We start from the raw sequence: 57671 nt of genomic DNA on the forward strand, positions 1-57671 counted from the left end.
TTACGATAAATTATACTCGCTTAACGATGTGTCCAGTATTAGTGGTAGGGATCACATACTCCGATCAATGCCCTCACTGAGGTAAGCGATGTTGTTATATTGAGCATACTGCTTTTTCTCATACCAATTATAGGCCAGTAGAATTAAAACTATTGGTATAGCAATTAAGCTAATTTTTTTAATTTTTTCCATACGCCCCCTAAGGAGTAAATTTTTTACAGTTCAAGCATATACCGGTAAAGACTATTACTTGATTTAATCAACAAAGCATCATTTTCTTTATCAATAAATACACTCTGACCAAGCTCTTCTCGCACTGTTGTATCTTTTCCAATCAGACGAACGAAAGGCGTCCATTTTTTATTCTGGCGCTTATAGATGTATACCATTCCCCTTCGAAAATCGGGTGTATCGACAGCCCCCTTGGCACAGTTACCAACAACAAGCCAGTGACGACTAACAGCAAGCGAATCACCAAAGGAGGAGTTGGGTCTATCGGCGATTTCAACGTCTGGCGCCAATGTATCTGTCTGTCGCCACTTTCCCTGCTCTAAGACAAACCGGTAAACCTCTCCAAGGTGAGCGGAGCCTCCTCTTGGATTGCCAATAAACATTTCGTTATCCATGATAACCATGGACTCCCCGAGAACTTCAAAATTCTCTCTTTTTTCACGCCTGGCAAAATAATTATCCACAATTAGCGTTTGCGTCGGCTGCCAAAACTGACCATCAAAATGAAAAACATAGGCTTTCTCACGCCAACTGACTACCGCCCAGTCGCCGGACACGGCAACATTGTTACAGCCAGCTTCAAATTTTCGCCCCCATTGCCACTGTGAATCAATTAAAAAATAACTATATATACCTCCTAAACTGTTACAAACTAAAGCGCGATCACCTTGCGCCGCGACCCCCAAACCAAAACTTGCATCTGTTGTGGCATCGCTCGCCAACAGTGCAGCCGCCTCTACCCAAGCTCCCGCAACGTACTGATAGATGCTAACCTCACCAGAAGATGAGACTCTTTCGGCGCGCTCTAGTGCCGCCCTTAAATCTTTCATCTCTCGATAATTGAAATCAGGGAAATCTTCCCGAAGCTTATCTAATCTCTTAACGCCTGGCATATCAACAGGAAAACCCTCAACTGATAAATAGCCTTTTTTAAATAAAGCTTCTCTAATAACCTCAACGTTTTGTGTGCGTCGCAGCCCCCCCGAAAAGTATTTTTTTCGCAAGGGCCCTATGCCCGAGCGACGAGGAAACCCCTTTATAGCAACATTACCGCTTGGACTTATAGAGTATTCATCGGACAACAACGATTCTGTCGTTTTTTCATTTTCATCATCAACAACCTCAGGGAGGGCGTCAATCTCAACTATCGGGATATCGGCCCAAGGATCATGTGGCCCAGCTCGATCGATCGCGACTTTTTTTGCTATCTCTGGGCTCATCTCACCCCAGATAAAATCGCCATCTTCTTGAAAACCATAAGGCCCTCTCCGCCACTTATAGGAGTGCTCACCAATTTCAACCAGCCTGTGATGAGCCGTATAAGTGATCTCAATACCTGTGCGGGTATTGCTGTAGATTAAACGTGATTCTTTATCAAATCCGTTCTGGGTGTAGACTCCGTTAAGTTTATCCCATTTATAATTTTTAAGCTCAAAGGATGACTTACCGTAACCCTGCAAAATAGATCTTGACTTTTTATTTTCGCCAACACTATGATACAACCACGAAAAATCTATTGCCGTATTTTCTGTTATCCCATAATACTCTTCAAAGTGAGCAATAAATTTTTTGGCTCGTTTCAAGTTTTCTGGATCACCTTGCTCTGCACGATATCGAAACAACACTAGCGCCCGTTCCATTAGTTTGCCTGGCTCGACTGGGTTTACTTTTCCCGCCACGATTTGCGCCATAACTCTATCTTGCTCGTTAATCACCGACGGTGTTACTGGGTCGGCATAAAACAGTAAATATGGATAAACACCAGGAAAATCGCTCAACACTTTATCCAACAGGTTATTCGCCAGGCTGTTTAACTCAGTGCTATTTTTGCCCTTTACGAAAAGTGCTAATGCTTCTCTATTTTTGTTATATTTTTTATTTCTCTTCAGCATACTATGGCTGCGTTCTAACTGTTCACTCTCGGCTCTAATCAAGTCGACATAACTATAAATCTGCGCTTGCGCTAGCTCTTCGTAAACAGCCTCTCCTTGTATATCTTGCAGTTTAGATACCTGTTGTTTTTTCTTATTAACCGCGTAATTACTGCTATCCAGCACAAAGCGAAAACGTCTTGTAAAGCTCGCCTCATCTACACGATCTACTGCGTCAGCGGCTAGAAACATCAAGCGATCATGCTCGTTAACCTCATCCTCTTCAAAAAGATCCATTGGGCCTTCGCCATCAGCTCCAGGTATTTGATCTACCGCCCAAGACAACATCTGCTCCCCCAAAGCACAGAGCCCTACCTCGGGTCGACACAAGCTATAACCGAGCATAACCCGAGGCTTTAAATAATCCTCATCTAAAAAAACACTCGACGCAAATCCATCGACAGCGATCCTCATTCGAGACCGGCGCCGCTCGGGCGACTGGCTTGCAGTTTCGGGATAGAACCCCACTGAGGGCAAGTCAGTGGCATAGAGAACATCCATGCCACTGGCCGCAACGGCTAAGTTCATATTCAGCATTGCCTCACGATTGTGCCCGACTTTGTAGTAAGCTTGATACCACGACCGCTTCTGAGCAATGCTATAACGACCATTTCGCGGCGGGGAAAAGCGAATTTTATATCCCGGCTGGTGATATTTTAAACGAAGATATTCAAGTACCTGAACTGTCGTATCAAGGTCTAAAGCTCCGATAGGCTTTGAGTAAGGTCTATTGAAGATATGATCCAATTTGTAATAAGTCGCTTTAAACGCTTTATCTGATTCGTCTAAAAAACAATTATCTACGAGAGATTTTCGTATTTTCTCTCTTTCATTTTCATCAACACGCGAACCAAGATAACTCTCAAGACTTTCTTTACGCTTGATGGCCTGAGCTGAATAAGAAATCTCGGAATCGGTTCCACCTAGTACATCGATATATAGTTTTTTTGCTCGTGCGTCTCCTGGCTCGTCATCAAGCATAAGTGAAAGCGAAAGTTTGGCAGCGTAATTCATCGGGTTATATTCAAGCGCTTGTTCAAGCAACCTTACGGTCGCATCAACTTGATTTCTCACCTGTCGTTTAGCGAGTTCAGTATAAAATCTATCAGCAATGTTATGTGTTCCATTACGAACGGATTCTCTCTCCACTACGCCCTGTAGATCGGCTGCCTGGAATAACAGATCGCGGGATTTACTCTGATTTTCGGCGGTTACCTCCACGACTACTGGCGAGATAGATGCGACAATAGTTTCGTTGATTAGACTATAAACATTGGCCCAATCATGACCCTTTAAAACAAACAATTCTCGACCGTTCTCAATTGAATCGATATAAAGATAAACCGTTATTAAGAGTCCTAGACCTTTGGCTTCGGCTCGGTACACGCCGTGAACAGTCCAATCGGCTTGCTCTCGCAAGGAGGACCGATCTTCTTCTGTATGCTGCAACTTCCGCAAACCTTCTTCAAGTACTAACGGCATAACATGTGTTCTTGCCAGAACCCGATAACTCTCATCGTTAACTAAACGCTCTATTAGGCTCTCACTTAAATCACGCCCTTTGGCTAGATTCGTATCTTCTACTGTTATATCAAAAAAGTGGCCAATGGCGATTTTTCGCTGTGCCGGCTCAGACTCTTTTGTGCCTCTCTGATATCTAACCGTAGACGCTTGTGTTTGCACAAAAGTCGAGGCTTTCCGCACAGCCTGCTTCAAAGTGGCGATCGTAAACGGGAAGCGCGCAGCGCTCATCACCTCGCCTGTGCTATTGTCTAGAAGCTTTAAGGTATAAGATTTACCTTCGTCACCAGACAATAGCGAGCCGACTAAAGAGTAATCTGAAAGCGGTAATTTCATCAACGCTTGCTGGTTTTCCAGTGACTGGCTGCCTGCAAACTGTGTCGTTTTTTCACGAAACAATGCTGCAATGAAGGAACGATCAAGCAACTCGACCTGAGAACTTAAGCCCAATTCGATCAACAGCAAAGACGTGATCAGCTCTGAGAGTTCAGTTCCATCGCTATTTTTCTGGCTGTATAGCGTAGCGTCCAATGGGTATAGCGCAATGCGAGGCACGAACGTCACCTCAGAAGAGGAGCTCCTAGGGGCGACTAACACCGGCGGCGCCGGCTCGGAAATGGGAGTGGGGGTGGGAGTAGGCTCAGCCACTACCGTAGGCGTGGATTGCTGCGCCGCTGCCGGGCTCCCGCTTGGCTCAGTCAGGCTGAGGGTCGACAACCAGCCGGCCAGCTGCAGCCCGATAACAACCGCCAGTAACAAAATCAATACATTAGTGATCTTGAAGGCTGACTTTTTATTATTTTGTTTCACTCTCAGCAACCCTGTTTTAGATATTATGTCTTACAACCCTACCAGCTTAGGTAGCAGGCGCTCCGCGATTTTAGCCGACGCACTTTGCAGTGCACTTTTCGCGGCTATCATTTCGCTGACGTCGATCTCTACTTCTACTTGTCTATCCACTGCAATCACGCGGTTAGTAGCTTGGTCTATCGCTTTGATCTCCAGCCGCGCCTTCACACCAACAATTTCGCCCTTGCGAGTCGCTATCTCGGTAAAACCTTCGCCACGAATTAAAATATCAGCACTTTTTGCCTTTGCAGAGCTAGCATCAATCACCTCAAAACCAGAGTCCATACTGTAAAAAATCATCTCAGTTTCGGCAGCGGGATCTACGGCCGCTCGATTAATATGTTGCTCGCGAATTGAAATCGCCAAAGTGGGCCTCTCTCGGTCTCCGAGTTTTTTCTTAAGTTCGGCCAAACGATCGTTCCGGCTCACGGGCTTCGCCAACAACGTGTCCGCGTTACTGGTAATAACCTTGGCGACTTGACTGGAGAGATCCCCGGTCAAACTAAGAACGCTATCGCTCACACCTCCTTCAACCGATGCACCCAAAACCCGACTGGTTTCAGTGCCAATTATTTTGGCGACAATTATTAGATTATCTTCAATTTCAAAAACAGTACCGGCAACAATGATTTTTGCGCCTGTCAACTGTCCCACCTGAATCGCCTGTTGCGGGTTCACCATACCGGACAAACTAAGCACCGCCTCGTCTTCAAGCTTGCTAAGCTCCTCGCGATCCACCAATGCTATATTTGGGTTCATAACCAGCTTTGCAAATAAAATGGATCCAATTTTCTCTCCCATTCCCGATACCGCACGGCCTTTCTCGGAAAAGTCAAAAATGGCAACTGGGTGGGGTGCCCCCGCGGTATCGGCAAAGCTCAATGACGCAGAAGCGCACAGGCAAAGTGCCAACAAGAGGTTAAACACAACCTTCATAATTTTCTCCTAGAGAGTCAAAGCTATAAGCTGGCATTCGCCAGCAAACGCGCCAATACGATTTGCGGAATTGGAGATTCATCGATACGTTCGATTAACGGGACGGTGCATACAATCATGCGCCCACCCGATCCGGCATAGTCCAACTGCAACCAGCTCCAGCCTGTTGGTGATGCGTGTATCACCTCAACCTCTGCCCCATAGTCGCTATAGGCAAGATTAAGTCTATAAGTTAGCGTAGAGGTCGATTCGGGCCAAGTCAGGCCGTGTAGCAACGACAAAGGAAAAGAGTCGGACAATGACACCGCCGTAGGCAAACGCGTAAAATCGAGCGGATCATATAGCGGAAACGTCCCTGATGCAGGCTGAAGGATAACAACCGTCCGTCCGGTACTGGCAAGCTCGAGCAAAACCGGTGTAAGACCTCTGATTTTATCTAAAGCGAGGCCAGTTCCTATAACGACAAGCCCCGGAGAAGCCGCATTAAGAAGTTGCGATTTAGAGATTTGGTTGTGGGGAAGTTTCAGCGATTTAAAGGCTTTTGCGGTGTCCTGACTCGGGTCAAACAGTTGAATCTCGCTCGATTCAAGCACTTGTCTATCGGCCCACAGCACATCTTGCCCGTATATACTTAAGGCGACTTTTGTCTGAGCAATAGGGCCGGCGCTACCTTTTCCGAAGACAACCACTGATAGCTGCCCACCCACGACGGCGCTAGGTGTGAGGTTCGGGGCAACCAAAGTTAGCTGCACTATACCCAAACCATCACTATCCAGCTCAGCGTGATCCTGCCCTTTTGACAAGATCCGCCCTTTAGCGGCCAACTCCCAATGAATTGATACCTGCGCATTTGCCCGCCCAAGTAACGAAAATTCGTACTCTGTTGGCTTGCCGCCAAACAGTGCCGACCATGCATTGGCATTGCTTATAGTCAATGCGAGGGCATGAGAGGGTATCCACACAACAAATAGCAATAGGATCTTCCAATGAACCATTTTCACCTTCCAGTGGCTGAGGAACTATATTAGTATAGTCATACTTATTCGCAGCAGCGACTCAAGAATGAGCGGCGGGGCTACCTAAGTTATTATTTCCAAACTACCGATAAGCATTGACTATAATGCACTGCTTTTTGAACCACAAGTAATAGAGTACATAGACTGCCGTGTGGTAACTCTCCCAAATTCACGCGACATACACTGTGCGTTACAACCATACCTCTTCAAGGCGGGCAAAACTCCACCATGAAGGAAGCTCACCCTCTTTTATTTCTCTCCACAAGATATCGCAACAGACTTATTGTTAATTTCAGCATCAATGGCTTGCATGATCGACAACTCGGGGGCCGTGCTATCTAACACAAGCTCCCATACCATCACGCCGCCGAGATTGTTATCGAGCGCAAAGCGAGTTTTTTTAGCGATTGTGGGCAGGCCATTATAGTAATCGGTTTTACCTTTATAAATGACACTGTCGACACAGGCGTGGCTTGGATCATCGGCCACTACCTCACGATAACTGCGCCAGCTGGGGCGCGCATAAATGGGCAACCCAAGCACGGCCTTTTGCGGGTCTACACCTCGTTCAGCCAGCCAGTAATCGGTGGAGCGCTCGACCAAGTTATAGGGCGAGTGATCATCCGGGCGATCATCGTAGGCCATAAGGTTAATCCAATCGAAGGCGGCCAATGCGCGATCGCTATAAGCGCTGGCATCCCCATCGTCAGTAACTTTGGTTCTGGTGCCGATGACGGCAGCGGTTAGCTTTTTGTCAACCTCGTGCAATGCATTGCTAAGCTCGACAATAAATCGTTCGTAATCAGCCTCTCCTTTAAGGCGAGGATACTCCCAATCCATGTCGACGCCATCAAAGTTAAATCGTTCAACCATCGCAACAATATTGCGAATAAAGGTTAACCTCGCCACATCATCCGCAGCGATTCTTTCATACACCAAGTCGTGGCCACGATCATCGCCGCGCCAACCGCCGAACGATATAAACACCTTTTTTTGCTGAGCGTGAGCCAGGCGTACCGTTTGCTGTAGCAGCGGCTCGTTGATCGCTTGAATGTTGCCGCTGGCATCATCGGTTGGGTTGGCAAACGCAATATTAATATGGGTGTTAAACGGTAGCTGAGCTTTTACCGCATTTAGGTAGTTATCGGCGCTTAAGCTAACGTAGCCGATGACCTTAAAATCATTTTCGGCAGGCGTGGGCGTTTGCGCACACGCGACCACAAACACGGTTATTAACAACCACGCGCTGCGCATAAATTTTTGTAACAGCATTACTTGATCCTCTTACGCACCGTGATCATGGTGCCTGACTAAACCTTTTGGGCTGAGAGTTCACTTTATAGCACAACCGCCACGGCACCCAGCCCCAAACTAGACTTTTGCACAAGGTTTAACTAAACCTAACGAATAAACAAACAAAACTAAGCCTCGACACAAATCAGAAAGGACTCCCATTGCGCCTCCCCCGTTTCAGCCTATGCCTTTTATGCCGCCAAAACGCCGACCAGATTCTCTGCGCCGGATGCGCCGCGCATTTAAAGACACTAATCATTGGCGAGCACCAATGCCGCCAATGCGCGTTACCGCTGGATACCGATATTGAATACTGCGGCGAGTGCCTTGCAACGCCCCCGGCGTTTGATCGTATTGTTGCGCCCTGCCGTTACGGGCACCCGCTGGATTATTTAATCGGCCGCGCCAAACACCACCACTGTTTAGGCAGCGCACGAGTACTGAGCGCGTTAATGGCAGGCTATGTTCAGCAGTACTATCGCGTACTACCACAGCGAGAATGGCCCACTAAAGTTGTCGCGGTGCCGCTGCACTGGCGGCGGCACATCAGCCGTGGTTTTAATCAAACCCATCCACTCGCCCGCGCCGGCGCTCGCGCCATTGGCTTACCTCTAAGCCGAAAACTACTGAAACGCACCCGCGCCACCGAACCGCAACAAGGCTTAACCCGCCGCCAACGGTTACAAAACTTACACGGAGCATTTGTCGCCCGCGACTTAAAAGGCCAACGCGTTGCCTTGGTCGATGACGTTGTCACGACCACCACAACCGCCCGCGAGATCAGCAAAGTACTGCGCCGCGCCGGCGCCGCCGAAGTGCATATTTGGGCGTTGGCAAGAACGCCAGCGAATGGTTGATGTTAGGCGCCGCCGAGGCGGGCTGGGTTTATATGCCCGTATCGCCACGCCCGGCGACCGAGGGCAAACAAATTGAAGATTTAACCAAGGTAAGTCGGATAACTAACAAACACCAAGGAAGCGCTTACTTAGCGCCAGTGCGGCAATTAACGGAAACTGCGCGTACCCGAAAGCCAACCCCCACCAACCACAAAACGTGTGAACCCCCAGCAAACCCCGTACAATACCCCGCCACAACCACCCACTACCCTAGGGGGCCCGTATGAGCGAATCAGCCGAGCACACCTCACACCCGTACGAAGCCTTAACCCCCGACTTGGTTATGGACGCGGTAGAGAGCTTAGATTACACCTGCGATGCCCGCGTGTTTGCCTTAAACAGCTACGAAAACCGCGTGTATCAAGTGGGGATCGACGAGAGCGCGCCCATTATTGCCAAGTTTTATCGGCCGGCGCGCTGGACGGATGCACAGATTCTTGAAGAACACAGCTTCTCGGCCAATTTGCACGATTTGGGCGTGTCCGTGGTGCCGCCGATTGTGGACGATAATGGCGAGAGTTTATTTGAGTTTCAGGGGTTTCGGTTCTCGCTGTATAAGCGCCAGGGTGGGCACGCGCCTACACTGGATAACTTTGATCATCTGCTAAGTTTGGGCCGCGCGCTGGGGCGTATTCATGCGCTGGGCCAGGTGACACCGTTTGAGCACCGTCCCACACTTAATACCGCAACCTTTGCCGAGGCGAGCTTTAACTTTTTGCTGGATAACGAGTTTATCCCACGCTCTTTACTGGAGGCGTACACCACGCTGGGGCGAGATTTAATTGCCCGCTGCCACGAAATTTTTGCCCAAGTGGAGTACACGAGTATTCGCTTGCACGGCGATTGCCACCCAGGCAATATTTTGTGGCGCGACGATGTGCCTCATTTTGTGGATTTTGACGATGCCCGCAACGGCCCGGCGGTACAGGATTTGTGGATGTTGCTATCGGGCGATCGCGCCCAGCAGACGGCGCAGATATCCGAAGTGCTAGAGGGCTACCGCGAGTTTTGCGACTTTAACAGCGCCGAGCTGCTGCTGATTGAGGCGCTGCGAACCCTGCGCATCATGCATTACAGCGGCTGGCTGGCTAAGCGCTGGCAGGACCCGGCCTTTCCGCACAGCTTTCCGTGGTTTAATACCGAGCGGTATTGGGCCGAGCATATTTTAGAGCTGCGTGAACAGCTGGCCGCCATCAACGAGCCGGCACTAGAGATTTATTAGGTTAATATCGCCATAATAGGTACATTGACCGCGTCACCCAGGAGCTACCATGTCAATCGATACGGCCACCTCAAGCGCCGACCCTGTATGGGACGAAATTCGCCAACGCGCCTTTGAGCAAGCGAGCCGCGAGCCGATGCTCGCCAGCTTTTTGTACGCCACTATTTTAAATCACGACTCGCTCGAAGATGCGCTGAGCTTTCATCTGGCCAATAAACTCGACAGCCCCGCGCTGCCGGCCATCTCGGTGCGCGAGGTGATTGATCAGGCACTGGCGGACGACTCAAGCATCGGTGCTGCGGTACGCGCCGATATTCAGGCCATTAACGAGCGCGACTCGGCCTGCTGCTCGCTCACCACGCCGTTTTTATTTTTTAAAGGTTTTCATGCACTGCAGGCATACCGCGTCGCCCACTGGTTGTGGCAACGCGAGCGCTACGCCATGGCACTGTTTTTACAAAATCGCATCTCGGTGGTCTTTGCGGTGGATATTCACCCCGCTGCCGTTATCGGCCGCGGTATTATGCTCGATCATGGCACGGGGATTGTGATTGGCGAAACCGCCGTGGTGGAAGATGACGTATCGATTATGCAATCGGTCACCCTGGGCGGCACCGGCAAAGAGTCCGGCGACCGGCACCCCAAGGTGCGCAGCGGTGTATTGATTAGCGCCGGCGCGAAGATTTTGGGTAATATTGAGATTGGCCGCTGCGCCAAAGTCGGCGCCGGCAGCGTGGTATTAAAGCCCGTACCGCCGCGCACTACCGTTGCCGGCGTGCCCGCCAAAGTCGTCGGCAGCGCCGATTGCGACCACCCCTCACGTGCCATGAATCACTCGCTGGACGGGTAAACCATCCGGCGACGCTTTGCAATTGTTCACCCTTTGACCCGACAATCTGATGTATATTTGGCATTGCTTTCACCTATAAACAAGGCGACACCGGTGAACACCACCACTAACAATAAGGAATGCCACATATGCCTACTCTTTTACAGCACAGCAAACTCCCCTTAGCGCTCGCAGTTGCGTCTCTACTAACGGGGGCCACCGCTTACGCTAATCCCAACGTCGATAGCGAACAGTGGGTCGATTTATTTAACGGTAAAAACCTCGATGGCTGGACCATCAAAATTCAGGGCTCGCCGCTGGGCGAAAACACCTTAGACACGTTTCAGGTGGAAGACGGCTTACTGAAAGTACGCTACGACAACTATAAATCGTTTCCTGCCGAGCACGCGGGCTTTGGCCATATTTTTTACGCTGAGCGCGAGTTCTCGCATTACATTTTAGAGGTTGAGTACCGCTTTGTGGGCGAGCAAGTGACCGATGGCCCCGCTTGGGCGTACCGCAACAATGGCATGATGTATCACGCACAAAGCCCGCAGTCGATGGCACTGGATCAGGATTTTCCGCTCAGTGTGGAGTACCAACTGCTAGGCGGTAACGGCACCGATGAGCGCTCGACCGCCAACCTTTGTACCCCGGCGACACAGGTGGTGATGGATGGCAAGCTGCGCAAAGACCATTGCATCAACTCCTCTAGTAAAACCTACCACGGCGATCAGTGGGTTACCGTACGACTAGAAGTTCACGGCAGCGAGCTGGCGATTCACAGCGTAAACGGTGAACAAGTCATGCAGTACACAGATTTACAGCTAGACGATGGCACTGCTCGCGACAGCGGTTATATCGCCCTGCAAGCCGAGTCGAATCCGGCCGATTTTCGGCGTGTGCGACTGCTAAACTTAGAAGGCTGCATGGATAAAAAAGCCAGCAATTACCGTTCGTACTTTATTAAAAATGACAGCGACGCCTGCGAATACTCCAACTAATCACATCGCTAACGGCCTATCTAGGCGCAACAAATAGCCCCGAAAAAAACTAAAAAGCCGCCCACTGGGGGCGGCTTTTTAGTGCAACAATCGCTAACGTTAATGCCCTTCTGGCGCCTCCGCACCGTCAAGGTTACTCAAAAACGCCACCAGATCCCGCAACTGGGCTTTATCCAACAGTAAACCCATAGGCGGCATACCGGAGGGCGAATTGGTTTGCTTGGCAATATCGGCGCGCGCAACTTTCACTGACTTGCCATCGTTGGTTTCAATGGTTAGCTCAGAGTCCGACTCAGCGGCAAACAAACCTTCAACGTTAGTGCCGTCGGTTAAGGTCACACTGATGCGGCCAAACCCTGGGGCGATACGGCCACCCGGATCAACCATTGCCTGCAACAATTGCTCGTCGCTTAACTGCTGGCCGATGTGCGTTAGCTCTGGCCCCACGCGATTACCGCGCGTACCCACCACGTGACAGCGCACACACTGGGCGGTACTGCTATAGCGAAAAATATTGCGGCCTTCTTCGGCATCACCACCGGCAAGGGACTCGGCGTAAACCTGCATCGGATCGTCGCGATCTTTACCGGCCTCATATTCTTTTACTAATTGCTTCAGCGAATCTTTACCCGAATTTTCGGCGGCATTGATTAGCTCTAATTTTACGGCGGGCGCAATATCACCGGCGATCAATTTTTGCATTTGATCCGCCAGCACCGTTTCAGCCTCGGGCGCTTTGATTTGCGCCAGTGATTTTAGCGCGGCCTGCTGCTCCGTCACCGAGCCTTGCGCCAACAAAATAGTGTGCATATCCACTTGGGTGGACACCGGAATGTCCAGTGTGGGCACCATACCCAGAGCCGTCATTCGCACTTTTACGGCATCGTCTTCCAGCGCTTGGTAAATGGCTTTTTGTATATCGGCGTAGTCGAGCTTTTGCAAATTAACAAGCGCGGTATTGCGAACATCTGCCGAATCATCGTCACTGAGAATGTCGTTTAAGCGGGTCGCCGCATCGGCGTACACCAAGGCGCCCAGCGCATTCACGCTGGCTTCACGCACATTGGCGTCGGCGTCTTTGAGCAACATAGGGTAAACATCGGCGAGCGCCGCTTTGGCGTCATCGCCATTGCCGGTACGCTCGCCACGATAACGACCACTTACCCGGTCAAAGACCGATGGTTCCGCCCAGTTTGCCAGTGCAGCAACCGCTTCGGCCCGCATCGCCGCCGGCGCTTTGGTATCGGCGGCGTAATCGGCCAAGCGCTTAGCCGCTGGCGCATCGGCGACAAACGCGTTGGCGTTAATCACCCGGCGCAGCAATGGCTCGTTGCTAAACTTAGTCGTGCCCAAAAGTTTTGCCAATGCCGGCAAGGCGTCGTCGACAAATAAATCATCGTTAATGGCACGCGCCGCGTTGGTCACCACAAATTGGCTGTCATCATTTAAAAAGTCGGCCAGCGCCGGGCTTTTAAGTTGGCGCAATGCCACTACCGCCGCAACGCGCACGGCCTCGGATGGGTCATCCGCGAGGGCTGCCAATGCCTCGACATCGCCAATGCGAGCCAAAGCAATAGCGCCGCCTTGGCGTAAATACACGTCTTTATCATTGTTTGCTTTAAGCATGGCGACGATCGGTGCCGTGGCATCACTATTGCCTAGCCGCCCCAACGCTTGCGCGGCAAAAAAGCGGACGCGGGCATTGTCGTGCTGCAAATTGGCAAGCAACGCCTGCAGGGCGGGTTGATAAGCCGCATCGCCGATAACTTTGGCCGCTTGCGCGCGAATTTCCGGGTCGGCATCGTCCAGCAACGCAAGCAGCGGCTCGGCGGCATCAACGCTCTCGCGTGCGATCTGCCCCAAGCCCCAAATAGCATGAATGCGGGCAAGCTGCTCATCACTGTCGAGCGCGGCCGTCAGTGTCGCCCGCTGGTTGCGATCCACCAGCTCAAATTGCGCATTAGAGCGCACCCGCATATCGGCGTGGCCCAGCAGCTTAGTAAGGGTTGCTAGCTCAAGCTGGCTAAAGTCAGAAGTAAGCCATTTAGCGGTATCGGTGCGAGCCTCAGAGCCCTTGGTTTCAGGGGTATCCAGTTTCCAAATCCGGCCCTTACCGTTGCGGCCCCAGCCTTCGATCCAGTCACTGGTGTAAAGCGCACCCTCTGGGCCAACATCCAGACCAGTGCTTTGTACGCCGCGCATCACAGATTCGTCAGTCGCCAACTCAAAACCGGCGCCATCGGGCTCGAGGGTAAAAGCGTTAATACCCGAGCGCGGCGCCGAGCCGGTGTATTGCACAATAAAAAAGTGATCGACCCAACGCTCGCTCAGCGCGGTGCCGGGGTTGTAAAGCATGCCGGTGGGGCCCGCGTGGTAAGCGGCAATAGGCGGCAATATGTGAGCGGCTTGCCCCGCAAAGCGCGGCTTGTAAAACTCTTCGTCCATCCAGACTTTATAGGTGTTGTTTTTCGGATCGGTGTATTTACCAAACTGCCAGTTGATGCGCCAGCCAGAATCCGAACCGTCAACCAGATAAACCACCCGCTCAGACTCGCCGGGGTGGTCGCCGTCGTTATCAACGCTAATCAGGTTACCGTACTTATCAAAGGTAAATTCATGGGTGTTGCGTACCCCGTGAGCAAACACCTCAAAGTTGCTGCCATCCGGATCGCTGCGCACCACTACCCCCTGGTTGGGGTACGGGTACTCATTACCATCGACGTCGGTAATGTGTGAGCCAATATCGCCAATACCGTAATAAATGCGGCCATCGGGGCCCTTGGTAATACCGGACATGCCGTGCCCACTAAAGCCGACGTGAACGCCAAAACCATCCGAGATGGCAAGCTTCTCATCGACGACGCCATCGTTATCGGTGTCTTTTACCCGCCAGGCATTAGGTGCTACCGCTAAAAATAAATCGTCGGTGTGGTTATCGTAGTAAATACCACCGAGCACATCGGTGATCTCGGTATTAAAATCTTCTAAAAACGTTTGCGCACGATCGGCGCGGCCATCGCCGGTGGTGTCGCTCACCTGCAGCACTTGCTCTTTAACCACCGCCAAGTCCTGCCAATCGTGAACGCCGTCTTCGTTGCGGTCGGGCACGTCTTTTTCGGTCAGGTTTTTATCGGCGGCAAAGGTTTTGTGCAAAAACTCGCGGCGATCTTCATTGGTCTCCATAGCGATGGAGTCCGTCAACCAATGCGGGTAAGGGCGAATATCAAACTCAGAATTATTACTGCGCCGGGTGATGGCCACCCAGGCCCGGCCTTTGTTATCCATGCTCAAGGCAACCGGGTCGGCCATTAGGTCTTCCGACGCCCACAAGTGCATATCCACGCCGTCGGCTAAATCAAGGCTCACCTGCGCGCTAATACGCTTGGCCCGGGCGGCCATCTCGGCATCGGTCATGGCAATGGCTTTAACCGGCTGGCCAGTACGCTCTTGCACTGAGGCATCTTTTGCCGGTAGGTCTACATCCACAGCGCCAGGCGCAACGGCAGACTCGTCTTGGGAGCAGCCAGCCAAAGCAATAGCGGCGGCGAGCGCGGTTAAACGAAACAGGGTGGCGTAACGGGTTACTTTCTGAGTTTTAGGCATAGGGCTCACAGTTATCATTATGGTCTTGAGGAATACAAGGATTTTGGAGTATAAGCCAGCAAAACCGGCATTCAAGTTAAGTATTGTTTGCGTCAGATAACGCCAGCCTGCACCAGAATAGACACGGTGCACGCCAGCGCGCGCTTAAAGTACGCACACAGCTCGAGTATAGCCCCAAATTTAGTGCTGTTAACCAGTTGGCGAATATTTTGCTTAATAGCTTTGCCCAGCTCTCGAATGATTGCTCTCACCGGCCTGAAGGTTCAAACCTATGCAGTACAGTAAACCTATGATTGACCTTGTCATGGAAGTGCGCCGCCGTCTGCCATCAAGCCTAAAACCCAGTGTTAAGCTGGCAAACCCCGATTTACTCTCTGAGCTTTTGCAGCACTACCCTCACTGCCGTGACACGATTACCCGCGCGTTAATTAAAGAGCTGATGCAACTTGCCGGCGGCCCCTGGCCGGCGCAGCTTGAGCAACCGAATACGACGCCATCTCCCCACGTACAAACCAAGGTATATCGCGGTCAGGTGAGCTTAGAAGAGACACCCCCACAGGCGGCAAAAGCACCCGAGCCGGACACCAAACGGCCGGTGCGGGTTTATCGTGGCCAGGTGATTTATAGCTGATAAGCGCGCCAATACCCCCGCAGTAGCTGCTATGCTTAAAAGACTCTGACAGCTCTTTTGTAGGTCACAACTGTGCCTCAAACATTCGTGCGCCGTTTTATCTTAGTTATTTTTTTCGCGCTACTGAGCGGCGCCGCACCACGTTTGATGGCCGCCGACACCTCGGTGAAGGTGACTGTTACCAAGGATGTTATCGACGATTACCAGCGCTTTGTCGCAGGCCGAGAGGTTAGCGCCATCGATTACTACGGTGGGCCGGGTGCCCGCCGCGACGTGATTGAGTTGGTATTGTTACAGCAAGCTCTTAAGCTTGGAGGGTTTAACCCGCCTTTGAGCATAGTGCGTGAACAAACCTATCGCCGCACCCTGCACCAAGTGGCCAACGGCGAACTTATCGGCACAGGGGCTTTGGCCTGGAGAGCCGACGCGGCAGACTTACAAAACAAGCTGTATATCAGCGCCGCCGCCATAGAAGATGGTGAGTTTATTGTCGGGCTCTACACCTCACAGCAAAATCACAGAGCGCTTAACGCCAGCCAGCAGACACTAAGACGCCTTGTCGCCGTTACTAGCCCCGATTGGAAGGTCGATCAGATCACTCTGGATGCGCTGGGGTTTCACAATATTTATTTAACCAACACTTGGGTTTCTATTGTGCGTATGTTGCACGCGCAACGCGGGGATATCACTCTGGCACCGTTTCAAACCGGCGCGCGAATGGCGCTCTACAACGAAGAGGCCACACTGCTGCCAATACCCAATATTAAGGTGGCATTAAAAGGATCGCGCCATTGGCTTGTGAGTCGACAGCACCCGCTAGGAGAAACCTACTACCAAGCGCTTGAGCGCGGATTGGCGCAATTGCGCCAACGGGGCGTTATTCGGCGCGCTTACCGCGAGTGCGGATTTTTTAATCCGGCGGTGACCGATTGGCCGCTATTACAACCGCCGCAAGAGTAAGCTGGTACAGACGCTAAAATTAACGGCGCCGCTTAACTCAGCTGCCCGCGCACACGCTCCAGCAAAGCTTTGGTTGCGCGAATACCTTCGGCCGCGGGCAACTCATTGCCCTCATATTCAATGCCAACATAGCCGGTGTAGCCGGCGGCCTTAATAAGCTCAAAAATACGCAGATAATCAATATTTGGCTCGTTACCTTCGTCATCAAAGCGAAAGGTTTTTGCACTGACCGCTCCGGCGTAGGGCATTAGCTCGGCAACACCTTGATAAAGGTTGTATTGCTTAATGCAGGGCGAATCCCACAAGTCGCCCGACTCGCGCTGATAACAAAAATTACCAAAGTCGGGCATAGAGCCGCAAAAAGGGCTATCGGCGTCTTTTAACACAGCCGCCAGCTTAGCGCCGTGAGAGGAGTAGCCACCGTGGTTCTCCACTAATATTTTAACCCCCATGGGCCCTGAAAACGCCGCCAACTCAGTCAAGCTTGCCACCGACGCCCGGTGCCAGTCCTCGGCGCCGCCACTGCCGTGCAAATTAACGCGAATACTGTGACAGCCCAGCTCGGCCGCCATTTCGACCCACTTATGATGATTATTAACCGATTGTTTACGGCGCTTTTCATCCACGGTGGACAAATCGCCTTCGCCATCCACCATTATCAATAAGCTTTTAACGTTGTGGTCGGCCGCCCGCTGTTTTAAATCGCGGATAAAAGCCCCGTCGCGGGCTTTATCCATAAAAAACTGATTAACGTATTCCACCGCCCCAATATCAAAGCTGGTGCGGGCAACAGCGGGAAAGTCCAGAGTACTAAGGGATTTATCAAACAACGCTTTATTCAGTGACCACTGCGCCAAGGAAATATCGAAATGATAAGGAGCCGCTGCCGTTAACTCATCGGCACGCACCCCCAAAGCAGAGCTGCCGGCCAAAGCACCAGCCCATTGCAAACAATGACGACGAGATAAACGAGCCATAACCACCTCACAGCGACTGTCGCGTATATAGAGCGCCACAGCAAAAATGTATACGTAGAGGGGATTCTAGCGCGTGCGCGCATCAGTGCCAATTGCGGCGCGAAGAAAACTGCGGGCGCAGAAACTCCATTTGATCGCCGCGAATGCGATCGGTGTTGATAAGCGCAAGATACTCGGCATTGTTGGGGCAAAAAGGTAGAGCGAGTAATTCCATGTCGGTATCCGCCAACAGATGGCTGCCTTTGCGCTGATTACAACGCTTACACGCCGTGACCACGTTTTTCCAAATATCGCGACCACCGCGACTGACCGGGTGAATATGATCGCGCGATAGCGCAGTGCTGGGAAACTCTTTACCACAGTAAAGGCAGAGGTAATCGTCGCGGGCAAACAGCGCCCGGTTGGTTAGCGGAGGGGTATGGCGGTAGCGCGCAACTCGGCTGCCACCACAGGCAATAATAGCGGGTAACTGTATCTCTGAGCGCAACCCGCTACCGCGAGCGTAACCACCAAGCACTCGGCGAACCGAGCCTCCGAGACTCCAGACCACTAAGTCGCGGGCGTATAAGCAAACCGCATCCTGCCAGTGCAGCCACTCAATGGGCTGGCCGGCAATATTAAGCCTCAGAATCCGCGCGTCCATCGACCCCTCCTGTAAGGCAAAACCCTCTCGTGTGGCTAGCAGAGTGTTCAAAATGCGTATTCAGCGGCTCGCAGTTCCGAGCACAAATACCTGCGCCGCCAATCATCCCAGTCAGTGTACGGCTCATCGCCGCGCCTTGGCGGGCATGCGATGAAAAACGCGGGTTAACAGCCTTGGATCAGCTTTTTAACCACCAACTAAGGGCGTCTATCTCCGCCGCAGTCGCCTCTTACAATGTGCTTTGTGTATATGACGACAATATGTCAAATGTACCGCTTTTTACGCGATTTACCTAACATTTAGTCAGCGGGCCGAATTCTAGTCAGCGGGCCGAATTCGCGCCGCCCCAGAGGTTAATTCTCTAAGCTCTTCGGTTATCGTGCTTACGGCCGACTCTGGCACGTTCGCCGTAAGCGTCACCTCGGTGGTGTAATCGGCGGCAACAACAGTAATCTGGTGCTGCTCTAAACAGTGGCGCACCCGCTCTTCCAGGGCAAAACCCACAGCGATAGAGATACCGATAGAGGGCGTCACCACACTCCAGCGGGCAACATCCAATGCACCAGAGACCGCCGCGCCATAGGCGCGAACCAAGCCACCGGCACCCAACTTGGTGCCGCCAAAGGTACGCACCACCACCGCCATACAGTTGCCGGCCTCGCGGTGCTCCAGTACGTTCAGCATGGGCTTGCCCGCCGTGCCGCCAGGCTCGCCATCATCACTAAAGGCCATACTTTTTGGCTGGGCCGCCGCGCCCAGAATATACGCCCAGCAATAATGGCTGGCCCCCGGCCGCTCGCGCCGCAGCGTCTCTAGCTGCGCCAGAGCCACTTCACGCTCTTGTGCTGGGCTTAACACCGCGGTAAAGGTGCTGCGCTTTTCTTCAAACATAAACTCACACGGTGCTGCCAACACCTGATACGGTCGACTCATGCCACTCCAGATAGAACCCAGCGGCTCTCTTTTGCCTATTTCAAACCCATATTATACGGCACCCATCGGATTTGAACCGCCGTCTTTCAGGGTAGCGCGACACGAGCAAAGCCGCTCATCCGCGCCCAATCGGCAACACACCAATGGGGTGCCGATTAGTTTTTCTGCGGCTCGCTTGTTATCATCGGGTTCTAATTGGGTGGTGAAGGCTAACGGCGCCTCTTAAAATGTGCGCGTTAGCCCCAATAGTAACGTAAAGATGCGCTATTATTATCACGTTCACGCTGGTGCAGGCTGTCACCCATGATTATCGGCTGCCATTCTTACTGTAATCTGATACCCATTGGTTATCCGTATTACTCAGCACTGTCACAAGCACTAGCCTGTGAACCATCAAAACAGCTTTGCCACGAATAAGTTTTTACCGTGGCACAGCGTTTTTATACAAGCGCTTTACAGCGACAACCAGATACTCGTTAGACGCAACCTGTATTTGGCAACAGACAAGCACGACAACCCTTATTGACCACAGCGCCAGGAGCAATCTATGAGAATTTTTGAAGAGATGGAATCTGAAGTACGCGGTTATGTACGCTCGTTTCCCACCGTATTTGACGTGGCGCAGGGCTCCGAGCTGTTTGACGAGAGCGGCACCCGCTACATCGATTTCTTTGCCGGCGCGGGGGTTCTAAATTACGGCCACAACCACCCGATGATTACCGAAGCGCTGATCGAGTACTTAAAGCACAACGGCATCGTGCACGGTTTGGATAAAGCCACCATCGCTAAGCGCGCTTTTTTGCAAAAGTTTCGCGACACCATTTTGGCCCCGCGCAACTTGCAGTACAAAGTTCAATTTACCGGCCCCACCGGCACCAACGCTGTAGAGACCGCGTTAAAATTAGCGCGCATGGTAAAACAGCGCTCTAATATCATTGCATTTACCAACGGCTACCACGGCCTTACCATGGGGGCGCTCGCGGCCACTGGTAATTATTTTTATAAAGATGAATCTTACGGCTCACGCGCCAATACCGCGTTTATGCCGTTCGATGGCTTTTTGGGTCAAGATGTAGACACCATCGATTACTTGCGTAAGTTTCTCTCCGACGGCAGCAGCGGCATCGACTTGCCCGCCGCCATTATCGTCGAAACCGTGCAGGGCGAAGGCGGGGTAAATGTCGCCAGCATTGAGTGGCTCAAAGGGCTGCAAGATGTGTGTCGCGAATTTGATATTTTGCTGATCATTGATGACATTCAAGTGGGCAATGGCCGCACCGGCACATTCTTTAGCTTTGAGCGCGCCGGCATTCACCCCGACATGGTGACTTTGTCTAAATCCATCGGGGGCGGTTTGCCTATGGCGCTGCTACTAATGCGCCCTGAGCTGGACCAGTGGCAACCGGGCGAACACACCGGCACCTTCCGTGGCAACAACCTCGCGTTTGTGGCCGCAACCGAGGCGCTAAGCTTTTGGGATAACGACGACTTGGCCAATGCGGTCGAGTACAAAAGCGACATACTCAAAACTGAGCTAGAAAAAATCGCCGCTGACTTCCCCGAGTTTGAACCTAAGGTGCGCGGACTAGGCATGATTTACGCGCTGGAGTTACCCAGTGGCGTCGCTAACGAAGTCTCTGCCGAGGCGTTTGAGCGCGGCCTAGTCATCGAAACCGCAGGCGCCGACGATCAGGTGTTAAAGTTCCTGCCATCGCTACTGATTGATGAAAATTTACTGCATGAAGGTATCGGCATTATTCGCGACTCGCTCAAAGTTTTATCGGAGCGCCGCAATAAAATGATGACCGGTCAGTAATTGCGCGGGACATTAGTCCCGCAGCAATCTTTTTGCAAAAGCGGCGCACTTGCGCCGCCCACCAAAAACAGAAGGATGCCATGTCAGATATTATTATCAGCAAGTTTGGTGGCAGTTCAGTTGCCGACGCCAAGCAAATAGCCAAGATCAAAAACATTGTTGAAAGCGACAAAAAACGGCGCGTTATTGTGGTGTCTGGCCCCGGACGAAGCCACAAAAACGAAGAGAAAGTGACCGATCATTTGATCAACATTGCCACCAAAGGCATTCACTTTTACAACCAGCGCCAAGATATATCGGCCGACGATAGCCGCCAAGCGGTGATCGATAAATTTACCGCCATCATGCGCGACTTAAAAGTCGACAGCAAAGAGATTCTTGCCTCACTCAGTAAAGACCTTGACACCGACTTGGGCGGCGACAAACGTGTGGCTTTTCTCGCCTCTCGTGGCGAGCACTACAACGCCCGCATTATCGCCGCTTATTTTGACAAAAGTGGTTTAAAAGCGTGCGCGCAACTGCCCGAGAATATCGGCTTTGTGGTAAGCGATAACTACCTTGCCGCGAAAACGCTCGATCAAGCCTACGAGAATGTCCAAGTATTAACCGAGTACGACGGCATCTCGGTGATACCTGGGTTTTACGGTGTAACCGAAGACGGCAACATTGCGGTGTTCTCGCGCGGCGGTTCGGATTTAACCGGCGGCGAAATTGCCTACGCTTTAGATGCCGACACCTACGAGAACTGGACTGACGTCAACGGCGTGTACGAGGCCGACCCGCGCATTATCACCGAGGCTCGCGCCATTCCACGGCTAACGTTTAAAGAAATCCGCCTACTGTCCAGCAAAGGCTTTAACGTTTTTCACCTCGATGCGATGCTCAAATGTCGCGACCGTAAAATCCCGATTAACATTCGCAATACTAACTCGCCAGACGATCCGGGCACGCTTATATTAAACGAGCGCGTACCAGAAGAAGGCGTGGTGGGAATTGCCCGACTCGACAACATGTCGTACATTCATATCGAAAAAGATATGCTGGGCGAAGAGGTGGGCTTTACCGCATCGCTGCTGCAAATTTTTCACGACTTCGGCATCAACACCTACCACTACCCCACCGATAAGGACGATATTGCGGTGTTGGTCAGCAAAGACGATTTACTGGGCAGCATCAACGATTTGCGCCGGGTGATCGAAAAACGCCTGAAACCCGACAACATGCGCGTGGTCTACAATTTGTCGGTTATTACGCCGGTCGGCTTGGGCCTTAACCGCAACTCTTACCCTATTATTGAAGCGCTAAGCGCACTGGGCGAGGCGTTTATTCCAATCGACCTGATCGACCAAAGCCCGTCGCAAATTTGCTTTCATGTAGGGGTATCACAAACGGTGGCCGATCAGGCGACGCGGATTCTTTACGATACGCTGATCGGTAACGCTTAACCGGCTTAAGCTTTGCGCATTATTGTGCCGCACCGTCGCTACGTTTAACGGTTTTCATACCGACGTAGCGGCGGCATGAGCACGTCCCCGCAACAGTGACAACACCGTCGCCAGCAGCAAAAATCCCATAGCAAGGTTTATCGCTTGATGAAACGTCAGCAGTAATGGCTCGGCAATCGCGCGACTCATGGCGCTATCGCCCAAGTGCCAATGCACAAACAAATTCACCAAACTCATTCCCACCAAATTACCCATCACCCGCGCTAAATTCAAAGTGGCGGCTGCCACCCCCACCTCGTGGGCCTGCGCCGAGTGCATGACCACATGGTTATTGGGACTGGAGAAAAAACCAAAACCAAAGCCCACCAACAGCAACGCCAACATAATATCCAAACGCTCGGTGGTACTGTCTAAAGTACTCAGCAGCGCAAAGCCCGCCAAAGTACAAGCGCAACCAGCGCTGGCCAACCAACGGGCCGGAAAAAAATCCGACAAGCGCCCGGCGATGGGTGCCACAAAGGCCATGGTGAGCGCTTGCACCAACAGAATCTGTCCGGCATCGCCGGCGCTGTAGCCGCGCACATACTGCAAATATAGGCTGAGCATAAACCCCAGCGGATAACTGCTGGCGTACATCAGCGACGCAGTCGCCAGAGACATAGAAAACAGCTTAGACTCGCGAAACATCTGCACCCGAATTAGCGGCGCTTTGGCGCGCGCCTGCATGCGCACAAATACAGCAAGCAACACTAACGCAATCACCACCAGCGCCGCATTCTCAATGTCCGGCAGCCCGGCCAAACCCACCGCCAAGCACACCGCCACCGCGGCAAACAACACCGCACCGCGCCAATCAAACCGATCTTTGGTGTGGCTGTGCCACTCTCCCGGCACGCGCATCAAGATCCCCAGTACCACCGTCGCAATAGGCAAAGGCAGCAAAAATACGTAGCGCCAACCCAGTGCCTCGGTCACCCAGCCGCCAAGCGCGGGAGCCAAGGTTAAACCCAGGTAAATACACGCGGCATTCAACCCCAGTGGCAGACCGCGCTTATCGGCGGGAAACACCGAGATCAGCAACGCCATGCTAGTGGCAAACATCATCGCCGAGCCGATGCCCTGAATAAACCGCAACAGCAATACCACCTCTATGGACTGCGCAAAAAATGCCACCGCACTGGTGCCGGCATTAACGCACACACCCAAAAAGAATAATCGTTTGCGGCCCCACAAGTCGGCGCACTTGCCGGCGGGCAACATAAACATAATATTGCTGATAAGCACCACAGTGGGAATCCAACTCACCAACACGGCGTTGGCGGCTAAATCTTCAGCCAATGCCGGTATAGCCACATTCACCGAGGCCATACCCAAAGGCGCCACAAAAGCGCCCAGGCAAACGGTTACCAGCACCAACCAAGGCGAGGCAATTTTATCCAGAGTGGGAGAGTTCGTATTCAAACAACAGCCTATACACGGAGCGTTACTTGCGGCCAAGCAACAAAGGGGAATTCACAAGCACCATTAAAACACAGCGCCCAGGCGATTCATCACGGCTTTACCCGTCTTTTCGTACGCCCGGCCATACATGTGACAAGCCAAAGTGTTGTTTAGGTGAGTAAAATCCAAAGCGCCCACTATTGGAAGGCATGTAGCAAAAGGCCGCAGGTAATGATGGCGCACTAGAGTGACCCGAGGTGTGCGCGGATAACGGCTAAGCCAAAATGAAGAAAACCCGCAACAAGGGGGCCTGCTGCGGGTTTTACAGGATGGAGACCAGCCTTGGGCTCAATGTCGGCGAGATCCGTCTATTCCTTGCCTCACAATCCCTGTGTGGGTATTCCCTGTTACGTCACAATCCGTGCGACATTCCGTATTGTTCCCTTTGAACAGCCATAATCCTTATGCTCCTGTCCAGTTAGCTATTATGCGCCCCTTTAATCGACCGATATAGTCGCCTTTGTCACAGTTTCCTGTAAGAGATATCGTACAAAAACCGTCTAAAAGACCTCTTCCGGCTCTAAATCAAACAGATATTGTGGCGCCACATCCAGCTTACGGCTAATGTCGTCGCCCTGCTCTTTTAGCAATTGCATATCTTCAGGGTTAAGGTCTTCACCCAAGCCCTGCCGGATGACAATCTCCACCCGGCGATTACGCGCCCGGTTGGCACTGCTATCATTAACCACCAGTGGCCGGGTGTCGGCAAAGCCCGACACCTCAAAGCGACGCGGGTTAAGGTAATTGCCACGCAGCAACTGCGAGGCAACAGAGGCCGCGCGCATGGCGGATAAGTCCCAGTTAGAGCGGAACCGCTCAGAGCGAATAGGCACATTGTCGGTATGCCCCTGCACCTCAATGCGTCCGGGCTTAAGCATCAAGACCGCGCGAATCTCATCAATCACATCATAGTAATCCGGCGCCAAAGTCGCCGTGCCCGATTCGAACGAGCCTTTCTCGCGAATACGGATAATAATCTGCCGGCCGCGAGTTTCAATTTCAAGCTCGCCGTTGGCAATACGCTCTTTCAGCTTATCGGCCAACTCTGCCGCATCGGCGCGGGTTTGCGCTACCAGCTCTTGCATAATTTGCTCGAGCCGCTCGCGGGCGCTGTCGTCCATATCGGGTTCGCCGCGCTCGATGTCGTACTCTTGCGAGTCGCGCACCTCTAGGCTCATCTGGGTGATGTCCTCAGTGTGCTGCTTGATCTCATTAATGGGTGTGGGGTCGGGCCGCCCCGGGCTAAATTCTTGGGCAATAATACTGGTGCCTTTTGGCACCTCATTGACGGATATTTCAGACTGAACCCCAAACGCCTGCGCCAGCGAGCCCGCCAAGCGTTTAAACTTCATAGCATCCATTTCCGAGAACGACAAAAGCAGCACAAAAAAGCACATCAGCAATGCCATCAAATCGGCAAAGGTTGCCATCCATGCCGGCAAGCCGGGCTTGCAGTCGCAGCCGCTATCTTCGTCTTCGGTATTCATAGGGGTTAACTATCCGCCGCATCGACGACGTCGCGTTTGCGCTCGGGCAAGTAGGTGCGCAACATGCTGTCGATTACCCTGGGGTTTTGCCCCGCCTGAATCGCCAGCAAACCATCGATGATCATGCTTTTAATCATGTGCTCTTCTGCGGCGCGCAAGCGGAGCTTATCGGCAATGGGCAAGCACACGGCATTGGCCAACATGGCACCGTACAAGGTGGTCAGTAGCGCTACGGCCATCGCCGGGCCAATCGCTTTAGGGTCATCCATATTGGCCAGCATCGCCACCAGCCCGATCAGCGTACCGATCATCCCCATGGCAGGGGCCACATCACCTAGCGCGGCAAATATGGCCGAGCCGTTATTGTGGCGCCGCTCGGCCAGCGAGCGATCTTTAGAGAGCATGACCCGCACGACATCCGGGTCGTGACCGTCGACCAGCAGCTGAATACCTTTTTGCAAAAAGTTATTGCTGACGTCTTTTCCCTCCAGCGACAACAATCCGCCCTTGCGCGCAGCATCGGCCAAATCGACGACTTCATCAATCAAATCGAGAGGGTCATCATTCTTATTAACGAAACTCTTGCCGGCCACTTTAAAGGCGCTGAGAAAGTGACCCAGCCCAAACTTGGCCATAACCGCAAAGATACTGCCCCCCAGCACAATAACCAAAGACGGGCCATTGACGAACATGCCGATCTCACCCGACATAAACATCGAGACAATAATCAGGCCCACCGCCCCAATCAGCCCAATCAGCGTTGCTAAATCCACACCCCTCTCCTCAGTTTTGCCCGGCCCACGCAGCCCTAGTCAGCGGTTACCGTCGCCGAGCCCACCGCCAATAAACCTATTGTAATCACAATAATAACCCGATCACCGAAAAAGCGCGCTAGAGACTGCCACCTAGCCGCCCGCAAACGGTATAATGCCGGCCAACAATGAGCAGCAGCGGCGATTACTCTTTTAGCTATCGGCCGGCAGCGCTGTAACATAACCCCAAAATTCAACACCTTGCAGAAACAGGTTGCCCTATGCCCGCCAAGAAAAAAAGCCTCGACCTAGAAACGTCACTTTCTGAGCTTGAGTCAATTGTCGCGCAAATGGAAACCGGCGAGCTAACACTTGAGCAGTCACTAGCCGCGTTTGAGCAAGGCATTAAGCTCACCCGCGACTGTCAAACACGCTTGCAGCAGGCCGAGCAACAAGTGCAGATGTTGATTGAGCAAAATGGCGAGCCGACCCTAACCGACTTTGATGCGCAAGAGCACGGCAAGGCTTAATGACTGATTTTACCGAATACGCCAGCGCTTTTCGGGCGCGCATCGATACCGCGCTGAATCAGGTCATACCCGATACCCCCGCCAGCCAGCTGGCCGAGGCCATGCGCTACAGCTTAGCCGGCGGCGGCAAGCGTATTCGCCCGCTGCTACTGTTTGCCAGTTATCGCGCGATTGCCGGCACCACAGAGCACCCGGCGTTGGAGACCGCAGCCTGTGCGGTCGAATCGATACACGCTTACAGCCTAATTCACGACGACCTGCCCGCCATGGACGACGACGCCCTGCGCCGCGGCCGTCCCACCTGCCACCTTGCCTTTGACGAGGCACTGGCCATATTGGCCGGCGACGCCCTGCAAAGCCTGGCGTTTGAGTTGCTGGCCGACTCGCCCGCCTTGGCCGATGGCACCCGGATTCAGCTTATTCGCCACTTAAGCCGCGCCGCTGGCATGCACGGCATGGTGGTCGGGCAGGCGATTGATTTGGCCGCCGTCGATACCGAGCTGGACATCACCCAATTAGAGCATATGCACCGCTGCAAAACCGGGGCATTAATCGATGCCAGCGTCGCCATGGGCGCGCTGATTGGCAGTGCAGACAGCCAACAGCTTAAGGCTTTGGCGCGTTACAGCCGCTCGCTGGGGCTGGCTTTTCAGGTACACGATGACATCCTGGACGTGACCGCCGACACCGCCACCCTCGGCAAACAGCAAGGCGCCGATATCGCCCGCAATAAGCCCACATATGTTTCACTGTTGGGCTTAACGGCCGCGCGGGCCCGGGCCCAAGAGCTTTACCAAGAGGCGCTGGCGGCACTGACAGAGCTAGCGGGCGATACTGAACCGCTGCAGCGCATTGCCCAATACGTGGTCGAGCGACGTCATTAACGATGCACTAGCCAGTGTGTCGTTAACTACCTACAATGGCGGGTTTCCGCAAACGATAAATAACGTCCATGCTTAATGAGATTCCGACACAGCGCCCCGATACCCCGCTGCTCGACACCATCGAGTCGCCGGCGGATCTGCGCGAGCTAAAAGAAAAGCAGCTCGCCACCGTGGCCGAAGAGTTGCGGGCGTTTTTACTCTACAGCGTGGGCCAAACCGGCGGCCACTTTGGCGCGGGGCTCGGCGTGGTCGAGCTGACCATTGCACTGCACTATATTTATCAGACCCCAGACGACCGCTTGGTCTGGGACGTAGGCCACCAAACCTACCCTCACAAGATCTTAACCGGGCGCCGTGAGCGATTACTCACTATGCGCCAGGCCGAGGGCTTATCGGGCTTCCCCAAGCGTGAAGAGAGCGAATACGACACCTTTGGGGTAGGTCACTCCAGCACCTCGATCAGCGCCGCATTGGGCATGGCACTGGCCGGTGGCGAGCGCAAATGCGCGGCCATCATCGGCGATGGCGCCATGACCGCCGGCATGGCATTTGAAGCGCTCAACCATGTGGCCCACACCGATGCCGACTTGCTGGTAATTCTTAACGACAACAATATGTCGATCTCGCCCAACGTTGGAGGGCTGGCCACTTACCTCTCCAAAATTTGGGGCAGCAAGTTCTACAATTCTCTGCGCGAGGGCAGCAAGCAAGTCTTAACCAAAATCCCCGCCGCGTGGGAGTTTGCCAAACGCACCGAAGAGCACTTTAAAGGGTTTGTATCGCCCGGCACCCTATTTGAGGAGATGGGCTTTAATTACGTCGGCCCCATCGACGGTCACGACCTGCCCTCGCTGGTGCGTTATTTAGGTAATTTACGCAGCGTAAAAGGCCCTAAACTGCTGCATATCATCACCCAAAAAGGCAAAGGCTTTGAACCCGCCGAGCAAGACCCGGTGGGCTACCACGCGCTAAACAAATTAGAGCCGGCACCGAAAAAACCAGTCGCTAACCGCCCTAAGTTTCAGGCCGTATTCGGCCAGTGGCTGTGCGATATGGCCGCCCTTGAGCCGCGCCTAAACGCCATCACCCCCGCCATGTGCGAGGGCTCTGGCATGGTCGAATTTGCCCGCGAGTACCCCGAGCGATTTTTTGATGTCGCCATCGCCGAGCAGCACGCGGTAACACTGGCCGCCGGTATGGCCTGCGAAGGCTTAAAACCCGTGGTCGCTATTTACTCGACCTTTTTACAGCGCGCCTACGATCAGCTGATTCACGATGTCGCTCTGCAAAATTTAGACGTGACCTTTGCCATCGACCGCGCCGGCTTAGTTGGCGAAGACGGCGCCACCCACGCCGGCAGCTTTGATATCAGTTATTTGCGCTGCATCCCCAACATGGTGATTGCCGCCCCCAGCGACGAAAACGAATGCCGCCAGTTGCTCTACACCTGCTTTACTCACAAAGGGCCAAGCGCAGTGCGCTACCCGCGCGGCACCGGTACTGGCGCAGCCATTGTAACAGCCATGAATGCTCTGCCCATCGGCAAGGGTCTGGTTAAGCGCGAGGGCAGCGACGTTGCTATTTTGTGCTTTGGCACTCTGTGTAAAACCGCCCATCAGGTAGCCGAAAACGTAGGCGCCACCCTGTGCGATATGCGCTTTGTTAAGCCGCTGGATACCGCACTGATCGACGATATGGCCACGCGCCATCGGTTGCTCGTCACCCTGGAAGAGAACGCCATCGCCGGTGGCGCGGGCTCGGCCGTGGCCGAGCATCTAGCCGCCAGCGGGCAAATCGTACCGCTGCTGCAACTGGGGCTCGCCGATGTGTTTGTCAATCACGCCAACCAAGCCGACCAGCTGGCCGGGCAAGGCCTAGATGCACCGGGCATTGAGCGCGCCATCAACACTCGCCTTGCACAGCTGCCCGAACCGGCCACCGGCCGCCTGGCCCCGTAAACACTCCCGAGCTGACGATAGATTCATTGCTCCCACGGGACAAAACGAGTATCCTAATTAATAATTACTCGCATTATCAACACAAGAAATATTCCGCGCTATGACATCCAGCTCAACTTCGACCGACAGCGGCGCCAGCGCCCAGATCAAAAGCACCCGCTCACTTGACCAGTGCCGCAAAGGGGAAACCTTGCGCATTACTGAGTTACTCGCGCAGCCCGCCTTTGGCGAGCACGACGAGGAGGTGACCCTGCGGTTAAAAGAGCTTGGCTTTTTACCCGGCGTTACCATGATGGTGTTGGGTTACGGATTCTTAGGGCGCGACCCTCTGGCGGTAAAAATAGCCGGCACCAAGTTTGCGCTGCGCCGCACCGAGGCCAGTAAAATAGCCGTCGCGACCGCGGAGGCCCAAGCATGAGCACTCAAGCTTTGCGCTTTGCCTTGGTGGGCAACCCCAACTGCGGTAAAACATCTATTTTTAACCGCTTAACCGGCGCCCGCGCCAAAGTGGCCAACTACCCAGGGGTAACGGTAGAGCGTCGCACCGGGCCGGTGTCGGGCACATCAACTCCCGCCAATTTAGTCGACCTGCCGGGCACCTACAGTTTGCACGTATCGTCGCTGGACGAGAAAGTCGCGCGGGATATTATTCTGGGACAAATGGCCGGCGAGGCACCACCGGATGTATTAATTGCGGTGGTCGATGCCACCAATTTGCGCCTGGGCCTACGCTTAGTCTTAGAGCTAGAAAAGCTCGGCCGCCCGATGATTCTGGCTCTTAACCAAGCCGACGCCGCCGAGCGGCGCGGCATTAAAATCGACACCGAAGGCCTGGCCGAAGCTATAGGCATCCCGGTAGTCGAGACAGTGGCCATTCGCCGCCACGGCCTTAAAGCCTTGCGCGAGGCAATCGATCAGGCATCCACCCGCTACCAAGGCACTAAAGCCGAGGTTATCAGCGATGCCGGGGCCAGCCGCAAAGAATCGGTAGAGTCGCTCTACCAGCGTATCGAGCAAATCACCGCCGCCCACGTCATAGCTCCGCCCGATAAAATCACCTGGCAAGACAAGCTCGACCGTTTTGTCATGCACCCTATTGCCGGTCTTATCGCCCTGTTTATGGTGCTATTGCTGATATTCCAGGCGGTATTTGCCTGGGCCGCGCCGATTATGGATTTAATCGACGGCAGCTTTGGCACGCTCAGTGAGTGGGTTGCCGCCACGCTCCCCGATGGTATTCTTAAAGATTTCCTCGCCGACGGCTTAATCGCCGGGGTGGGCGGCGTCTTAGTCTTTTTGCCGCAAATTATTATTCTGTTCTTTTTTATTCTGCTGCTCGAAGACTCGGGTTATTTAACCCGCGCGGCGTTTTTGCTCGATCGCCCCATGCGTGGCGTCGGCTTATCGGGCCGCTCGTTTATCCCACTGCTATCAAGCTTTGCCTGCGCCGTGCCCGGCATTATGGCCACCCGCACCGTGCCCGACCCGCGCGAGCGTATTATCGCCATTATGGTGGCGCCGCTCATGACCTGCTCGGCGCGCCTACCCGTATACACGCTGATTATCGCCGCGTTTATTCCCGACCAAAAAGTCTGGGGCATTTTTAATCTGCAAGGGCTCACGCTGTTCGCGCTTTATATTGCCGGTATTGTCAGTGCCGCACTGGCCGCCTGGCTGCTGCGCTTGCGCCACACCCGCGAAGAGTTTCCCCTGCTGCTAGAGCTGCCGGCCTTCCGCTGGCCCTCGCCCTACCACCTGCTGATTGGTTTGCGCGAGCGTACCTGGGTATTTTTGCGCCGCGTCGGTACGATTATTCTCGCCCTGTCGATTGTGCTGTGGGCGTTATCGAGCTTCCCGGCGCCACCCGCTGATGCCACTGGTGCGGCCATCGAGTACAGCTTTGCCGGCCAACTGGGCCGTTTAATGCAACCGTTATTTGAGCCCATGGGCTTTACCTGGCAAATGTGTATTGCCTTAATCCCCGCCATGGCCGCGCGCGAGGTAGCCATCAGCGCGCTGGCGACCGTTTACGCGGTGGGCGGCGAAACCTTTGAGCAGGCGCTGGGTCAAACCCTGGGCCAGAGCTGGGGCTTACCGGTTGCCCTGGCGTACTTGGCGTGGTTTGTCTACGCGCCCCAGTGCTTGGCCACCATCGCTGTAGTGCGCCGCGAGACTAACTCGCGCTCGGCCACAGCCTTTTTTACCTTTTACTTATTTGCTCTAGCTTACGTCGCAGCCGTTATTACCTATCAAGTATCGAGCTGGTTGTTAAGCTAAGAGCCAAAGGCAAAGTAGCTCACGCGACAACAACGGGAGAAACACTATGTGGCAAGAATTGATCGTCGCCGTCTGTGTTGCATTAGCCGCCATTGCGGTGGTGCGCCGCATGCTACCCGGCCGACGCTCCGGCTGTGCCAGCGGTTGTAGTGGCTGCGGCTCGCAAAGCGCGTGCTCAACGCCCCCCGCAGGCCACGCCGACAGCAAGATCGAGGCGCACGCAATCGAGGTGCAACCCAGCAGCGGCAGCTGACCCCAAAACCCACGCCGGCCTCGGCGAAGCCCGTACATCGTCAGCACACACGCGCTGGCAGCTCGACCTCTGTTTATCCCCTGTATTTTTCACCGGCCGGGCCTTAAAAGGCGCACGGGCGAACACTCGATGCTGGCGCTCAGCCAAAGATAAAGATATGTAAGCAATCGCCTTAACGGCTGTGGATATCATTGCTTTGTCTCAGCTAATTATCTATCTTTGCTCCTCTGAGCCAAAAACAAGCACGCCTATCTGGCGATACAACAAGTAAACATCAAAGCGACCGATATGCGTCAATAGCAATGCCCTCCAACCATCACGGCATAATGCCGTAAGCTAATAAGTACACCCCAATGGAGCAACTGCATGAAAATACTACTGGCCACCCTCGCGGCCTGCTTGCTTGCCGGCTGCGGCAGTCATATGGATCAAGCACCTGCCAGCAATAACACCAGCGAGCAGCTGTCGCTGATTCCCTACCCCGAATCAGTGATGCGCATGCCGGGCACCTTAGTGCTCAACAAAGTCGTGCATGTCGAAACAGCCGACGGCACAGAAACATCGGCCCTCGCCCTAAAGCGCTTGCTAAACACACTGGATATTACCCGTGACACATCGGCCAGTACGCAAATTCAGCTGTACCTAGTCGATGAGCCAGCCCTTGGGGATGAAGGCTACCGCCTGGACATTGATCAGCAGATTATCTTAAGCGCCAATACCGACACGGGTTTGTTTTACGCGGTGCAAACGCTTAGCCAGTTACTGCCAAGCCAGGTACAGGCGAACTACGAGCTGCCCAACCTCAGCATCACCGACAGCCCGGCCTTTAGCTGGCGCGGCAATATGTTGGATGTAGCCCGCAGCTTTTTGCCGGTGGCGTACGTCAAAGCGCATATCGACCGTATGGCGCGCTTTAAACTTAACCGCCTGCACTTACATCTAAGTGACGACCAAGGGTGGCGCGTCGAGATAGCAGGCTACCCCAAGCTCACCGAGATTGGCGGCGCCAGCGCCGTAAAAGGTGGCCGTAGCGGCTTTTATACCCAAGCCGAGATTCGCGAGCTTGTCAGTTACGGCCAGGCGCGCAACGTGACGCTCGTGCCCGAGATCGACTTGCCCGGCCATACGCAAGCGGCTATCGCCTCATACAATGAGCTTGCCTGCGACGATGTCACCAACCTTGCTCCTTACAACGGGTTGGAGGTTGGCTTTAGCAAACTGTGCTTAACCGATCCGGACACCACTTACCCGTTTGTCCAAGATGTACTGAGCGAGATCGTCAAACTGTTTCCATCGGAATACATCCACATTGGTGGCGATGAAATTAAAGACCCGCTTTACCCAGAGTTTATCGCCCGTGCAACCCGTATGGTGAGCGATTTAGGCCGCACCGCGATCGCGTGGGAGGAAGGCTCGGTGGCCGACAACGACCCCGACGTACTGTTGCAATTATGGAATGACCAATACGATATTCAGCCCGCGCTGGATCGCGGTCACCAGTTGATTTTATCGCCCTGCTCCTACAGCTACTTTGACCACGGTAATTATCAAGGCCAGCCCGACACCTATGACTGGTGCCGCAAAGAGGGCGTACCGCTAGCGCGTGCCTATCAGTTAAACCCGCAAGACTTTGAGCAAGTGATGGGAGTAGAGTCGGCTATGTGGTCCGAGCTGGTTCACAGCGACAACGCGGCCGACAATCGCTTGTGGCCGCGTGTGGCCGTCACCGCCGAGCTCGGCTGGAGCCGTGAAGATGACCGCAACTACCAAGAGTTTTTAGCGCGCCTTAATGCCTTGCGCCCCATGCTTGATGCCATGGGTATCGAGTACTACCGCGAGCCGCAGTTAGGCTGGTAAACCGCTGGGATTATCCGGCGCTATAAAAAGCGCCGGATGTCTCGCACACAGGCGGGGTGCTTGCGCTCTAACCACATTACCGTCGCCGCTAACGTATCGTCGGCCTGCACCGGGCCGTACTGTTCACACAAAGCCACATATAGCTGGTTTACCACTCGCCGGATCTCGGGTGCATTGCACACCACCGAAAACGTTCTGTCGCTACCTTCCGAATCAAACCACATACGCAAACGCGCTTTAAGCGTAGGGTTGAGGGGCATATCATTCAGGCGCAGTAAAAAACTAAGACGTAGCGTTACAAATTCATCCGCTGGCATTACCATCTCTAACGCCGTTAAAAAATGCGCAAACACTTTATCCAACCGCTCGGGGTAAACCCCCGGCTCGGGCCGTGCCACCGGCTTAAAGCTGGTATGTTGTGCCGTTGGATTAGGCAGCAATCCAACCGGGTTTTGGCTCAGACTTAACAGCGTACGGATCACATCTTTGCGCTTACCGGCGATCGCCGGGTGTTCACCCAGTTTGCCCACAAACTCATTCAGGGCATACACCGGCTTTGCGGCGTAATTCGCCTCCCATAGGTTAAGCGCCTGCATTAATGACTCGCCACTTAGGTAATCCGCCAACGCCGTAAACACAATCCGGCGCTTAAGGGTTTGCTCCGCCTCAGCACTCATGGCTCTATCACCTCAAGGGTGCGGCTGTTATAAGCTTTGTTGCTACCAAACTCCGGGTAGCCAATTTCGCCGTGCTCGGTAATATCTAAACCGCGCTGCTCGTGCTGGGCATCTGCCCGCAACGGAGAAACGGCATTAATAAGCCCGTAAATTATTAGCGCCCCGACAAACGCCCAGACAAAACACACCAACACACCGGTCAGCTGCACCACCACTAACTCAACCGAAAACAGATCGCCGCGATAAAATAAACCCGCCGCCAAAGTCCCCCACGCGCCGGCAAAACCGTGCACCGGAATCGCACCGACCACATCATCCACTTTTAAACGCAGCAGCAAACGCGAGCCCAACACCACCACAATACCCGCCACAAAACCGGTGATAATCGCGTACAGCGGGTCCATCGTCGCACAGCCGGCGGTAATGCCCACCAATCCACCTAGGCTGCCGTTTACCACGTGCTCCACTCGGACTTTTACCCCCGTTAAGCGACACGCTAGCAACGCCCCCGCCGCGCCAGCACAAGCCGATAAGTGGGTGTTTAAATTAATCAAACCAATGGCCACATCGGCCGCCAAAGTACTGCCACCGTTAAAACCAAACCAGCCCAACCACAAAATAAAGCCGCCCATGGCAACGTAGCTGGAGTTGTGGCCGGCAATACGGCGCGGCTTGCCATCGGCATCAAACCGGCCTATTCGCGGACCGACGACTAACGCCCCCGCCAGCGCCACCCAGGCGCCTAATGAATGCACCACCGTAGAACCGGCAAAATCGATAAAACCCAATTGCGCCAACCAACCACTACCATGGTAAGCGCTGCCCCACACCCAACTGCCGAACACCGGGTAGAGCACCCCCATAATAAAACACGCGGCAATCAGGTAACCGCCAAAGCGAGTGCGCTCGGCCATGGTGCCACTGGCAATGGTCGCCGCCGTGGCGGCAAACATGGTCTGAAACAGCACGAAGGTCCAATCCCACTGCGCATTAGGGTTTAGCCAAAAATGATCGGTACCCCAAAAGCCCGTGGGGTTGGTGCCAAACATTAAGCCAAACCCCACCAAACAAAACACCAGCGAGCCCAGGCAAACGTCAGCGTAGTTTTTCATAATAACGTTAATGGCATTTTTGCTACGGGCCATACCGCTCTCAAGCAACGCAAAGCCTGCCTGCATAAAAAACACCAACGCTGCCGCAAGCGCTATCCAGACGGTATCAATGCTTTGCGTAGCCTCTGGCGCCGCAACACTCGGGGAGGCCCACAAGAGCATCGGGGTAACAACAACAGCACACTTAATAACAGTCGGCGGTATAGTACGACGGATCATCGGCATAGCATCGGGTCTTATGTCAGCAGGAAACAACAGCGCGGGCCAATGCATCAGGCGCCACACCTCTGTGCCTGCAAAACGCACGATATATGCCAATTAGTTAAAGCGACAAAAGCCTTTTTATAACAGCAAGTTACAAATAAGTCATAAATCCCACAGCCACAGGATGCTATCGTCTTGGGCAGTGTTACTATGCGGGTGCATGGATACGCACCAGAAATTAGCAGGCCAACGCCAGCGGTCGACACGGACTACCGCTTTAAGTGAAAATACACAGGCAAGTAACACTTGCCACCTAAAGGATAAACCCACCTGCGCCAAACCGCCGGGTTTCACATAATGAGGGTTATTATGGATTACTACTTACAAGCATTTCGCCAGTACGCCGACTTTTCCGGCCGCTGGACTCGCACCCAGTACTGGATGTTCGTACTGGTTAACCTTCTTATCCTTCTCGGTATCGCCGTTATCGAGAACTTAATTCGCACCGCCCTTATCAGTTCGATTTACGGTCTGGTGCTATTAATTCCCGGCATTTCAGCGGGCGTGCGCCGTTTACGGGATGCGGGTTTCTCACCTTGGTGGTTATTACTCGCGTTTATTCCGGTAATAGGTACTATTGCTCTAATCGTATTGCTGGCGCAACCGACCAAAACAGCCTCAGCAGAATAATTAATGACCGCGGCGCCGAGCGCCGTGGTTATCTCTTACAGCGATTATGCGATGAGGCACACTCATGTCTGAGTTTAGAAAAACTCTCGAATTAAAATCGTTTCTTGGATTACTGATCATCGTATCCATCGCGTTTTTATGTATTTTACAGCCCTTTTTTGGCCCGGTATTTTGGGCCTGCGCGCTGGCGATTATTTTTTACCCGGCGCAAACTCGTTTTTTAAGCGGACTCAAACACCGCCCTAACATTCGCTCGCTTATTACGTTGCTGTTTTGCCTGATCATTGTGATTATCCCGGTTATCTTCTTGGTCACCTCGGTCATCGCTCAAGCCGCAGCACTGTATCAACAAATCGACTCCGGCGAGCTAGACCCCGGCAAAAAGATCGAGCAGTTTCAGGGCAGCTTTCCTATCGTCAAAGATACCTTAGAGCGCTTTGGCGTAAACTTTAACGACTTAAAAAAGCAAGCCGTCGATTTTGCTATGAACAGCGGCAAATTTATTGCGCAATACACCTTTAACATTGGTCAAAACGCCTTTAAATTTGTGATCGGCTTTTGCTTAATGCTTTACCTCACCTTCTTTTTATTGCGCGATGGCAGCAGTTTATTAGAGCTAATGATTCGGGCGCTGCCCATGGGCGACACCCGCGAGCGCCTGCTGTTTGCTAAATTTGCCGAGGTAACTCGCGCCACCGTCAAAGGCAATTTGGTGGTCGCCATCGTGCAGGGCGCGCTGGGTGGGTTTATCTTCTGGGCACTGGGGATTCCGGCGGCTTTACTCTGGGCTGTGGTCATGGCGTTTTTATCGCTCCTGCCCGCGGTGGGCGCCGCTATTATCTGGGCACCGGTTGCGGCTTACTTATTGGCCGTGGGCAGCTATGTGGATGGCATTATTCTTATCGCTTTTGGTGCTGGTGTCATCGGCTTAGTCGACAACTTATTGCGCCCTATTCTGGTCGGCCGCGACACCAAGCTGCCGGACTACTTAGTACTGCTATCCACTTTAGGCGGCATGGCATTATTTGGCATTAACGGTTTTGTCATCGGGCCGTTAATCGCCGCGCTGTTTATTGCCTTTTGGGGTATTTTTATGCGCGAGATCAATGTCGAGCACCCAATGGACGACAGCTCGCCCGACACCCTAAACGAGACTCTGGATACCGACTCGGCCTTAATCGAGACACCCGAGCAATAAAGCCCTGTCTATTACCAAGTTATCGGGGCGCGTTTACCGCGAGCCCCGATTTAGGTAATCCCCACTCGCGCCGCGTCAACAATATCCAGCAACCTTGCCAGGTAGGCATCTTTAGGCCGAAAGCTACCGCTGGTGCGCCGCTTTAAATCGCGCTCTAAGCTATCGAGCATGCGGTTAAGGCGACGCTGGTGAATCCCGCAAAAGCCTTGTAACGGGTCGGAGATAAGCCCCGAGAAACAAGCAAATATCGCCATCAACACCATCACCGCCGCGGTTGAAAATACAATCAAACCTGCATCGGGGCTAATCGGAAACAGTGCGTAGTACCAACCTCCCACTGTAGGGCCCAAAATAAAATCCCACGCCGCCCAGCGGTTGGCCACGATACCGGCCAACGTCATGCCAATGGCAATACCGCCGGGGGTAAATTTTTGCAGAGTAAAAGCGCCGGCAATAGTGGCCAGCAACGTATTGCTTATGTCGGCTGTCGCAGTCCGCGTTAGCGCGTACTGCGATAGCGCATCGCTCAAGCTTTGCTCTAAATGCCGTTCGTTTTCAGCCCCGGTTATTGCGCCAGACGCCGGCATTAATGATTCGTGCTCGATGATCGCCGCCACAATGCACTCGCGCAAACGGTTTTGATCTGTCGTGCGCAGCAGTAATTCACTCGTGGCGCACTGCATTAAATAGCGCTGCATAGTCGTCTGCATACCACTGGGAACACGCCGCAACAGCCGCGCTAAGCGGCCCATATTAAGCGCAGCGACACCCCACGCTACCCCTTGCAGCGCAAGGTAAAAAGGCACCCACAATAAGTTACACGGCGCTCGCAACATATCCCACCCCAGCGCCCGACGATTAGTCTGCCAGGCGCCGGGGTAGTGAAAGTGCCGTTTCACAAAAGCGGGAACACGCCTGCGGCATTCGTTAAAGTAACGTTCAATACCACGCTCAATGGCCGCCACTAACGCGGCTTGATCCGCTGTGTCGGCAGCGGGCTTTACCGTCATGGGGCGGCAGGGTCCTCTGACGAGTGGCGAGTGTGTTGCTCGCGGTACGCCTCAAGGGCCGAGTACAACCAATCGCGCGATAGGATTTCGGTACCGTCGGCCAAAATAATCGTATAGGGCTTACGGGTGATAGAGCTTCTGCTGGCCAAATTATCGATAAAGTCATCGGCAGTTTTCGCATAGCGCCCCGCGCGCCGATACTTCATTGCCAAATGGTCGGCGGCCTCTTGCGCATTGTGCTTGCTGCCATTGCGAACAAACACCGCGCCGCTATTGGCGACAAAATCGATTAAATAAGCCACTTCGCGCTCGTCTTTTGTGTCGGCATGGGCGCTCAGCGCTAGCGCAAACAAAACAATTAAGCTAATCCAACGCGCGTTAATCTTGCACCGCATGCGAGGCCTCCTTAGGCTCGGTAATCATCAAGGATACCAACAGTGGGTTATGGTCAGAGCTTTCGTATACCGGCACCTGCGCGGCGCTAATATGGACGCCGCGCAGCCACACGTAATCCAGCGCCATACCAAAGGTTAAGGTCCGGTTATCCTCCGGAAACTCCGTGGCCGTTAAACCGAGTGGTTCGAGCAAATCCGTTAGTATGTCGCGGCGCGAATCACTCCAGCTGTTTAAATCGCCCGCAAAAATAATCGGCCCATCGTGCTCCAGCATCAGTGCCACCGCACTGCTAAGCTGCTCGCGGTAGGCTTGCGTGCCCAAGGTAAAGTTAATGGCGTGTAGATTAATTGCCAACAAACGCTCACCATTTTGCAGTACGTACTCCACCACGTTGGTCGCTTTTGGGGTGTTTAGCCAGGGCTCATCATGGCTAAACTGGCAGTGCACCGCCGCCGGCCAGCGGCTTAAGGTCATTACCCCCGATTGCATATCACCGGAGTGATAACCCGGTGCAAAACGCCAGTAGGGCTTTAGCGCCTCCAACCTTTCATCTTCCAATGCCTCTTGCAACAAAACGATATCCACATCCTGACTTAACGTGGTTAAGTCTTGCAGTAGATGGGCGTTCTGCGCTTTATAAATATTCCAGCTTAAAATCGAGAAAGTACTGGGTACTTGATACGCCGCGCCATAGGTTTGCGCGCGGCTGGCGCGCAGCTTGGTCTGACAGGCCTCGGCGGTGCTCGCGGTATCCGTCAGTTCAGTATCGCCATCGCTAGCACCGGTTTTTGCCCAGACAACGAGTGACAACAAACCGATACCCATCGCCAGCAATGCCTTGCGCCAGAGGGGAAACCTTGGCCGTAATCTAACCTCAGGGACGGGCTTGTCCCGCGTAGAGGGTTTTGCCAAATAAGCCATAAAAGCGTGAGTCCTAAGCGGTAATAACCGGGTTGGCGTTCAACCTACACAATAAAGTGTAACCGTAAATAATAGTGGGGCGCACCGCACAATCACAATGTCGCAGGTTTGGGCATTAAGTTACGGCGAAAGATCTGAATAGCAAGCGGTGCAGGCCGCATTTATATGACAAGTGCTTGGCGCGCGAGTTCCGCCGCAAAGCTCAGGCTGGGCCTGCAGGCGGCGTTATAAACGCTCGCGTTTTTGCTGGGCTTTTTGCGCTTTGCGGGTAAGACCTAAAGTGTCGTAAATATCCACGGCCAACTTATAAAACAACGGCTCGTCCGGGTGCTTTTTAATCGCGCTTTCAATTCGCTGCGCGGCTTGTTGGTACTCGGCGTTGCGGTAATATTTAGAGGCCAAACGATACTGATAATAGGGGTTGCTTTCGCGGTGCTGGTAAGCCAACGCATCGAGCTTAGCCGCCAGCACCAGCTCGCCCTCCTGCCGGTAGTACTGGCTTAGGTTTTGAATTGCGGTTAAATCTTGCGGGTTGCGTACCAGCGCCTCGGCGTACAGGGCTTCGGCCAAATCATTCAGGCCCTGCTGGCGATACAAAGTCGCCAGGTTATTCCACAAAAAACTTTGGCTACTATCCAACGCCAAAGCCTGCTTTAAATTAAAAAATCGATTGGCGAGCGTGCCGCCTTGCGCATCCAACGGCGCAATAGCGAGGTTGTTATAAAACTGACTTTTAGCGCTGCGATCACTAATAACATGCTGCGGGTAATAAGCGCGATAATTACGCATATCCAGGTCGATTACCAGGGTATCGATGCTGTGGCGCAAGTTCACTTTGGCATTAACGTGCCGCATAAACTGCAGGCGATCGCCAACCCGCCCCCACGTGGGCGGTATCGCGACATCGTTAATACGCGCATCCAGGCCAACATGACGCGCCATCGCCACAAACAACAGCGAAAAACTCAGGCAATTGGCCCGGCGCTGCCGGTAGGTCTCGGCGGGGGTATAAGTCGCCGCGCTTTCATACAAAACACCGCGACCACCACCCGACTCGGGCAGCAGCAAAGCATTGTGCAGGGCTCGCACTTTATCGGCATCACGCCGTTGGCCGCTCACCGCTTGCTCGGCAAACTCTGCCATTTCAGGAGTTAACGAAAGCAGCTCATCCGGGGCAATACGTGGCGTGGGCGTCTGATGCAAAATATCCAGCGCCGCGCCAGATAACGCGCGCTCAACTAATGCTTTATCGGGCGCCGGCACTATGTGAGTCACCGCTGTACTGGTGCAGGCCGACACGCCGCTCAGCAAGAGGCACGCGAGGACAACCTTTAACAAGCCTATTGAAGCTATCTGGTACATGGCCAGCGCTCCTTTTATGTGATTGTTAACCTCTTCAGTATACGCCTGCCACGGGCTTTCGCCAGTACTGGCAAGCCAATTGCGCACCGCCTTGGTGCGCTACGGCAATAGCTAGATCCCCACCCAACCCGAGCCTTTATCGCCCCAAAGGCAGTGCAACAAAAACAAAACATCGCAGCACCTGAAGCACGCGGCCCACTATGGCACAATAGTACTCTAGGCCCAGCACTAAAGCGCCACCGCTATTGGTACCAACCCATGAAAGCTGTAACCACCGTATTACTACTTATTGTTGCCTGCCATGCCCAGGCCAGCCAGACCTTGCGCATTGCCGTGGCAAGTAACTTCAAGCCCACCCTCGAGGCATTACTGCCACTTTGGCAAGCGCAAAACGATATTGCCATCACCGTCTCTAGCGGCCCCTCCGGTGCACTCACCCAGCAGATTTTAGCCGGTGCGCCGTTTGGGTTATTTTTATCGGCCGATGCCGGTTTCCCCGAGGCGCTGTACGCGAAAGATAAAGGCGCCAAGCCGGTGGTGTACGCCCGCGGCCAATTAATTGCCGCCTGTGGCCATAACGCCAGCGCCGCCATGGCCGCGTTACAGCAAGCCAATACCCTCGCCCTTGCGAATACCCGCACCGCGCCTTACGGTCAAGCGGCTGCCGGCTGGCTTACCGAGCACGGCAAACACTTTAGCGCCAAACAAGTACAAGCCGGGTCCGTAGCCGGGGCATTGCAATTTGCGGTAACAGGCAATGCCGACTGCGCACTGGTGGCCAGCAGCTTTCGGCAACTGGCACCTAAGCTACACTGGTACCCACTGCCGCACGCCCCCGTGCTTACCCAAGCCGCCAGCGTGATTAACAACTCAAGCGCCGCACAAACGTTTTTAAGCTTTTTACTCAGCGATGCCGCGCAACACTTTATTCAGCAAAACGGATACCTAGCCGCCAAGCCGTGAACGCCGCCATTTGGATTACCTGCAAACTGGCACTGGTCACCACCTTAGTGCTACTCGTACTGGGCACCCCATTAGCGTGGTGGCTGGCGCAGGGCCGTTCGCGTTTTTTGCGTACTTTGGTCGAGGCCGCCGTCGCCCTGCCGCTTATTTTACCGCCCACCGTGCTCGGTTTTTATTTGCTCTTATTACTGGCCCCCGATGGCGCCATCGGCCAATTTAGCCAGTCGGGGTTAGCGTTTAGTTTTATGGGCTTGGTGATCGGCTCGGTAATTTACTCGCTGCCGTTTGTGGTGCAACCACTCGCCGCCAGCTTTAGTCAGTTAGACACGCGCCTATTGCAACTGGGCCGCAGCCAAGGGTTAAACCCGTGGCAATTGTTGCGGCACATTGTATTGCCCGCCACTTGCCACGCTTTTGTGATGGCCGCCGCGCTGGGTTTTGCTCACACCGTGGGCGAGTTTGGTGTGGTATTAATGATTGGCGGCAACATTCCCGGCGAGACCCAAGTATTGTCTATTTTATTATTCGATGAGGTCGAAACCCTAAACTTTGCCCAGGCCCACCGTATTGCCGGTGGTTTACTGGCCGCCTCTTTTGCATTATTGGTAGTGCTTTACAGCTGGCAAAAAAAGCGAGGGCACACTCGTGTGGCAACTTGAGCTAGACGGCCAACACTGGCGCTGGCCCCAAGGCCAATGGCTGGGCATTAGCGGCCCGTCGGGCTGTGGTAAAACGCAACTGTTAACTCATATGGCCTGCGGCACCAAAGGCCTATTGCAGCGCGGTGCACAAACTAATTTACTGACACTACCCAGCCATAAGCGCGGCTTGGGCTGGGCCGCGCAAAGTGCCGCGCTCTGGCCCAACCAACGGGTACACACCATGCTCAACGCATTGGCCGCATTGCATCAGGCTAACCATTGGCAGCGCGATGCCCACGAGTTAGGCATCACTCCCTTGCTGCAACAATATACTGACACCCTATCGGGCGGCGAGCGGCAGCGGGTCGCGTTATTAGCGGCCGTGATATGCGCAAAAAATTTACTGTTATTAGATGAACCCGTATCGGCACTAGACGCTAACGCGGCTCACCACGTATTAAACGCTATACGCCACATCGCCGCCCAGCGTGAACTTTCGGCCATTTTAGTCAGCCATCAATGGCAAGATTTAGCCGCCACCTGCCACTGGGTGTATCACTGGCAAAGCAACAGCTTCAGCACCTTAGCCGATGCCCACCGGGCCCACGTACTCAACCACCCCAGTAACGCCTGCGCCCTGTGGCCGCTAGACGGCCCGTCACTAAACGGCCAAGTGCTGGTAAATGGCCAGCCCCTCGATTGCGGCCCGCTCGCGCCCAACACCTTGCGCGTCCGCATCGATGCTCACGAAGTTTCCATTGCCCACCAGCAACCCGGCCCTTCCAGCATTGCCAACACGCTTAGCGTCACCGTTACCGGTTTAAGCCACATTAGCGACACCAGCTTAATAGCCACCCTCGACTGGCACGGTTACCAGCTATACGCGCTTATTACCCCAAAAGCGGCAACAACCTTAGGCTTGGCAAAAGGGCTTTGCGTTTATGCACAATTTAAAGCCCACGCGGTTAACAGCGCTTAGGCCGCGCCTTAGCCACAATAGTGCCAACCGCATCACAAACTTAGCAACCCCACCACTAGGTTAGCCCCGTTACCCGCCCAGTCTTATAAAATGTTCGCCCTAGGTAACAGGCGCTTTCAGCGCTGCGTTAATGGAATCAATAAACACCGCAACAGGACGCGCCCCATGCTTACCCTACCCCGCAAACTATTTCGCAGTTTTCGCCATACGCAACGGTTTGGTATTGGTATTTACCACCATCGTTAAGCTTATAAAAAGCTCCGTTGCGTTTTAAGCGTAGCGGTATAAAACCACAAAAATGGCGGCTTGGGCCTCTCTGATGGTGACGGTTGGCCTACCTAAAGGCGCACCTAATGCGACACATCAAAGATAGCGATTATATTATGATGGATTTAGAAAGTTACAAAATTATACTAAGTAAATATTCGATTACCGACTGTGCAGTACGCGCTAACGATATGTTCGTTTTTATAGTGTCTGAGATTTTAACGGACGAAGAGGTTCAGTACTACGAAGATAATGATTACGACCTAGACTACCGCCCCAAAAAAATTGTCAGTTTCTTTAAAGATCCGGATGAAAATGGGGATCAATGGTTTCAAACCCACCTAATCGGCTGGGACACCCCACGCATCGGCGCGTGCAACCAACCGCGCAATCACTCTCTTACGCTTGAGCTCTCGACTCGTCTAAATGATCAAGCTTTTATAACCGGCAATGGCCCTGCCGAGAAAATGCCTTTCCCACCCAGAGTTGCCAAAAACGGCGTTCCGCTAGGTGGGTTTATTCAAGGAGGAGTTCATCGAATAAAAACCATTGAGGGTTGGGCCTACGTCGTGGGTGGCAATCGCACATTGGGCAAATTTTTAGACAAGGGCCAGTGGCAAACCCTGAACAAAAATCTACCCGAAATGCCAGAAGAACAAATGGAATCGTTTTTAGATTCCGGCTTCCGAGACGTAGACGGTTTTAGCGAAACCGATATTTACGCTGCGGGCGGAAGAGGCGACGTCTGGCATTTTGATGGTGAAAACTGGACCCCCATCCCTTTCCCGTCTAACGATCCTTTAGAGTCGCTTTGCTGCGCGGGCGATGGCTATGTGTACATCTCGGGCTACCAAGGCATTACCTTTAAAGGCCGCGGCGACCATTGGACCATCATTAACCGCTACGGTATTACCCTTGGCTTTAGAGACATGGTGTGGCACAAAGACCGTGTTTATTGCACCAGTGATTACGGATTATGGGAGATTGTTGATGACAAGGTGCAACGCGTCGATGTACCCGATGAAATTACCGCCTGCTCGGGGCATTTATACGCTAACGATGGTGTGATGCTACTGGCCGGTTTAGGTGGCGCCGCTTTTTGTGAAGATGGCGAATGGACGCTGCTGTTTAACTCTTTCATCATGAACAAGCTGGTTGAAGTTGACGAGCACGAGGGCTAGTGCACCAATGCAATCGTTACAAGCCTTACGCGCGCCCCCCACAAAAGGTCAAACGCCACACGGGTTATGCAACCGACGCCTCGCACATGAAAGCATTCCCATTGTCGTTGTTCCGAAAAGACTGTATTCGATCGCAAGTAGAAGATTTTTACGAGCGGGCATGTAAACAATCGGATTCTATGCTGAACGCTAAAGGTTAAAATGGCAAAACACCTAGCTCACCAGGAGAACTGGAATAATGAATGGAAACAATACGGAAAGGCATTTACTAACAAAAATCAGATGAGAAAAACATATAAAGGGATTCAATATTATTTACTGTGCTATTTGGAATAGTCAACAGCTAGTTTTTATCGTCAACGATGATGTTGATGAAGAGACATACGATGCTCTAATGGAAGACGCCATTAAAACCCTTAAATAACCTTAACGCTAAAAAATCGGGGCAGCCCGTTGACTGCCATATTGGGATAACCAACCTACCACATAGCGATACTAACGCTATGATACATAAAAAATATGACACCAACCCCTAAGGAGCATTAAATGGATCACATGGAATTTGGCAGATGGGAATCGAAGATCAATACGACATCAGACTCAACAACCATAATCGTAAGTTCAAAAAAACTCAACTTCATGACGATCTTCTTGAAGATCTACTTGATTTTTCTAGTCATTGCTTCCCTTATCCCCATATCAATCTTTATTCTTTCAAACAACCAAATCATTCGCATAATATCAACACTTTTTATGATCGGATCTGCCTTTAATGTGGTGCTGGCGCTTTATGCTTATTTGTTTCGCATCAAAGGAAAAGACATCATTATCATTTCAAATGGAACACTTTTATACAGACGAGAAATAGCCGGATTCGGGTTCACCCGAACATTTATTACCGAAAAAATAAGAGACCTAAAGACAGTGACCCGCTTAGACCACCCGCCACCTTTAACCGCTGGACTTCAGCTTATAGGGCTCGCGGCAAACTCCATTCATTTTAGCTATAAAAACAAGCCTCACAGCCTGGGGTTTCTTATTGATCCTTATGACGCGGAAGATATTATCAAGATAATAAAAAAAGGCACCCAAATTAGACCTGACCAAACACCCCCAAAACCCGAAATTACCAGCATGGTAAGCCCACAAGCATACAAAGAGGTGTTGAAAAAATACTCCATCACGGACTGCGCCATAAGAACTAAAGATATTTTTATGTTTATCGGGTCTGAAATCTTAACCGATGAAGAGATTGAAGAGTACGATAAAGGTAACTACGACCTAGCCACTCGCCCAAAACGAGTTATCACGTTTTTTCGAGAGCCTTTTGAGGACGGAAGACAGTGGTTTCACACGGACCTTATTGGCTGGCACACATGCCGCATAGGCGCCACCAACCACCCCAAAAGTCACTCCATTACGGTCGCGAGCGATGACTTAGAAGATCGCGTATACGTTACGGGAAGTGGTCCGGCCCATGAGGACTCCCGCATTCAAGCAATTGTACGCGGAGGTGTTCGAAGAGGTGCTATAACACGATTGAAAACCATTGCTGGCTGGCTTTATTTTTGTGGGGGACGTCGAACAATAGCAAAGCGCTTAGATGAGAGCAGCTGGATATCACTAGTCGGCACGTTGCCAGTATTGGATACTGGCGACACCATCAGAAATATTACCGAAGCTGGATTCTCCGACATCGACGGTTTTAGCGAGAATGACCTGTACGCCGCAGGCGGCCATGGTGACGTATGGCACTTTAACGGCCAGCAGTGGCGCGCCATCGCCTTTCCCAGCAACCAAACCTTGAAATCCATGTGTTGCGGCGGCGACGGCAAGGTGTACATCTCCGGCTACGAAGCCGAGACCTATATGGGCCGCGACAATAAGTGGAAAAAGATCTACAGCGGTGGCATCTCCACCGGCTTTAGAGACATGGTATGGTTTGGCGACAGAGTCTGGTGCACCAATGACTACGGCGTGTGGACGATTTATAAAGGTAAAGTAAAGCGCGCCGACCTACCCGCCAATATCGAGGCGTGCGCCGGGCACCTATACGTTAACGACGGCGTAATGCTACTCGCGGGCTTAAGCGGTGCCGCCTTTTGCGAAGATGGCGAATGGACCCTGCTGTTTAACTCTTTCACCATGAACAAGCTGGTTGAAATTGACGAGCACGAGGGCTAGTGCACCAATGCAATCGTTACGCGCCTTACGCGTCCCCATCCCCGAGATCATAAAACGCCACGCCGGTGACGCGGCGTTTTATTGGGGCCAGTGGGATAAAGCCCGCTACTCTTTTATCGTTGATGCCGAGCGTTTGGCGCACACCGAGCACCTGCTGTGCGCTCACCTGGACGGGCTCACAGAGGCCGCCGACGCTGACTGGCCTAAGGGCCAGAATATGCTCCCTTGTGCCTTACAACAATAAAAAGCATTTCAAATCACAGGGCAAACGGGATAACGTCGAGTCATCCAACAACGGAGGTTGCTGTAAAGGACAAACCGGCCACCACCTCATTCCAGGCTCGCTCATATCCACAAAAGGCAAAGACGACATACCAAGATCAGACGGATTAGGTTGCGACAGTTACGAGCACAGCTCCGCTCCGACCGTTTGCGTAGAGTCTGTCACAAAGGCGTCGGGCAGCCATAAACGGATACATGACAAGTTTGACAACCTTTTATCGATTCAAGTTGAAAAATCTGAGAACGCTGATGCTGCAGGATTTTTCACCAAATCCCCTGTTATTGAAAACGGCGCAATGGGAATGGACACGGCTATCGACACAGCCGCCGAATCACACAAAAGGGCTTTCCCTTTATCCGGCTGAAGTAAAAAGTGTATAGAGAACCAACTCAAAGACTACTACAAAAAACACTGCCGAAAAGCGAAGCTTAGGGTTAAAGACCAACACGGAAATGACTTAAATACAGATCATCAAATAGATTAATAGCTGAGGAAAAATGGAAAATTCAATTTATGTACCGAAAGATCAGTGGCAATCGCTCATTAAAGATTGGTTAATAACAGACATAACTATCCGTCATAAAGAGTTAATAAGTATCGTTGTCCGGCAAACATTTCCCGAAGATGAAGCTTCGCTCATGCTTGATCACGAGTTTAGAACCAATGTCGTTCAAATAAAGCTCAACCGTGAGCCAGAAAAAGAAAGAACCGGAGCTGCTTTTTTAGAAGGCTTTACCAAACCAATGCTGGGAACATGCAGCAATCCTGTAGCCCAAGACCTTTTGGTTTCAAGCAACAACCAAGGTCAGGTTAGAGTTTTAGGCGCTGGCGGAAAATTCGAGTTCATCTCCCCCAAAGGCCTAGTACCAGCCACAAAAAAAGTTGTCACCATCGACGGTTGGGCTTATTCCGTTGGGCTATTCCGGCAAATTTTCAAACGAATCGATGTAGGCCACTGGGAGCCATTCAACAAAAAGGGGCTTCCAGACTCCTCCGCTAAGCGTATTCGCGGAGAACTACAATCTCGCAGTCATATGGGATTTAAAGACATGGATGGCCCCAATGAAAACCACATGTACGCCGTAGGCGGTCATGGCGAGGTGTTTTTTTACAACGGCGAGCGATGGCGCCAATGCGACTTCCCCAGTAACGAGCAACTCAGCACAGTGACTGTCACCCCCGATAAAACCGTTTACATTGGCGGCGAAGGCGGCAACATCTGGCGCGGCCAAGCTGACACATGGGAAAAAATTTACAGCCACACCTCAAGCGTGCCGTATAACGACAGCGTATGGTTTGATAACAAGCTGTGGTTAAGCTCGGATTACGAGTTTAAAACCGTCACCGGCGATAAAGTCGAGCCCGCCATGTTTGGTGAACAGCGCCTGCCCTTTAGCGGCCACATGGACGCTCGCGACGGTTTGTTAGTCATCGCCAGCTTGCATCAGGTATACGCTTTTGATGGCAAACAATGGCAATGCTTGGTGTCGCCTTATGAGTAAAGCTCGATTGCTATTAGGGTTTAACTGAATGGCACGTATACGGCTGATACCTTTACACTCGGAATTTTTATTTTTAAATAATATAATTCACCCTGTCGTGGCCGCCCTGTTACGGTTGGCCACGACAGGCGCTGTGCGAAAAACCTTACTTATCGACGTTAAGCTTATCGTGATATTCTTTACGCACTTCGCCAAGCTGTTTAAATAAACCTTTGGCGGCAGCCAAATCGTCGGCGTTAAGCGCCGCATCAATTTTGTCAATCAAGGGGGAAACCTCGTTCATACCGTTATCGAACTCTGATTGATCTTCTGCGGGTACCTTTTGTTTTTGGGCGACAAGTTGCGCCTGTTTAAAATTAACCCATTCGGCTTTAACCGCCGCGATGTCATCGCTTTTGCGCATCACTTTAAACGATTCGCCCATCGACTCCATCGACTCGTGCAGTTCATCGTGTTTAGAACACCCCATTAACAACACGGCGGGCAATACGATGATTAACAGTAATAGCTTCATAACATTCTCCTAATGGCTCGGTTTGGCTCATGATACCTAGGACAGGCACGCAAACAAATCCCCCCGAGCAAAATTACTCGCTTGACAACACAGTACTGTGCGATACATAGTATATACTATGCAACACACAGTATAGGTAACATTTTGACCGATGACCCCGAACGATTAACCAAATTAACCATGGAACTGCGCCGGGGGCTTCTGGTTATGGCGGTACTTGAGGCGCTGGTGCAACCGCATTACGGCTATTCTTTGCGGCGGTTTTTGCAAGAGCACGGGCTGGAGGTGGACGAAGGTACGCTTTACCCATTACTGCGCCGGCTGGAAAGCCAAGAGTTACTGAGCAGTGAATGGCAGGTGCAAGAGGGGCGCAAGCGACGGGTGTATCGGCTGTCCGGTACTGGCGATACCGCCCGCTTAGCAATGACCGATGAATGGCAAAGCTTAAATCAGGCATTAAAAAATATTAAAGAGGCCACCCAATGAACTGGCTAGAGCGCTATAGCTTTGCGGTTAAATCTCACTTGCCGCCGAGTGTTAGAAACGATGTGGCGGATGAGTTGTTAAGTGACCTACAGGACGAGCGGGATTACCGCGCCAAGTCTTTAGGCCGCCCGCTTAATGAGGACGAACTTAAAGCGCTGTTGCGCGAACGCGGCCACCCGATGTTAGTAGCGGCGGACTTTCAACCGCGCCCTACGCTGGTAAGCGAAAGTCTGTTCCCTATTTATCTGCAATTGTTGCAATGGATGGTGATCGCCATTGCCGTGTTGCACATATGCTTTGCGGCAGCCGGATTGATCGAGCAGGGCGAGGGGCGCTTTTGGCAAGCTCTGCCGCAAACGCTGTGGAGCATTTTAGAGAAAAGCTTATACGGCTTTGCCTGGCTGACGCTAATTTTTTATCTGGTGGGCGAATCCGTTAGCCGCACAGATTTATTTAAACACTGGACGCCAGACTCACTGCCCAACGTTGTCGCGCAGGGGGAGTACATCAGTCGCACCGGGTCTGCCTTTGAGTTGGTGGTGACCGTTTATTTTGCTGCATGGCTAAACCATATTATTCCGCAAAGCTTGGGCGAGCGGCCCGTTGCGCTGCTGTTTTCTGAGCAATGGCTCGCGCTATTGCCCTGGATTAATGCTGTGCTTGTCGCTGGGATGATTATCAGTTCGGTAAAACTATGGTCGCCCTACTGGAGCCGCCGCAAGATTATGGCCGAGTTAGCGCTGTATGTTCCCACGCTGATGATTATGGCGGTTATTTACCGCGAGGATAGCGCACTAACTATTATCACGGGAGCGGATGAGGCCGCCAAGCGGTTTGTGATATCCGCCGATTGGATTGCACTGGGGGTACTGGGTTACGCCGTGTTTGTCATCATTGATTCGGCATTAAAAATTAACAAGTTGCGGGCCATTTAGCGTTAAGGGGCACGGGTTATTTTTCGGCCGCAGGTTTAGTGGCCGGTGGCTGATTCGGGTCTTGATCCAGCACGGCATCCAGCGCATCGGCTAAAATTGGGTAAACAGTAAAATTACCGTTCTCGGGTTTAATACCGGCTTTGACCATGGCTTTTAGCGGCTGAAACTGAATGTCGGAGAAAATCAGTTGGCATTTGTGTTTTTTGCAGCGGGTGATAAACCCCGTTAAGCCATCGAGCCCGCCAGCGTCGAGCAGTGGTACACCGTCCATGTGGATGACCAGACCTTGTTGATCTTTAGCAAGTGCGTCCAACTCGTTAAATATTTTATCGGCGGCGGCAAAAAACAGCGGGCCCGATATTTTGATCACACGCCAGCCGTCCGGCAGTGGCCGGGGTACGTGCTTAAGCGCTTTGGTGATATCGCGCGCTTTGGTCATGGTGGCGATATCGCGCATAAACAGCAAAGCGGCAATCACTACCGCCGAGCCAATGGCCACTACCATATCCACCAATAATGTGAGCGAAAAGCAAACCACAAAAACCACCACATCGGCGGTGGGTGCGGTGCGCACCGTGTTTAAAATTTGCCGCCCGTGGCACATTCGCCAAGCGACAATCACCACCAATGTCGCCATACAAGCCATGGGTAGGTGTTTAAGATAAGGCGACGCCCACAACAGGCAAACCGCAATAACGCCGGTGTGAATAACGGCTGCCAAAGGGGTAGCGGCACCAGCGCGAAAATTGGTGGTCGAGCGGGCAAGTTCGGGGGCGGCGCTAAACCCACCAAAAAATGGCGCAACGATATTGCCGACCCCTTGGCCAAACAGTTCGGCGTTGGCGTGGTAGCGCTGGCCGGTTAGGCGCTCTAGCATCACCGCACACAGCAGCGCTTCAATGGCCCCCAATAGCGCAATCGTCAGCGCTTGCGGCAGCACTTCGCCCAACATTTCGAAAGTCCAATAGTTACCCTCGACACCCTGCCAAGGCAGCTCAAAGTGCGGTAAAAAGTTGGGAATCCCTGCGGCGGTATGCCCCGCCAGCGCATGATATTCAAATGAACTGGCAATGGTTGCCACCGGATAGCCGTAATTGGCTAACAACAGTGCCACGATCACGCCGGCCAGCAGTGTCACGAGGTGAGCCGGGATCGGGACCTTCGCCCTGGGCCAAAGATACATCACCACAAAGGATACTGCCGTGACCATCAGGGTCGGCCAGTGAATGGTGGGCAGGTGGCGGATAATATCCCACAGTTTTGCAAAGTAAAAATTGGGCAGCTGCTCGGTAAGAACCAGGCCAAACAGGTCGGGGATTTGTAAAGTGGCGATAATAACGGCAATACCGAGCGTAAAACCGAAAGTAACCGTATGGGGGATATAGCTAAGCACCCGGCCAAACTGCGCCACGGCCATCAATAAGATAAACGTACCCGCCAGAAGCGTTGTTAACATTAAGCCGGGCAACCCGTACTGTTGCACAACGGGTTGTAAGATCACCACAAACGCGGCGGTTGGGCCAGAGACGGAGTAACGCGAGCCACCCAGCACAGCCATGAGGAGCCCGGCGACCAATGATGTATACAAACCATGCTGCGGAGGTACACCAATGGCGATGGCCAGTGCCATAGATAGCGGGATCGCGGAGATACCCACGGTAAGCCCCGCCATGACATCGCCACGCAGCTTATTTAAGCTGTAGCCTTCTTTCAGGCAGCTGTCGCTTAACCCGCTGGCAATACGCAGCCCCTGAAGTTGGCGACGCGCTGACATAGCTCCCTCCTTTGTAACTAAAGCCTCATTATACGTACTAAGGTGGCGGTGAGTAATACTGATGTCCATCAAGCAACATAAGCGCGCCACAGACCAGCCCTACATACTCTCGCCACTGGCAATAGGCGCTTTACTACGCCCTTGGGCGGTGAGTTGCCAACCAGCGGCCGAGCGGTATAACATCAAACGCACCATAACAACCATACGTTCGGCTGAACCTTGCGCTACGGCCACACGGCTATGCGCGGTTCCCCATCTTACGCGACGAGTATTCTATGCGTTTACAACCTGTTATCGGGCACCACCGCGAGCTTAAGCGGTTTGTCAGCGTGATACTTGTAACGCTTGCCGGGCTGCTGTTAAGTCACTCGTCGGCGGCGCTTACGGAGCCTGCGGCTAGCCCCCAAGAGCAACAGCCGCCTTCCGACAATGCCACTATGCGCGTCACCCTCTGGGCCGGAAAAAATGGCCGGGGACGTTACGAGGTGGCGTTACTGCGCACCATATTAGACCGCACCGCCGATAATTATCCCGCTTACCAACTATCGGTAAACAGCTCTCCTTTTGGCACCCAGCGGGGGCGGCAGGTGGTCGCCGACGGCGAGCAGGCTAATGTCTATGTATCCGGTCTGCGTGAAGACGACTACACCCGCAACCGCGATATTTTGATGATTCGCCGGCCGGTGATGAAAGGGCTTTTCGGTTATCGCGCGGCGATCATTCGTCAAGGCGATGGCGCGCGATACGCGCAATCGGCGCAGCAACACAACTTGCGCGACTTAACCATCGGCCAAGGGAGCCACTGGGAGGATGCGATGATCCTCAGATACAACAACTTTAACGTCAACGACAATGGCCGCTTTGAAAACCTATTTGAAATGCTCGCGTACGGTCGGTTTGATGCGATATTTCTCGGTATCGCCGAAATAGAGCCCGAGCTTGCCGCCGCGCCGCTAAACGATAAATTAACCATCGCTTATCAGCCCATTATCTATTACCCCCACGCTATGGTGTTTCAAGTTAGCGGCAAACACCCACAGCTGGCGCGGCGCATTAAAGAGGGCTTTGCACAAATCTCTGACGATGGCACCCACGATCAACTGCTCGAGCACTATTTTGGTGGTGCCATCAACCGCATTCGCGCCGCAAATACAAACATCTTCGTGCTAAAGCATCCAACACCCTCGCTAATGCCCGAGTTAACCCAACCCATGCTTATTCAACCTCCCGAGCTTAACGCCGATCTATAAACTTACCCGCCGCTCGCGGATATAACTCAGCTCTGGCAAGACACTGTCGGCACGCACGACATAGCGCAAGGGCCCACCGGGGCGCACTGCATCAAACGGATAACAGGTAACAAGCCATAAACTATCGGCATTCGGGTCCACCCACAGGGAGTCTTGCTCGGAATCAGCGATACTGCGCTGACTAATCACATAGCGGCGCCACTGGCCATCACTGCTCTGCCAGCGCAACGTTTCGCCACCTTTTAGTTCGCGCAAAAAGGCAAAGTGTGTGTCGCGATGCCCACCAATAACTCGCGCCCCCTGACTGCCCGACGCGCCCACCGGCATTAAGCCCGGCCCAAAAGCCAGCGCCTCACCGTGACCACCACCTAATACGTATAAATCTTTGCGCACCCGCCCGTCACCGTCCAACAACTGTAAACGCCCTACCGGCTGGGTATCCGCCCAAGGCCAAGGGGCAACATCCAGCGTTGGTGCCGCCAGCTTTTGCTGCCAGGCGCGCGCAATTAACACTTGTGCCAATTGCGCTTTTGCCTCAATCGCAAAGGCGCTGCCCCACTGCCATAACAACACCAGCAGCAATAGCGCACTGAGTATCAACCGGCCGCGATGAAACACCGGCAGCGCCGCAGCGCGCGTAGTATTACGAGCGGCCATAACGCACCTCCAGGTTTTTTATTCCCAGCAGGGCCAGTAAAGCCAGAGCGCCCAACAATAAGTGCCAGGTTACACCGGCCGCCGTTTGCGGATAACCCACTGCCGTCATAGTCGCTCCGGCAGGCATCGCGTTACTAAGCTCGCGCTCTTGCCCGACTTCTGATGCCGAACGAGCTGGCGTTTTATCAACCGCCACTAAGCTTGTGTAGCGCGACATTAATTGGTATTTAAGTGCAACGGGTAATATTTTTTGCCGCGCTTTATCGCTGGCGTCGCGGCCATTAACATAAAATTCATTTTCTAAAAATTTAATTTTCTCGCGACCAAAACGCTGCGCCAACACCGGTATAGCATCGCCCTCTGAATCAGCATCAGCCGTAGCCGCATTGATGGGGAAGTCCCGCTGCCACGGTTTACCGCCACTGACTCCCCGCACGGTGACCAACGGCAGGGAGCGGCTCGGCCAAGGGCCAAGTTTGGCGGTTACCAACAGCGGCTCACCCCAGTACAAATCGGGAATGCGGCGCGGAAACACCTGCACCGGCTGGGGCCATTCAATGTCAATATTGGTCACCACCGGGCGCTTAAGCTTGTTGAGTAACCCCGCCATGCGTGGCGCAATTTGTGCGGTAGCGGCGATCTCGGTAAAGCTACCGCGACCAAACTGCGCCGCACGACGCATAAAAAACCGATTGGGCGCACTGCCAATAGCAACGGTAAACAGTCGTGCGTCACCCAAGTTGCGATGAATATGCTGCAGTAAATCCGCCTCGTTACCCACGCTGCCATCGGTGACAAACACCACTTGCTGCAAATACTCGGTATTGCTGGGCTGGGCAAAAGCGCGCTTCAACGCACCCATCATTTCGGTGCCGCCATCGGCGCGCATACGCTCAAGCGCGCAGCGAGCGGTTTGAATATTATTCGCAGACGCCACCACGGCGTGGTCAAATACCGCACGGCTATCGCTGGCAAACAAAATCACGTTAAAGCGATCTCGCGGGGTTAAGGTATCAAGCGCAAGCAACGCGCTGGTCCGCGCTTGCTTGATAGAGTCACCGGCCATAGAGCCCGAGGTATCGACCACCAAAATCAACTCGCGCGGCGCTAGGTTATTAGCGCTTACCTCTTGCGGCGGCATTAACATTAACTGTAAGTAGCGCTCGCCCTGCCACTGGCTGACAAACTGAGCGGCAAGCGGCGCACTGTGCGGTTTAGGTTGCCAGGTTATTTCAAAATCGCGATCCATACTCACCTCGCCTTTAGCAAAATGAATAAGGCGTACACCGGCATCATTACCCGTCGGCTGGCTTATGGTTAACTGATGGGTGTCGCTGTGAACCCGCGTTAATGGCATACCCGCATCAAGTTGTAACGACAAACTCACCGGATTAATCAACTCGCCCGCCACATGTTGTTGCGAGGGGGTTATTAAATGCGCGTCCGGCACTTGATCGGTTGCACTGGCCCAACCGTTAACACCGGTCGCTACTGTTTGCTCTTTACGCCACTGCCCATTTACTACCCCCGGAATATAACGCGGGGTTAAGGTCAGCGGTAAACGCAAACGAAACTCACCGGCGTCGTACATCACTTGTTGGCTATAGCCAAGCTCAACCCGAATCGTTTCGCCGGGCGCAATATTGGCAACTTGCTGGCGAAACATATTAGGCCGCTGTTGCTCTATGAGTGTCGCTTTTTTGCCGGACGCCTTAGCCGCGGCAAAGGTTTTACGCGCTTTTGATTTCTCTTGAATTTCACCCGTAATAACACGCTCGCCCACGTGCATTGTTAATTGGCTAACGGCACTGTCTTCGGCCAGCGGATAAACATAGGTGGCATTTACCCATTGATCGGTTTGGTTTTTAAACGTTTGCGAAACCAGCACCTGAGCCTGTAGCCCTTGCACGGTTAACTCGAGGTCAGTGCCCAGGTGCAAGGCGTCGGTTGTAGTGACGGCGGCATCGTCGTTTTCGCTCGATAGCACAAGCCGGCCAGAGTCCGGCTCCGCCCACGCCGCCGAGATAAACCCCGCGAGCAAGATACCCATCACTCGCCCCCCTATGCTCCCTGTACCGCGCCACCGTTGATCGCCCATGCTGTCTCTCCTGTACCAGTTAGTTTTGATACTCGCAGTACAACAAAACAATCGGGTGTAACGACGACTAACTCTGGCAAACCGGTGGGCAATTGTGATCAATTATGGCAAACGGCCAAACCCAAACCCAAACCCAAACCCAAACCCAAACTT

At 53.0% G+C, this 57671-nt stretch carries 48 protein-coding genes; 27 read left to right on the plus strand and 21 right to left on the minus strand.

Annotation, left to right across the window (positions count from 1 at the left end; all coding sequences use genetic code 11):
* Positions 1 to 215: 215 nt before the first annotated feature.
* The 4 genes from AACY82_RS16260 to AACY82_RS16275 form a co-directional block, all read right to left on the minus strand.
* Positions 216 to 4493 (minus strand): hypothetical protein, encoded by a 4278-nt coding sequence (locus AACY82_RS16260; protein ID WP_339617900.1) that lies wholly within the window; start codon positions 4491 to 4493, stop codon positions 216 to 218.
* A gap of 30 nt (positions 4494 to 4523) precedes the next feature.
* Positions 4524 to 5468: a CsgG/HfaB family protein gene (locus AACY82_RS16265; RefSeq protein WP_339617901.1), complete on the minus strand. Its 945-nt coding sequence runs from the start codon at positions 5466 to 5468 to the stop codon at positions 4524 to 4526.
* Between the two features lie 23 nt (positions 5469 to 5491).
* Positions 5492 to 6463, minus strand: coding sequence for a hypothetical protein (locus tag AACY82_RS16270; RefSeq protein WP_339617902.1), 972 nt, complete (start codon positions 6461 to 6463; stop codon positions 5492 to 5494).
* A gap of 270 nt (positions 6464 to 6733) precedes the next feature.
* Positions 6734 to 7756, minus strand: a complete 1023-nt coding sequence (locus AACY82_RS16275; protein ID WP_339617903.1) for a glycosyl hydrolase family 18 protein — start codon at positions 7754 to 7756, stop codon at positions 6734 to 6736.
* A gap of 182 nt (positions 7757 to 7938) precedes the next feature.
* Between AACY82_RS16275 and AACY82_RS16280 the strand changes: the two genes are divergently transcribed.
* The 4 genes from AACY82_RS16280 to AACY82_RS16295 all read left to right on the plus strand — a co-directional run bounded on the left by AACY82_RS16280 (position 7939) and on the right by AACY82_RS16295 (position 11728).
* Positions 7939 to 8634 (plus strand): double zinc ribbon domain-containing protein, encoded by a 696-nt coding sequence (locus tag AACY82_RS16280; protein ID WP_339617904.1) that lies wholly within the window; start codon positions 7939 to 7941, stop codon positions 8632 to 8634.
* A gap of 262 nt (positions 8635 to 8896) precedes the next feature.
* A complete protein-coding gene (locus AACY82_RS16285) occupies positions 8897 to 9895 on the plus strand; it encodes a serine/threonine protein kinase (RefSeq protein ID WP_339617905.1) in 999 nt (332 codons plus the stop codon).
* 49 nt (positions 9896 to 9944) lie between these two features.
* Entirely contained in the window at positions 9945 to 10745 is an 801-nt protein-coding gene (gene cysE / locus AACY82_RS16290; RefSeq protein ID WP_339617906.1) for a serine O-acetyltransferase, read from the plus strand.
* Positions 10746 to 10873: 128 nt separating this feature from the next.
* Complete coding sequence (locus AACY82_RS16295) at positions 10874 to 11728, plus strand: DUF1080 domain-containing protein (RefSeq protein WP_339617907.1); 855 nt, start codon at positions 10874 to 10876, stop codon at positions 11726 to 11728.
* A gap of 99 nt (positions 11729 to 11827) precedes the next feature.
* Here the strand turns inward: AACY82_RS16295 and AACY82_RS16300 are convergent, their stop codons facing one another.
* Entirely contained in the window at positions 11828 to 15331 is a 3504-nt protein-coding gene (locus AACY82_RS16300; protein WP_339617908.1) for a HEAT repeat domain-containing protein, read from the minus strand.
* Between the two features lie 271 nt (positions 15332 to 15602).
* On the opposite strand from AACY82_RS16300, the gene AACY82_RS16305 reads away from it, so the two are divergent.
* Together AACY82_RS16305 and AACY82_RS16310 are read left to right on the plus strand one after the other, a co-directional pair.
* Positions 15603 to 15962: a hypothetical protein gene (locus AACY82_RS16305; protein ID WP_339617909.1), complete on the plus strand. Its 360-nt coding sequence runs from the start codon at positions 15603 to 15605 to the stop codon at positions 15960 to 15962.
* Between the two features lie 72 nt (positions 15963 to 16034).
* The gene (locus AACY82_RS16310; RefSeq protein WP_339617910.1) at positions 16035 to 16922 is read left to right on the plus strand and encodes a hypothetical protein; all 888 of its coding nucleotides are present in this window, start codon (positions 16035 to 16037) and stop codon (positions 16920 to 16922) included.
* Positions 16923 to 16954: 32 nt separating this feature from the next.
* On the opposite strand, the gene AACY82_RS16315 is transcribed toward AACY82_RS16310, so the two are convergent.
* The 3 genes from AACY82_RS16315 to AACY82_RS16325 form a co-directional block, all read right to left on the minus strand.
* The gene (locus tag AACY82_RS16315; protein ID WP_339617911.1) at positions 16955 to 17899 is read right to left on the minus strand and encodes a sugar phosphate isomerase/epimerase family protein; all 945 of its coding nucleotides are present in this window, start codon (positions 17897 to 17899) and stop codon (positions 16955 to 16957) included.
* Between the two features lie 82 nt (positions 17900 to 17981).
* Entirely contained in the window at positions 17982 to 18542 is a 561-nt protein-coding gene (locus tag AACY82_RS16320; RefSeq protein WP_339617912.1) for an HNH endonuclease, read from the minus strand.
* 318 nt (positions 18543 to 18860) lie between these two features.
* Entirely contained in the window at positions 18861 to 19475 is a 615-nt protein-coding gene (locus AACY82_RS16325; protein ID WP_339617913.1) for a YigZ family protein, read from the minus strand.
* Positions 19476 to 20022: 547 nt separating this feature from the next.
* On the opposite strand from AACY82_RS16325, the gene ectB reads away from it, so the two are divergent.
* Complete coding sequence (gene ectB, locus AACY82_RS16330) at positions 20023 to 21291, plus strand: diaminobutyrate--2-oxoglutarate transaminase (RefSeq protein ID WP_339617914.1); 1269 nt, start codon at positions 20023 to 20025, stop codon at positions 21289 to 21291.
* 80 nt (positions 21292 to 21371) lie between these two features.
* Positions 21372 to 22736, plus strand: coding sequence for an aspartate kinase (locus AACY82_RS16335; RefSeq protein ID WP_339617915.1), 1365 nt, complete (start codon positions 21372 to 21374; stop codon positions 22734 to 22736).
* Between the two features lie 54 nt (positions 22737 to 22790).
* Here AACY82_RS16335 and AACY82_RS16340 read toward each other — a convergent pair whose 3' ends face one another.
* The 3 genes from AACY82_RS16340 to pomA form a co-directional block, all read right to left on the minus strand.
* Positions 22791 to 24197: an MFS transporter gene (locus AACY82_RS16340; protein WP_339617916.1), complete on the minus strand. Its 1407-nt coding sequence runs from the start codon at positions 24195 to 24197 to the stop codon at positions 22791 to 22793.
* Between the two features lie 539 nt (positions 24198 to 24736).
* Positions 24737 to 25723, minus strand: coding sequence for a flagellar motor protein MotB (locus AACY82_RS16345; protein ID WP_339617917.1), 987 nt, complete (start codon positions 25721 to 25723; stop codon positions 24737 to 24739).
* Between the two features lie 5 nt (positions 25724 to 25728).
* Positions 25729 to 26496, minus strand: a complete 768-nt coding sequence (gene pomA / locus AACY82_RS16350; RefSeq protein ID WP_339617918.1) for a flagellar motor protein PomA — start codon at positions 26494 to 26496, stop codon at positions 25729 to 25731.
* A 260-nt stretch (positions 26497 to 26756) separates the two neighbouring features.
* On the opposite strand from pomA, the gene AACY82_RS16355 reads away from it, so the two are divergent.
* The 7 genes from AACY82_RS16355 (at position 26757) to AACY82_RS16385 (ending at position 34234) form a co-directional block, all read left to right on the plus strand.
* Entirely contained in the window at positions 26757 to 27005 is a 249-nt protein-coding gene (locus tag AACY82_RS16355; protein ID WP_339617919.1) for an exodeoxyribonuclease VII small subunit, read from the plus strand.
* Positions 27005 to 27889 (plus strand): farnesyl diphosphate synthase, encoded by an 885-nt coding sequence (locus tag AACY82_RS16360; protein ID WP_339617920.1) that lies wholly within the window; start codon positions 27005 to 27007, stop codon positions 27887 to 27889. The genes AACY82_RS16355 and AACY82_RS16360 overlap by 1 nt, the downstream gene beginning before the upstream one ends.
* 68 nt (positions 27890 to 27957) lie before the next feature.
* Entirely contained in the window at positions 27958 to 29847 is a 1890-nt protein-coding gene (gene dxs / locus AACY82_RS16365; RefSeq protein WP_339617921.1) for a 1-deoxy-D-xylulose-5-phosphate synthase, read from the plus strand.
* Positions 29848 to 29947: 100 nt separating this feature from the next.
* Positions 29948 to 30265, plus strand: coding sequence for a FeoA family protein (locus AACY82_RS16370; protein ID WP_339617922.1), 318 nt, complete (start codon positions 29948 to 29950; stop codon positions 30263 to 30265).
* A complete protein-coding gene (locus AACY82_RS16375) occupies positions 30262 to 32124 on the plus strand; it encodes a ferrous iron transporter B (protein ID WP_339617923.1) in 1863 nt (620 codons plus the stop codon). The genes AACY82_RS16370 and AACY82_RS16375 overlap by 4 nt, the downstream gene beginning before the upstream one ends.
* A gap of 46 nt (positions 32125 to 32170) precedes the next feature.
* Positions 32171 to 32377, plus strand: coding sequence for a FeoB-associated Cys-rich membrane protein (locus tag AACY82_RS16380; RefSeq protein ID WP_339617924.1), 207 nt, complete (start codon positions 32171 to 32173; stop codon positions 32375 to 32377).
* Between the two features lie 366 nt (positions 32378 to 32743).
* Positions 32744 to 34234: a beta-N-acetylhexosaminidase gene (locus tag AACY82_RS16385; RefSeq protein WP_339617925.1), complete on the plus strand. Its 1491-nt coding sequence runs from the start codon at positions 32744 to 32746 to the stop codon at positions 34232 to 34234.
* Positions 34235 to 34254: 20 nt separating this feature from the next.
* On the opposite strand, the gene AACY82_RS16390 is transcribed toward AACY82_RS16385, so the two are convergent.
* A complete protein-coding gene (locus AACY82_RS16390; RefSeq protein WP_339617926.1) occupies positions 34255 to 34911 on the minus strand; it encodes a hypothetical protein in 657 nt (218 codons plus the stop codon).
* Positions 34908 to 36296, minus strand: coding sequence for an ammonium transporter (locus AACY82_RS16395; RefSeq protein ID WP_339617927.1), 1389 nt, complete (start codon positions 36294 to 36296; stop codon positions 34908 to 34910). The genes AACY82_RS16390 and AACY82_RS16395 overlap by 4 nt, the downstream gene beginning before the upstream one ends.
* Before the next feature lie 300 nt (positions 36297 to 36596).
* On the opposite strand from AACY82_RS16395, the gene AACY82_RS16400 reads away from it, so the two are divergent.
* Together AACY82_RS16400 and AACY82_RS16405 are read left to right on the plus strand one after the other, a co-directional pair.
* Entirely contained in the window at positions 36597 to 36917 is a 321-nt protein-coding gene (locus tag AACY82_RS16400) for a DUF805 domain-containing protein (protein WP_339617928.1), read from the plus strand.
* A 64-nt stretch (positions 36918 to 36981) separates the two neighbouring features.
* Positions 36982 to 38115, plus strand: a complete 1134-nt coding sequence (locus AACY82_RS16405; RefSeq protein WP_339617929.1) for an AI-2E family transporter — start codon at positions 36982 to 36984, stop codon at positions 38113 to 38115.
* Between the two features lie 50 nt (positions 38116 to 38165).
* On the opposite strand, the gene AACY82_RS16410 is transcribed toward AACY82_RS16405, so the two are convergent.
* The 4 genes from AACY82_RS16410 to AACY82_RS16425 all read right to left on the minus strand — a co-directional run bounded on the left by AACY82_RS16410 (position 38166) and on the right by AACY82_RS16425 (position 41804).
* Entirely contained in the window at positions 38166 to 39125 is a 960-nt protein-coding gene (locus AACY82_RS16410; protein WP_339617930.1) for a DUF6635 family protein, read from the minus strand.
* Positions 39122 to 39520 (minus strand): DUF5329 domain-containing protein, encoded by a 399-nt coding sequence (locus tag AACY82_RS16415; RefSeq protein WP_339617931.1) that lies wholly within the window; start codon positions 39518 to 39520, stop codon positions 39122 to 39124. Before AACY82_RS16415 ends, AACY82_RS16410 begins: the two co-directional genes overlap by 4 nt.
* The gene (locus AACY82_RS16420) at positions 39504 to 40442 is read right to left on the minus strand and encodes an endonuclease/exonuclease/phosphatase family protein (protein WP_339617932.1); all 939 of its coding nucleotides are present in this window, start codon (positions 40440 to 40442) and stop codon (positions 39504 to 39506) included. Before AACY82_RS16420 ends, AACY82_RS16415 begins: the two co-directional genes overlap by 17 nt.
* A gap of 225 nt (positions 40443 to 40667) precedes the next feature.
* Positions 40668 to 41804: a transglutaminase domain-containing protein gene (locus AACY82_RS16425; protein ID WP_339617933.1), complete on the minus strand. Its 1137-nt coding sequence runs from the start codon at positions 41802 to 41804 to the stop codon at positions 40668 to 40670.
* Between the two features lie 258 nt (positions 41805 to 42062).
* Here AACY82_RS16425 and modA point away from each other — a divergent pair, with 258 nt between their 5' ends.
* From modA to AACY82_RS16460, 7 genes are all read left to right on the plus strand, one after another.
* The gene (gene modA / locus AACY82_RS16430) at positions 42063 to 42767 is read left to right on the plus strand and encodes a molybdate ABC transporter substrate-binding protein (RefSeq protein WP_339617934.1); all 705 of its coding nucleotides are present in this window, start codon (positions 42063 to 42065) and stop codon (positions 42765 to 42767) included.
* Positions 42764 to 43426, plus strand: a complete 663-nt coding sequence (gene modB, locus AACY82_RS16435) for a molybdate ABC transporter permease subunit (protein WP_339617935.1) — start codon at positions 42764 to 42766, stop codon at positions 43424 to 43426. The genes modA and modB overlap by 4 nt, the downstream gene beginning before the upstream one ends.
* The gene (locus AACY82_RS16440; RefSeq protein ID WP_339617936.1) at positions 43413 to 44387 is read left to right on the plus strand and encodes an ATP-binding cassette domain-containing protein; all 975 of its coding nucleotides are present in this window, start codon (positions 43413 to 43415) and stop codon (positions 44385 to 44387) included. The genes modB and AACY82_RS16440 overlap by 14 nt, the downstream gene beginning before the upstream one ends.
* Positions 44388 to 44740: 353 nt before the next feature.
* Positions 44741 to 45835: a hypothetical protein gene (locus AACY82_RS16445; protein WP_339617937.1), complete on the plus strand. Its 1095-nt coding sequence runs from the start codon at positions 44741 to 44743 to the stop codon at positions 45833 to 45835.
* A gap of 546 nt (positions 45836 to 46381) precedes the next feature.
* On the plus strand, positions 46382 to 48019 hold the full coding sequence (locus AACY82_RS16450; RefSeq protein ID WP_339617938.1) for a hypothetical protein: 1638 nt from the start codon (positions 46382 to 46384) through the stop codon (positions 48017 to 48019).
* A 7-nt stretch (positions 48020 to 48026) separates the two neighbouring features.
* On the plus strand, positions 48027 to 48263 hold the full coding sequence (locus AACY82_RS16455; RefSeq protein ID WP_339617939.1) for a hypothetical protein: 237 nt from the start codon (positions 48027 to 48029) through the stop codon (positions 48261 to 48263).
* A gap of 536 nt (positions 48264 to 48799) precedes the next feature.
* Positions 48800 to 49804, plus strand: coding sequence for a hypothetical protein (locus AACY82_RS16460; protein ID WP_339617940.1), 1005 nt, complete (start codon positions 48800 to 48802; stop codon positions 49802 to 49804).
* A 145-nt stretch (positions 49805 to 49949) separates the two neighbouring features.
* On the opposite strand, the gene AACY82_RS16465 is transcribed toward AACY82_RS16460, so the two are convergent.
* A complete protein-coding gene (locus AACY82_RS16465; RefSeq protein ID WP_339617941.1) occupies positions 49950 to 50318 on the minus strand; it encodes a cytochrome b562 in 369 nt (122 codons plus the stop codon).
* Between the two features lie 144 nt (positions 50319 to 50462).
* On the opposite strand from AACY82_RS16465, the gene AACY82_RS16470 reads away from it, so the two are divergent.
* Positions 50463 to 50804, plus strand: coding sequence for a PadR family transcriptional regulator (locus AACY82_RS16470; RefSeq protein WP_339617942.1), 342 nt, complete (start codon positions 50463 to 50465; stop codon positions 50802 to 50804).
* Positions 50801 to 51739 (plus strand): hypothetical protein, encoded by a 939-nt coding sequence (locus tag AACY82_RS16475; RefSeq protein WP_339617943.1) that lies wholly within the window; start codon positions 50801 to 50803, stop codon positions 51737 to 51739. The genes AACY82_RS16470 and AACY82_RS16475 overlap by 4 nt, the downstream gene beginning before the upstream one ends.
* Positions 51740 to 51755: 16 nt before the next feature.
* Here AACY82_RS16475 and dauA read toward each other — a convergent pair whose 3' ends face one another.
* Positions 51756 to 53513 carry a C4-dicarboxylic acid transporter DauA gene (dauA, locus tag AACY82_RS16480; protein ID WP_339617944.1) on the minus strand — a complete coding sequence of 586 codons (1758 nt, stop codon included), beginning with the start codon at positions 53511 to 53513 and terminating at the stop codon, positions 51756 to 51758.
* 275 nt (positions 53514 to 53788) lie between these two features.
* Between dauA and AACY82_RS16485 the strand changes: the two genes are divergently transcribed.
* Positions 53789 to 54763, plus strand: coding sequence for a transporter substrate-binding domain-containing protein (locus AACY82_RS16485; RefSeq protein ID WP_339617945.1), 975 nt, complete (start codon positions 53789 to 53791; stop codon positions 54761 to 54763).
* On the opposite strand, the gene AACY82_RS16490 is transcribed toward AACY82_RS16485, so the two are convergent.
* Both AACY82_RS16490 and AACY82_RS16495 read right to left on the minus strand, forming a co-directional pair.
* Positions 54758 to 55420 (minus strand): class GN sortase, encoded by a 663-nt coding sequence (locus tag AACY82_RS16490; protein ID WP_339617946.1) that lies wholly within the window; start codon positions 55418 to 55420, stop codon positions 54758 to 54760. The two genes, AACY82_RS16485 and AACY82_RS16490, sit on opposite strands and share 6 nt — an antisense overlap.
* Positions 55407 to 57518 (minus strand): marine proteobacterial sortase target protein, encoded by a 2112-nt coding sequence (locus AACY82_RS16495; RefSeq protein ID WP_339617947.1) that lies wholly within the window; start codon positions 57516 to 57518, stop codon positions 55407 to 55409. Before AACY82_RS16495 ends, AACY82_RS16490 begins: the two co-directional genes overlap by 14 nt.
* Between the last annotated feature and the right edge of the window lie 153 nt (positions 57519 to 57671).

Origin of the sequence: uncultured Gilvimarinus sp. (assembly GCF_963972205.1) — a bacterium.
Taxonomy (GTDB): domain Bacteria; phylum Pseudomonadota; class Gammaproteobacteria; order Pseudomonadales; family Cellvibrionaceae; genus Gilvimarinus; species Gilvimarinus japonicus.

Excerpts from the sequence above, each read along its gene's own strand:
- AACY82_RS16265 (WP_339617901.1), bottom strand. The coding sequence starts at position 5,468 with ATGAAGGTTGTGTTTAACCTCTTGTTGGCACTTTGCCTGTGCGCTTCT.
- AACY82_RS16270 (WP_339617902.1), bottom strand. The coding sequence starts at position 6,463 with ATGGTTCATTGGAAGATCCTATTGCTATTTGTTGTGTGGATACCCTCT.
- AACY82_RS16275 (WP_339617903.1), bottom strand. The coding sequence starts at position 7,756 with ATGCTGTTACAAAAATTTATGCGCAGCGCGTGGTTGTTAATAACCGTG.
- AACY82_RS16285 (WP_339617905.1), top strand. The coding sequence starts at position 8,897 with ATGAGCGAATCAGCCGAGCACACCTCACACCCGTACGAAGCCTTAACC.
- cysE (WP_339617906.1), top strand. The coding sequence starts at position 9,945 with ATGTCAATCGATACGGCCACCTCAAGCGCCGACCCTGTATGGGACGAA.
- AACY82_RS16295 (WP_339617907.1), top strand. The coding sequence starts at position 10,874 with ATGCCTACTCTTTTACAGCACAGCAAACTCCCCTTAGCGCTCGCAGTT.
- AACY82_RS16300 (WP_339617908.1), bottom strand. The coding sequence starts at position 15,331 with ATGCCTAAAACTCAGAAAGTAACCCGTTACGCCACCCTGTTTCGTTTA.
- AACY82_RS16305 (WP_339617909.1), top strand. The coding sequence starts at position 15,603 with ATGCAGTACAGTAAACCTATGATTGACCTTGTCATGGAAGTGCGCCGC.
- AACY82_RS16315 (WP_339617911.1), bottom strand. The coding sequence starts at position 17,899 with ATGGCTCGTTTATCTCGTCGTCATTGTTTGCAATGGGCTGGTGCTTTG.
- AACY82_RS16320 (WP_339617912.1), bottom strand. The coding sequence starts at position 18,542 with ATGGACGCGCGGATTCTGAGGCTTAATATTGCCGGCCAGCCCATTGAG.
- AACY82_RS16325 (WP_339617913.1), bottom strand. The coding sequence starts at position 19,475 with ATGAGTCGACCGTATCAGGTGTTGGCAGCACCGTGTGAGTTTATGTTT.
- ectB (WP_339617914.1), top strand. The coding sequence starts at position 20,023 with ATGAGAATTTTTGAAGAGATGGAATCTGAAGTACGCGGTTATGTACGC.
- AACY82_RS16335 (WP_339617915.1), top strand. The coding sequence starts at position 21,372 with ATGTCAGATATTATTATCAGCAAGTTTGGTGGCAGTTCAGTTGCCGAC.
- AACY82_RS16345 (WP_339617917.1), bottom strand. The coding sequence starts at position 25,723 with ATGAATACCGAAGACGAAGATAGCGGCTGCGACTGCAAGCCCGGCTTG.
- AACY82_RS16355 (WP_339617919.1), top strand. The coding sequence starts at position 26,757 with ATGCCCGCCAAGAAAAAAAGCCTCGACCTAGAAACGTCACTTTCTGAG.
- AACY82_RS16360 (WP_339617920.1), top strand. The coding sequence starts at position 27,005 with ATGACTGATTTTACCGAATACGCCAGCGCTTTTCGGGCGCGCATCGAT.
- dxs (WP_339617921.1), top strand. The coding sequence starts at position 27,958 with ATGCTTAATGAGATTCCGACACAGCGCCCCGATACCCCGCTGCTCGAC.
- AACY82_RS16370 (WP_339617922.1), top strand. The coding sequence starts at position 29,948 with ATGACATCCAGCTCAACTTCGACCGACAGCGGCGCCAGCGCCCAGATC.
- AACY82_RS16375 (WP_339617923.1), top strand. The coding sequence starts at position 30,262 with ATGAGCACTCAAGCTTTGCGCTTTGCCTTGGTGGGCAACCCCAACTGC.
- AACY82_RS16380 (WP_339617924.1), top strand. The coding sequence starts at position 32,171 with ATGTGGCAAGAATTGATCGTCGCCGTCTGTGTTGCATTAGCCGCCATT.
- AACY82_RS16385 (WP_339617925.1), top strand. The coding sequence starts at position 32,744 with ATGAAAATACTACTGGCCACCCTCGCGGCCTGCTTGCTTGCCGGCTGC.
- AACY82_RS16390 (WP_339617926.1), bottom strand. The coding sequence starts at position 34,911 with ATGAGTGCTGAGGCGGAGCAAACCCTTAAGCGCCGGATTGTGTTTACG.
- AACY82_RS16395 (WP_339617927.1), bottom strand. The coding sequence starts at position 36,296 with ATGCATTGGCCCGCGCTGTTGTTTCCTGCTGACATAAGACCCGATGCT.
- AACY82_RS16400 (WP_339617928.1), top strand. The coding sequence starts at position 36,597 with ATGGATTACTACTTACAAGCATTTCGCCAGTACGCCGACTTTTCCGGC.
- AACY82_RS16405 (WP_339617929.1), top strand. The coding sequence starts at position 36,982 with ATGTCTGAGTTTAGAAAAACTCTCGAATTAAAATCGTTTCTTGGATTA.
- AACY82_RS16410 (WP_339617930.1), bottom strand. The coding sequence starts at position 39,125 with ATGACGGTAAAGCCCGCTGCCGACACAGCGGATCAAGCCGCGTTAGTG.
- AACY82_RS16415 (WP_339617931.1), bottom strand. The coding sequence starts at position 39,520 with ATGCGGTGCAAGATTAACGCGCGTTGGATTAGCTTAATTGTTTTGTTT.
- AACY82_RS16420 (WP_339617932.1), bottom strand. The coding sequence starts at position 40,442 with ATGGCTTATTTGGCAAAACCCTCTACGCGGGACAAGCCCGTCCCTGAG.
- AACY82_RS16425 (WP_339617933.1), bottom strand. The coding sequence starts at position 41,804 with ATGTACCAGATAGCTTCAATAGGCTTGTTAAAGGTTGTCCTCGCGTGC.
- modA (WP_339617934.1), top strand. The coding sequence starts at position 42,063 with ATGAAAGCTGTAACCACCGTATTACTACTTATTGTTGCCTGCCATGCC.
- AACY82_RS16445 (WP_339617937.1), top strand. The coding sequence starts at position 44,741 with ATGCGACACATCAAAGATAGCGATTATATTATGATGGATTTAGAAAGT.
- AACY82_RS16450 (WP_339617938.1), top strand. The coding sequence starts at position 46,382 with ATGGATCACATGGAATTTGGCAGATGGGAATCGAAGATCAATACGACA.
- AACY82_RS16455 (WP_339617939.1), top strand. The coding sequence starts at position 48,027 with ATGCAATCGTTACGCGCCTTACGCGTCCCCATCCCCGAGATCATAAAA.
- AACY82_RS16460 (WP_339617940.1), top strand. The coding sequence starts at position 48,800 with ATGGAAAATTCAATTTATGTACCGAAAGATCAGTGGCAATCGCTCATT.
- AACY82_RS16465 (WP_339617941.1), bottom strand. The coding sequence starts at position 50,318 with ATGAAGCTATTACTGTTAATCATCGTATTGCCCGCCGTGTTGTTAATG.
- AACY82_RS16475 (WP_339617943.1), top strand. The coding sequence starts at position 50,801 with ATGAACTGGCTAGAGCGCTATAGCTTTGCGGTTAAATCTCACTTGCCG.
- dauA (WP_339617944.1), bottom strand. The coding sequence starts at position 53,513 with ATGTCAGCGCGTCGCCAACTTCAGGGGCTGCGTATTGCCAGCGGGTTA.
- AACY82_RS16485 (WP_339617945.1), top strand. The coding sequence starts at position 53,789 with ATGCGTTTACAACCTGTTATCGGGCACCACCGCGAGCTTAAGCGGTTT.
- AACY82_RS16490 (WP_339617946.1), bottom strand. The coding sequence starts at position 55,420 with ATGGCCGCTCGTAATACTACGCGCGCTGCGGCGCTGCCGGTGTTTCAT.
- AACY82_RS16495 (WP_339617947.1), bottom strand. The coding sequence starts at position 57,518 with ATGGGCGATCAACGGTGGCGCGGTACAGGGAGCATAGGGGGGCGAGTG.